Here is a 51,623-nt window from a genome sequence, read left to right as displayed (position 1 = left end):
TCGCCGTTGATTGGAAAGCCTGACCGAGCTACCTTCCTGAGGCCCTCGATCTCGGCCAGCTTGCCCTCGAGCCAGCTCCGGTGCCGCTCGACGAAGCCATCAACGTCGAAGCCCTCCGGGGCGGTAACCACAACCGTTCCGTCCGGCCTAACCTCGAGCCTGGCGTACTTGACCGGCCGGCGGCGAACTTCCAGGTTCACCCGGTTCACCTTAGATTGAGAAACCGAAAAGGTCTTTATGAACCTTCGGGTCAAAAAGCCTTGTATCATGACCTACCAGGTGGGAGAGCAGAGTTCCTCCGTAGGCTGGAGCAGGAATGCCGTGGAGAAGGGTACCGTGAACTCATCGTAGGCTGAAGGAGCGGTAGACTTTCGAGGAGAGTGGCAACCAGTGCAATTCCAGCCAAGATGGCCGGTGAGACCCCAGGTGTAAGAACGGCGTGGCTCGCCCAGAGCGCAATCAGCGAGACCAAAACAGGTACTTCTGCTTGACGTCCTGGGATCGATGCCCGGGACACCAAAGTGGCCATTAGGCACCACGGAAAGAGGGTAGGGATTTTCAGGAGAAGCAAAAGAGCACACCAGATAGGTTTCCTGCTCGCGTGGGACAGTACATTTTTCTTTTGAAAGCCTCGACCATCACGGAGGGGATTCCGACAGTTCGCATTAGTTCGAGGGCAACTTCCAGGGATTCATGCGCAAGAATTGGAAAAAGGGCTTAAAAATCAGTCGAGCATAGCGAGGATCTTGTCCACCTCGTTCGAGACCTCAACGTCGAATAGGTGTATCGTCGGGAGGAGCCACCAGAGGCGGTAGTTGTGGGTCTTCTTTTCCTGGCCGTAGTACTGGAAGATGAACCTCCCGAAGCCTGTGAGATCGCGGTGAACGTCCCGGACCTCCCTGAGGACCCTTCTGACCTTCGGCGGGTACTCTTCGAACGGCAGGGGAACGCTCAGTGTCTCAACGCGGTTTTTGTAGAAGTCGGTCGTCAGGCCGACGCTGACCACGTGCTTCTCGAGCTGGTTGAACTTCTTCTCGCTCCAGAAGCGGTGGAGTATTAACCTCGGGTCCTCCTTTGCCAGCGGGTAGCTGGTTTCTTCAGTATCAAGCCAGAACTCCAGGTAGGGCTGACCGCGTTCGATGACTATCCTGGCCAGCAGCTGGGCGTTCTTCGGTATCTCCCTCTTGGTCTCGCTGATGTGGTACTCCCTGCCGTTCTCGGTGTAGGTCTCTCCCTCTTCCCTAGTTCCGGCTTTTGATACGAAGTAGGCCTCCTTTCCGTCTATCGTTCCGAGGTGCAGGTCGTAGCCCCAGGCCTTGAGGTCCTTGAACCTGAAGCGCCTCTCAGCGGGGACAATCCCGGTGTTCTCAACTATGTAGTACCCCTCAAGCATTTTTTCACCTCAAGTAAATAAAAAGAGTCGGGCCTTTTAAGCTTTTTCATCTATGACCAGCTCGATCTCGGCGATCGTCTCGGGGTTCTTGAGAAGCTCAACGATACGCCTGTCGATGTCCCTGGCGGCCTTGTTGGCCCTTATAGCCAGGGTTCTGGCGTCCACGTAGTCGCTTTTCCGAATAACCATTGAGTACCCGTGGTCGAGGATAAGTCGCGGACTCCCCTCGGCCAGCACTTCATCTACCAGACCACCGACCTTTATCCTTATACGAAGCCTCCTCCCCGCCCTCAGGGCAGCCTTGAATTCCTCCCTTAGGTCGTTTATCCCCTTATCAGCTTCGATACAGAGTATGCAGTCACCCCTCGGCGTGAGGTAGTCCTCCTTGGTGAACTCCAGTGTCGATCTGTGGGTGGCTTTAACGTTCTCGTGACCGCGGCATCTGATGACTTCTCTCAGCATGGAAAAGGGTTCTCGAGGGGCCTTATAAAAGTCCCGAAACGCTTATAAAATGAATCCACCCCCATATTAGCTGAACGCCTGGAGGTAGTAATATGGCGAAGATCCCCCTGAGAAATCTTCTGAAGGGCGCTGTTAGAATCCACGCGGGTTTTACATTTTTCTTTTGAAAGCCTCGCCCTTCAGGACGGGGAGGAGGTCAGACTAATCAGGATTGACTCACTAGGACTCGTCTATCCGCGGCGGACAAACGAGAACATAGTTAGACGGCTAATGGGAAAAAGATGAGCCTTTCTACCCCCACCGTGGGAAAACCTTTAAAAGGGCTATCATGATTTGGGTTACGGTTGTCAGAGTCAGGCTAATGGGGGGATTGATGATGGGGAACATCAAGCAGACTTTCATCAAGAGAACCGCCCGTGAACTGTTCGACCGCTACCCGAACGAGTTCACCAGGGACTTCGAGCACAACAAGAAGAAGGTGGAGGAGCTCACCAACGTCACCAGCAAGACCATCAGGAACAGGATAGCGGGCTACATAACCAGGCTCGTGAGAATGAAGGAAGAGGGCAAGATGCTTTAATCGCCCTTTTCCCGGGTTTTATTCTCTCGCCTCCTCCTAAAAGTCGTTGAGGTCTTCCAGTATCTTCCTCGGCAGTCTCGGGCCGAACTGCTTCATGAGCCTCTCGAACTCCCTCTCGTTCTCCTGCGCTATCCTGCGAAGGAGGTTCTCGATGTAGGTCTCAGTAAGGAGGCGAACCTCCTCTAGCTCCTGCTTCATTCTGATTATCTCCTCTATCCTGCCCTGTATCTCGGCCAGAAACGTCAAAAGCTCGTCTATCTTTGACTCTGCAGGCTCGGTGGACTTTATAAGCGCCCTCGCCTGGGCGTACTCCCTGGTCTGGCGGGGGGCCTTTGGCTCGTACATCTCCGTGCCAAAGGTGTACGGGGTTAAGAGAACCTCCATTCTGAAACCGCGCTTTATGGTGTAGTACTTCCTTGGCCTGCCGCGGGGTATCTTCTCGGTCCTGCCCTCGATGAGGCCTGCGCTCTCAAGTATCCTGAGGTGTTCCAGAACGGCCTTTTGACCCACTCCCAGCTCTTGGCTGAGCTCACTCACGAAGTAGGGCCTCTTGGTGAGCAGGATAAGTATCCTTCTCCGCGTCTCGTTCCCGAGTATGTCGAGTAGCTTTCCCATGTTCTTATTTGACTCCATGCTCTCACCCCCTTTCCCTAACCTGATGTAAGAAAAGATTACTTTAAGCTTTTCGGTGAGTTGGAAAGCTGGAAGAAATTAGGGAACGAAGTGATGCCCCCTGCATCTGGCTTCGTAGCTCTCGCTTCCGCCGACGAGTATTACCGGCGAGTCCCTCGGGGCAGGCTTACCGTCTATGAGGCGCTGACTCCTCGTTGCCGGCTTTCCACAGACGGTGCAAACCGCGGTCAGGTAAACTATGTTATCGGCCCTCACGAGAAGCTCCTTCGTGACCGGGAAAGGCTCAGCCTTAAAGTCCAGGTTGAGTCCGCTTGCTATGACGTAGACACCCTCATCAGCGAGCCTTTCAAGGGCCTCGACAATGCTCATGGGGAAGAACTGCACCTCATCAATGCCTATTACCTCGTAGCCCTCCCTTTTCGTTATTTCGACGATGCGCTTCACTCCTCCCTCATCTGTCGGCATCACGAAGGCCTCGTAGCGGAGACCGTTGTGGGCAACGACCTCGTCTTCAGAATACCTGTTGTCGATTGCCGGCTTGAAGAGTGCCGCCTTTCTCTTCGCAAACACCTGCCTCTCGATGCGCTTTATCAGCTCGGTTGTTTTTCCAGCGAACATTGGACCGGTGATTACCTCCATGAATCCCCCTGGGTGAACCATGATTCTCACCAAGAAAAGAACGCCCCCTGGCGTTAAATCTCCTCCGGCCGAAAAGTTGAACGGAAGACAAAAATGGAGAAGAAAAGCCGTCAAAGCTGTCAGACCGGGGTAACGTGGCCCCACTTCTCCAGAGCCCTGGCGAGCTCTTTGTGGCTCTTCGCATACTCGTCGAGCGGGATTCCCTGCATATAGGCGTCTATTGCCTGCCTTATTGCCCTCGCTCCCGCGGCCGGCCCGTCCGGGTGGCCGAGTGTTCCACCGCCGAGCTGTATAACTATGTCCGTTCCAAGAGCATCAAAGACTATCGGCAGGTTTCCTGGGTGGAGTCCACCGGAGCTGGTCGGGAACGCCGCCTTTATGCCGTAGAACTTCTGCTCGAGGTGGAAGACATCGCCCTCGTCCGGCCTGTAGGTTTCCTCCCTGAGGACCCTCGCGTTCTGGATGACGTCCCACTTTCCGCCCTCGAGCTTGCCGGCTCCGGCGGTTCCGACGTGGAGCTGGTCAATGCCTATGAGCCTGTAAAGCTTCGCCAAGACGAACATCGAGATGCCGTGGTAGGGGTTCCTCGTGAAGGCCGCGTGCATCGCCCTGTGGCCGTGAATGGCCAGCCCGTAGTCGGCCGCGAGGTCCCTAATGTACTGCAGCGCTCCCCAGCCGGTTATGACGACGTCAACCATGGCGTGCTTGAGGCCAAGGTCCGCTAGAATCTCGATCCTCTCTTCCATCTCGGGGAGGTTGGCGGTTATGTTCGCGAACCAGGTCTTCTTCTCGCCGGTCTCGTTCTCAACCCTGTCAATTATCCTCGCGATGATCTCGGCCCTCTCCTCAAAGCGGTTGTACCAGGGGCTGGTGAGGTTCTCGTCGTCCTTCATGTAGTCGGCACCGTTGGAGAGCAGGTCGTAGGCGAGCTTCTCGAACTCCTCAGGCGAATAGCCGACCTTGGGCTTTGGAACAACGCCGTAGATGGGCCTGTCCTTGATGTCGAGCATCTTCCTGACGCCCTCGATACCGAAGGCCGGCCCGCTGAACTCCCTGATGAGCTTCTCCGGGAAGTAGAGGTCCTCAAGGCGCAGGGCCTTGGCGCGCTTCATTCCGAAGACGTTCCCAGCTATGCTCGCGAGAAGTCCGGGAAGGTTGGCCTCCTCGAAGGCGTGGAAGGGATAGGCGATCTTGACTATCCAGCTTCCGTCGCCCATGTCGTGGAAGTCGAAGGCTTTAGCCGAGAGGTCTGCCCAGCGCTCCTCTTCGTACCAGTTGTAGAGGGTCGTCCAGGTTCCGGTCGAGCTCTCGGCGGCGACACCACCGGCCACTGCCTCTATAGAGTATCCCTCAGCGGGGGTTATGCGGAACACGGCTATTATGTCCCTCTTCCTGTTGGGCTCGTAGCCCTTGTCCACATAGTAGTCGTATATCCTGTCGAACTTCTCCACCATGCTTCCACCTCCTTGGTAAATTTTGGATTGCATCAATCCCTATAAAAATGCTGTGGTTCATTCTTGGGACATCGATGCTTCCTTAAGAACATCTGAGATGTTTTCTCTTCCTCCGCGTTCCAAACCGCCGCACCTGTTTGGGAAATCCCGGGCCACATATGGTAATAATCAGCGATTGGAGGCTAGATGGAGGTTTTCAAAACTTCGCCCTCAGGCTGGCATTGACGCTTGAGTAAGTTGGCAACCCGATGATGGGGGATTTCTCCACTGGCAGACCAAAAAAGGACAATTATTCCCCCCAGAGCGCCCGGTTGCCGAAAAGTTTATATAGGCCTTCCTTCCTAGAATAGAACGCAGATACCTGCAAAACAACGTTTAGGAGGTTGGGAAAATGGCTGAGTTGCCGATTGCCCCGGTTGACAGGCTTATAAGGAAGGCCGGCGCCGCCCGCGTTAGCGAGGACGCCGCGAAGCTCCTCGCCGAGCACCTCGAGGAGAAGGCCATGGAGATCGCCAGGAAGGCCGTTGATCTCGCTCACCACGCCGGCAGGAAGACCGTCAAGGCCGAGGACATCAAGCTCGCCATCAAGAGCTGATGGCCCTTTTCCACTACTTTTACGCTTTTCCAGCTCTTCTCACCAGAAGCGCACCCTCTCAACCCTGACGTTTTCTCCGTTGATTTCAAGAAACGCAAAGCCCGCGGAGTCCATTCTGGGAAACGTCGGCGAGCCGGGGTTTAGGAGGACCACCCTTCTCCCATGAACCGAATAGGTATCGTGGTAGAAGCGGTGCGTGTGGCCGAATACGAGAACATCGACCCCCATGTCCAGGGCCTTGAGCGTCAGGAACTGGGCGTTGAGCGAGAAGAACTGGTGCCCGTGGAGGAGGCCTATCCTGACGTCACCGACTTCGACGACCTTTTCCTCGGGCAGGCTGAGGCGGTCGGCGTTGCCGCGAACCGCTACAACCGGAGCGAACTCCTCCAGTCTCTCCAGAAGCTCGTGAGAGGTGACGTCGCCGGCGTGGAGTATCAAATCCGGCCCCCGCTCACCCAGTGCTTGAAAAAGAAGAGAAGGAACGTTTCCCGTCTTGTCTCCGTGGTGGGTGTCGCTCGTCACCGCTATGAGCAAGGCTATCCCTCAGATCGGGACGTTTATGTTGAGCTTTTCCACCAGCTCCTTGTACCTGTTTCTTACAGTCACTTCGGTGACGTGTGCAACCTCCGCCACCTCACGCTGGGTCTTCTTCTCGCCCTCCAGGAGGGAGGCGACATACAGGGCCGCGGCCGCCAGTCCGGTCGGCCCCTTGCCGCTCGTTATGCCCCTCTTTATGGCCTCGCGGAGTATCTCCTTGGCCCTCTTTTTTGTCCTCGCGCTGACGTTGAGCGCATCACCAAAGCGGTCCACGTACTCTATCGGGCTGGTGGGGCGGAGGTTGAGGTTCAGCCCCCTGGCAAGAAAGCGGTAGCTCCTGCCTATCTCCTTCTTGGTAACCTTGGAAACGGCAGCTATCTCGTCGAGAGTCCTAGGAATGCCCTCCATTCTGCAGGCGGCGTAAAGGGCGGCAGAAACCATTCCCTCAATGGAGCGGCCCCTTATGAGCTTCTTCATGACGGCCTTGCGGTAAAGCGAGGCCGCAACCTCCTTGACGCGCCGGGGGAGGCGCATCTGGGCCGCCATTCTGTCCAGCTCGCTCAGGGCGAAGGCCAGGTTACGCTCGGCCGCGTCGTTTATGCGCATTCTCCTCTGCCACATTCTAAGCCGTCTCATCTTCGTTCGGTACATTCCGGTTATCTGGTTGCCGTGTATGTCCTTGTCGCGCCAGTCAATGTCCGTGGAGAGGCCCTTATCGTGTATCATCAACGTCATGGGCGCACCGGTCCTGGCGCGCTTGGCCCTCTGGTCAGGGTCGAAGGCGCGCCACTCTGGACCTTCATCGACGACATTCTGCTGAACAACGTAACCGCAGACAGAACAGACAATCTCGCCCCTCCGCGGGTCGTAGAACAGCTTATCGGAGCCACAAATCGGACACACGTTCTTATCAGCCAAAAGCTCTCACCCCCTCTTTCTGGGGGCAGGGCGCTTTCCGCGGCCCTTGGAACCCTTCCTCCCGGGCCTGCCCTTCCTGGCGTGCCCGGACTTCTTCCTCGATGAATCAACGTAGAGCAGAGCACCAACGTAGTTCTCGGGATTTCTGACGCGCGGCTTGACAGCTACGTAGGGCCTCTTAACTGGCCCAAAGACGTCCTTCACTACACCGACCACGGTGAGCTTCTTGTCCACCACCGGGTCGTTGAGCGAAGGTACCCAGTCGGTGCGCAGAATCAAGAACCCCTGCTTCGCGTAGTGAGAAACTTTGCCCAGGCGCTTCATAGCCCCACCCCAAAAGGACATATCCTTTTAAGCTTTTCGTTTTTGCCCTTATAAGCTTTTCGGAAATTTCCAAAAGGTTTTTATTGGTGCGCCCTCTAATATTGAAGATTGGGACGGACAAAATGAAGTGTCTGGTCGTCGGCCACCTCGTGAAGGACGTCATCGTCAAGGGTTCGGGAATCGAATACCGCATCGGTGGGGGGGCCTACTACTCCGCCCTGGCACTGTCACGGTTCTGTGATGTTGAGGTTCTGACGAGCGTTGGGGAGGACTTCCCAGGAAAATGGCTTGAGGAGCTCGAGGCTTCGGGGATAAGGCTCCACGTAATCCCCTCGCGAAACAGCACCTCTTACCGGCTCCGCTATCTCGACAGGGATAACCGGGAGCTGACCCTCCTCTCCGTTGCGGAGAGAATAACGGACTTCCCAAAGAAGGGATACGACATGATACTGCTTAACCCCGTGGCGGGAGAGGTACCACCGGAAAGCATAGAACTCGCTAGAGAGAGGAGCAGCTTCGTCGGGGCGGACGTCCAGGGCTTCATAAGGCCCCCAGAACCTGGAAGAGTGAAGCTGAAGGACATTGACGGCTCTGTTTTCAGGGGGGTAAAGGTTCTCCACGGGGAAGCTTCGGAGATGACGCTAGTGAAGGGAATTGAACCCGGCGACGTGGAGGTTCTCTTAGTTTCACAGGGTGGAGACGAGGGAACAGCCTACTTGAGGGGCAGGAAGCACGTTTACCGTCCCGTCAAGGTCGCAGTGGACGAGTCCACCGGTGCCGGTGACGTTTTCCTGGCTTCCTTCTCGTACTTCTACCGCGAGTGTCCCTTCGTGCAGGCCCTCAAGAGGGCCGCCGCATTCACCGCGCTCTTTCTAAAGCACCGTCACTTCTCGTTCCCGTTGGAGGAAGTGAACGAACTGGCGAGGGAGGTTGATGTTAAGCCCGCTCGCCAAGCATCAGGAATATAAGGGAACTCCACGGAGTTTAATCACCGATGATGAAACGTCAGCATGCTGAGTCGTGATGAAAAGCGGGGGCTGAGGTGATCCCATGGACCGCTACGTCCTTCTCGTAAAGGCACCAAGGGACTACAACGTTGAACCGGTTAAGAAAGAGCTGATGGAGTTTTTATCAAGGAAGCACCCGGAGCTGAAGGTGGAGATGCGCCGCTGCATAGGCCTGACCGCGGACGTTGTGATACTCTACAACAACGGTGTCGTCCTCATAAAGCGGAAGCACGAGCCCTTCAAGGACAGCTTTGCTTTACCCGGTGGGTTCGTGGAGTACGGTGAGACCGTTGAAGAGGCAGCAGTCAGAGAGGCGAGGGAGGAGACCGGCCTCGACGTAAGGCTCATCAGGTTGGTGGGGATTTACTCAGACCCCAACAGAGACCCCAGGGGACATACAGTGACGGCGGCCTTTCTGGCGGTCGGCTCGGGAAAGCTGAAGGCGGGGGACGATGCCAAGGAAGTGCACGTTGTCCCAATAGACGAGGCGCTTAAGTTACCACTAGCGTTCGACCACGAAAAGATCCTGAAGGACGCACTGGGCGTGAGGTGACGTTATGCAGCTTGAATATCCCGCCTTCGGGAAGATAGTCGTCGATGGAAAGGTCTACGAGCACGACATCGTGATCTATCCCAGCGGAAAAATCGAGAGGCGCAAAAAGTGGCTGAGCAAGGACAAGCACGGGACGAGTCATAAGCTCGACCCCGACGAGCTGAGGGAGTACCTTGAGGAGAATTTCGACGTCCTGGTAGTTGGTACAGGCTTCTACGGCTACCTGTCGCTTCTTCCGGAGAGCAGGGAGCTGGTGAAGGGCAAAGAGGTCATCGAAAAGCCGACCGGCGAGGCCGTGAAGCTCTTCAACGAGCTGTGGGGAAGGAAAAAGACCCTTGGAATCTTTCACGTCACCTGCTGATGGCCCTCTGAACGAGGAGAACCCCCAGGGCCGCCACCGCCAGCGCGTAGGGGTAGCCAATGAAGTACCAGGTTCCGGCAACGGTTCCGAGGGCGATTCCGTTAAGTATCATCAGCGCCAGCACGTGGCCGAAGTTGGTTTCCGGCACTGAAAGCTCCCGCTCGCCCCAGTAAAAGAAGGCCATCGCCACAGAGGAGGTGAGAAGGGGCAGCACGAGAGCCGCTGGGAGAAACCGGAGCGCTCCCAGGTCCATGTAGGAAGCCACCAAGACAAGTCCCACCCCAGCGGTGACGGGGACGGCGTTCATGACGAGGAGCTTTGCCCTCACGAACTGGCCGACTGTTATCGGAAGGCTCCTCAGGAACTCGAACTCCTTTCCATCTATCTTGAGGACCGTATCGACCCCGACCGAGGCCACCCAGGCTATCATTAGGAGAACCGAGGCGAGCGCCCAATCTCCAATCTTTCCCGAGGTAAGGATCCCCACCGCACTCGGAAGGATTATGAAGAGGGGGAATATCAAACCTACGAGCAGGGCGCTCTTTCGGAAGACTATTCTCAAATCCTTGAGCGCGAGGGCCAGAACAGGGTGGTGAGTTTCGGCCTTGAAGCGGACGATTCTTGCGTGGGAAACCCTCGCCCCCTCCTCCAGCCTGCTCCAGAGCCTCCCGAGAACGAACCGGTAGAGCGGAACGAGAACCGCAAGGTAGCCGAGGAGAATCAGGAGTGAGTGGAGTGGCTCGGTTATCGAGGCGACCGAGAAGGGGTAGGCTATGGAGTACCGGGCAAAGAAGGGCAGGATCTCCTCGTAGTGCTCGTTCACGTACTCCTGGAGATAGTTGAGGGCGTAGAACATGCTTATGAAGAGCAGAACGCCGAGGGTTCTGGCGAGGGTTCTGAGCTTCGAGAACCTGCCACCAACGCTGGCGGAGCCAAAGAAGGTGAACACCATCAAGCCGAGAACGTGGCCGAGGAAAGCGCCGACGAGCACCCAGAGCAGGCCAACGAGGCCGGGGGCGCCGTACTTAAAGGTCATCGCAGCCGCCACAGGCAGGAGGGCTATGACCGCGGGGACGTTGTCTATCGCCAGGAGAAGGCTGAGGTACTTAGCGCCCGTCTTAACCGGGAGCGGCTTAAGGGGCTCGAAAATCCCCATCGAGACCGCGTAGGAGGCATTCACCGTCGTTGCGTAGAGAGCCATTATGAACGGAAGCATCGCGTAGGTCGCGAACAGGATCACCGCCCTCTTTTCGTCCTCCGCCCCAAGCACCGCTCCCGCCATCATGAACCCAAAGAAGAGGAAGGCGACCGATTGGAGAGCTATACCCCGCTTTATATCACCGGCGTTCTTGAGCTGCTTCCTGAACCTCTCTGGGTCGGCCGCCACTTGAGGGTTGCTCTTCAAACGCCTGTAGTGGAGTTCCTTGTAGAGGATTCTGACTATCTCCCACATACTCCCACCTTAGAGGGTCTCCTTCAGGACCTGAACTATTCCAGCAACCTCGTCCTGGCTCTCGGTGAGCTTGAGGAAAACGTCCTCCAGGCTCTCCTCGTGGGCAAACTCCTTCAGCTGCTCAACCGTGCCCTCGGCGATTATCTCGCCGTTGTAGATGACGCCAACGCGGTCGCATATCGTCTCGGCCAGCGCAAGAACGTGAGTGGAGAAGACAATGCTCTTGCCCTCATCTCGGAATTGGAGCAGAAGCTCCCTCAGAATCCTCGCGCTCTTGGGATCAAGGCCGTTAATGGCCTCGTCAAGGATCAGAACCCTCGGGTCGTGGAGCATGGCCGCTATGAGAGACACCTTCTGCCTCGTTCCAAAGCTGAGCGAACCTATCATCTCACCGAGGTAGCTCTCTATGCCAAAGGCCCTGACGAGCGTTTCAACGCGCTCCTGGAGCTCTTCCTTCGGAATCCCCCTCACGCTCCCCACGAAGTTGAAGAACTCAACCGGTGTGAGGCTCTCGTAAAGAACCGGCGTTTCCGGAACGTAGCCGGTTATCCTTCTAACCTCAATGGGGTTCTTGTCAACATCAATGCCTCCAACAACGACGCGCCCGGAGGTAGGCTGCAGTATGCCCGCCAGAATCTTCATCGTCGTGCTCTTACCGCTCCCATTCGGGCCGAGGAGGCCATAAATCTCGCCGTCGGCAACGGTGAAGGTTATTCCTTTAACGGCCATCGTCGAGCCGAAGCCCTTGGTGAGGTCCTCAACCTCGATCATTCTACCACCGATTGTGATAATCCAGGCGGATTAATAAAGTTTATCCTCTGAAGAGTGATTCATCAGAGGTATCCTTAAATAAAATGGCGCCGGAGTTGTACCAATCCAAACCCGTGTGTGGCGTTTCTTTTTCAGGCCAGGGTTTGGACTTGGAGGTGCGTGTATGAAAAAAACCTCAAGGATATTGGTTCTTGTTTTACTGAGCGCGTTAGTCATCATTGGGGGGTGCATTGGAAACACCCCTTCACCCACAGAGACCGGTTCCCAAACCGGCGAGAACAGCTGGGAAGGAGGAATAAGCGAGAGCACAACAACGGAGACCCAGGGGACAACCGAGACGGTGACCGAGACCGTAACCCAGACGGAAACCCAAACTCAAACGGAGACCAGGACATCAACGGAAACCCAAACCCCCGCCAACGAAAGCCTCCAGTTCGACGAGGACGGCAACGTCATCTGCGATGAGAACTCGGATCTGGACCTCGGCTGCGAGGCCGGTGAGAGGAACGAAAACGGGACGGGCATTGGTTTCCCGATCCTCAACGTCAACCTAACGCCCGCGATAATCCCAATTTACAGGCTTAACAGCAACCTGACCTACGCCGGCCCGCTGACGGGCATGGCGAGCGAGCCCAACGGCGAGATAGTGGAGTGGGTCTCGATACTGACCTCGTCCCGCGAGCCGGGGAAGAGCGTTGCCCTCACGATAAAGTTCGAGAGCGAGGAGCTGGCAAGGGAATACGTTCATATCAAAGAGCTGAGGGACCTCCAGGGTAGGGTGATAGCGTCCTACAGGCCTACAATCCTTAAGTTCGACACCGGCGAGGAGTTTGGCGAGAGATGGGAGCTCCACCTCTACCTGGGAAGCTTCACGCTCTACAGCGTTACCGGAGGCGGCCTCACCGAGGTCCAAAAGGGGAGCGTCGAGATAGATGGCTCAATTGTGAGGTTCACCGTCGAGAACTTCTCGGAGATATTCCCCGACACAGTCTTCATGCGCATAGAGGGCAACCCAGAGGATCCGAAGACCGGTCAGAGGTTCAGCTACCCCGAGACCGGGAAGTTCATCATAAAAGCAAACCTGGGGAGGATTGACTACTACGCCCCGGCCTACTACGGCGACGCCGAGGGCGGCGTAGCTTTGTACGCCGAGGTTCTCGGCGATGACGTGAAGTTCAGGCTCCAGTTCAAGGACGAGGAAACGTACGAGGACTTCATACCCGGCGACATGTTCATAGACAGCACCGACAACGGCGAGTTTGACTGGTACGCGGAGATAGGGTCGAGCCACTTCCAGCTCAAGGACAGCTCCGGGAGCGTTTACCGCGAGGAGGACGTCATCCGCGGGGAAACGCAACTCGGCCCCTACGTGGAGTTCACGGTCGAGAACCTCTTCTCCATAATCCCGTGGAGGGAGTTCCGGTTCTGGTTCTCTAACCCCGTCCTAGAAAACCGCTTCCCGGCCGAGGGGAACCTCTGGTTCAACGCCACCAGCGGGCTGAGCATAGAGGAGGACGTTGACAGGTACATCGTTGTCGTGGTCGAGGACGTCTACATCAAGGGCAACAAGGACGAGGCCGAGGGGGAGATAAGCCTCGTCTCGTGGGCCTACGGCACGAACTACTACGAGAACCTCAATAAAATCGAGTACAGCCCCATCTACGTCTTCGGCTACCCGCTCAGGCTCTGGATTGAGGCAGAAGACCACAGCAGGCTCCTGTACCACGACAGGAACGCGGCAAGGCCGGACTGGCCCTTCACGAACGGCTACCCTGTCCTGGCGATGCCCCTCGACGAAGCTAAGAAGTACCAGGAGATATTCGTCAAGACGACCGGCTGGGACAACGACGACCTCGGAACGTACGTCAAGCTCGGCGCAGGTTTCCTCCTCGATGCCGCGGTAGGCCTCGCGACGGGCGAGATATCGAGCCTCGTCGAGCACGGCTACACAGGGGTGATGCTCCTCCACCAGCTGGAGACCGGCGAGAGCGCCAGCCACTTCTGGGGCGAGGCTTTAGCGAACCTCTTCGGCGCACCGCCGGACAGGGTGGGCTACGACACGATATCCTTCGACCCGAGGAGGGACTACAGCGACGGCTACCTCGTCAGGTCGGTCTCGAAGGACGGCAACATGGTGGTCACCTACATCATCTACGAGGTAGACCTTCCAAGGGCGGCGCGCTACGCGAGGCTCGAACTGTCAGCCGATGGACTGCTCTTCACGAAGGACACCGAGTGGGGCGACGACGAGTACTACGCCTTCTTCAGGGCCTCCACCGGTTTCACTCCTGGAAATGCCGAGATCGATGACGCCCTCATAGGGGAGATCACGACGATGGTTCCAGAGGGAGTGGCCTACGCCTATCCAAAGCTCGACAGGAGTAGCGGAACGGTGGGCTTCTCGGTGGGGGACTTCTCCGACGGCAAGCTCGACCACGGGGTCATAAACGGGAACACCGTCAAGATAATCCCCTTCGGGCTCACCCTGGTCAATTTGAGCAGCATAAGGACGCCCTTCGTCTACGTCGAGTACGACGGCTGGGAGGAGGATTCCGGCAAGTGGGGCAACGACGACGACCCGATGGGGACGTTCGGCATAACGCTCCTCCTCGACGGCGGGAACTTCCACTGGGACCCGTTCTCTGGAATCCCGAGGAGATCCTGGGGAGGGAAGGACTTCGACGTCTGTGGCGTCTCCGGTGGCTGTTCCACGGTGTACATGAGCGCCTACATAGGGCCCTGAGGCCCTCAACCTTTTCTTTCAAGGTGCGCCCTCTTCACCTCAAGAACCCCGGAATACTCCCACTCGTTCCACCTCTTCTCGACCTCGTCGAAAACTATCCTCGCCCTGAAGAACGGTGCATCTCTGACGAAGGTCTCGAACTCGCCACCCTCGCCAGCGACGTGGATTTTATACCTCTCGTGGAGCTTTACCAGCCCATCTAAGGCCTTCTCGTCTATCCTCCGCCCGAGCCAGCTCTCGTCCAGGCCGTAGGCGGAAACCCCGACCATCACAATGTCGAAAATCTCCACCAGCTCGCGCATATAATCTATTGGATCGCGGTGCCAGGCAGGAGCGAAGCTCTCAAGCCCAAGCTCCTCCGCCACCCTATCGACTCTTTTCTTCTGGTACTCACTCGCCAGAGCTCCGGCAACGACACCCTCAATCTTCAGCCCTTCGAGGACGGCCTTCATGTCCTCTACCTCTCTCTCCTTCTCGCCGCTCGTGAAGCCCTTGACGAGGGGAATCCCTATGGCTTTAGCCTGGAGCTCGGTGAGGTGTATGTTCGGCACGTGGTACATGTAGCTGTCATCGCGCTCGCTGACCATCGAGACGAGGTACTTCACCTCAAAGCCCTGCCTCAGCGCCCAGTAGAGGGCGTAGTTGGAATCTTTACCGCCCGAATAGAGCACCGCGACGCGCATTTTCACCACCGAAAATTTTAAATCACCTGTGGTTAATTTAATCTCGGTTCTCCCGATTGATGCCACATCGAGGGACTTAAAAAGGTGATGTCAATGACCCCAGGGACGGCGGTGATTCTAGCGGCTGGCCTCGGCACGAGGATCGGGGGCAGGCCCAAGGGCCTCCTCAAGGTTGCGGGAAGGGAAATTCTCTATCGAACGATGGCACTGCTCCAGAAAAACGGCATCAAACGCTTTGTAATCGTAACCAACGAGCGCTACGCCCCGCTTTACCAGGAGTTCATTGAAAGGCACAGCTTCAACGCCGAGCTGGTGGTAAACCCAGAGCCCGAGAAGGGCAACGGCCACTCGCTCCACCTGGCCAGAAACCGCGTCTCCGGGCGGTTTGTTCTGGTGATGAGCGACCACGTCTACAGCGAGGCCTTCATCGAGCGCGCTGTAAAGGGAGACGGCCTGATAGCGGACAGGAAACCGGGGTGGATTGACGTTGAAGAGGCCACAAAGATCAAAATCAGGGACGGCAGGGTCGAGCGAATCGGGAAGGGGCTGAAAGAGTGGGACGCAATAGACACGGGCTTCTTCGTCCTCGATGAGGGCATCTTCGAGGTAACTGCCCGGCTCGAGGAAGAGCGGGGCGGTGACTACCAGCTGAGCGAGGTCGTTGAGCGGGCTGGGCTTAGGGTGACTTTCGTTGACGGTCTCGGCTGGACCGACGTCGACACACCTGAGGAGCTAAAGAGGGCCAGAAAGATGCTCGTCTTCACAGCGGTGAAGGGAACGGGCGACGGCTTCATCAGCAGGTGCATCAACAGGAAAATCTCGACGAGGGTCAGTTACCTCCTCGCCGAGAAGGTCACCCCGAACGAGATGACAGCCCTTACATTTGCCCTTGGAATCCTTTCGGCCTTTCTAACCCTCGTCAGCCTCCCTCTGGCCGGGATACTCTACCAGCTCAGCTCTATCCTCGACGGAGTTGACGGCGAGCTTGCCAGGGCACAGCTGAGGACGAGCAGGTTCGGCGGCTACATCGACTCCCTCCTCGACCGCTACGTTGACGGGGCTTTCTTAGCCCTGCTGGCCTATTCGACCCTAAGGGAGCCCCTCTGGTATCTCGTTGCCCTCCTCGCTCTGCTTGGCTCTGTCATGGTCAGCTACTCTACCGAGAGGTTTAAGGCCGCCTTCTGCAGGGACGCCTACAGGGAAGTCCCCGCCCTGAGAAGACTTCCCGGAAAGAGGGACGAGAGGGTCTTCATAACCATGCTGTTCCTGCTCTGGCCTTCGAACGTCTCGGTCAAGGCGCTCTTCCTCCTGATGGCCGTCTTGACAAACCCGAGGGTTATCCTGACGGCGTATTTAATTTCCCGAAAAGTTTTGCAGCCGAAAACTATTTAACTGTTGTAAAATATCTTAGAGCAACTGAGGAGGTGGAGAAAATGGTGAAGGTTGTCATACTCGGACAGGGCTACGTTGCCAGCATCTTCGCGAGCGGGCTTGAGAAGATAAAGGCCGGAAAGATGGAGCCCTACGGCGTCCCCCTTGCCGATGAGCTCCCAATCAAGATTAAGGACATCGAGATAGTCGGCTCCTACGACGTTGATGCCAGCAAGGTCGGAAAGGACCTCTACGATGTTGTTAAGACCTACGACAGCGAAGCTCCGGAGAGCCTCAAGGGGATAACCATAAGAAAGGGAATCCACCTGAGGAGCCTCAGGAACCTCCCGCTTGAAGCTACCGGCCTCGACGACGAGATGACTCTCAGCGAGGCGGTCGAGTACCTCGTGAACGAGTGGAAGGAGCTCGGTGCCGAGGTCTTCATAAACGTCTGCACCACCGAGGCCTTCGTGCCCTTCGGGAGCAGGGAGGAGCTTGAGAAGGCCATCGAGGAGGACAGGAAGGACAGGCTCACGGCAACGCAGGTCTACGCCTACGCTGTAGCGAAATACGCCAAGGAGGTCGGTGGCGCTGCCTTCGTCAACGCGATTCCGACGCTCATCACCAACGACCCGGCGTTCGTCGAGCTCGCGAAGGAGAGCAACCTCGTTATCTTCGGCGACGATGGTGCCACCGGCGCAACCCCGCTCACCGCCGATGTCCTCAGCCACCTCGCCCAGAGGAACCGCTACGTCCTCGACATAGCCCAGTTCAACATCGGCGGAAACAACGACTTCCTGGCCCTCACCGACAAGGAGAGGAACAAGAGCAAGGAGTTCACCAAGAGCTCGGTTGTCAAGGAACTACTCGGCTACGACGCGCCGCACTACATCAAGCCCACCGGCTTCCTCGAGCCCCTCGGCGACAAGAAGTTCATAGCGATGCACATCGAGTACGTCAGCTTCAACGGCGCCCACGACGAGCTCGTCATCACCGGAAGGATAAACGACAGCCCGGCTTTAGCTGGCCTTCTCGTCGACCTCGCGAGGCTCGGAAAGATAGCGATTGAGAAGAAGGCCTTTGGAACCGTCTACGAGGTAAACGCCTTCTACATGAAGAACCCGGGACCGAAGGACAGGCCCAACATACCGCGCATCATAGCCCACGAGAAGATGCGCATCTGGGCCGGCCTCGAGCCCAGGTGGCTCTGATTCCCCTCTTCTTCCAACAAACCTTTTAATCCCATCAATCCTATTTCTTCCGGAGGGAAGCCGATGAGCTGGAAGAGGGGAGCCTATCCTGAGTTCACTCTTGAAGATGCCGTTGCGGTTCTTTTCATGCTTCAGAACCCGACGGGAAGAAAGGCTATATCAGAGGTTCTTGACCTCGGCGAAGGGAGTGTTAGGACGCTTTTGAAGAAACTTGCCGCCCTCGATGTCATAAGCTCCACCCAGCGTGGGCACTCTCTCAACGATAGTGGAATGAAGCTCCTTGAAAGGCTCTCGAAGCACTTCTCAGAGGTTCATAAGGTTGGGGAGGTCGATGGTTACCCAGCCCACGCCATTCTCGTGAAAAACCCGCCCGAATTCAAGAGCATCGAGCTCAGGGACGAGGCAGTAAGGTTCTTTGCAAAGGGAGCAATGATACTCGTTGTGAAGAACGGAGAGCCAGTTTTCCCCGAGGACGAAAGGCCGCTGAGCGAGACGATGCCCGGGCTTGCGGGGGAAATTAAAGGGGCGTTCAATCTGGAGGATAATGACCTCGTAGTGGTAACGTGGGCAGAGAAGGAAGCCGACGCCATGAAGAGCGCATATCACGTCGCGCTCACCCTGAAAGAGGGAGAACTGCCGGAGGAGATAAGGTCCCTTGTGAGGTGAAGCCATGAAGAGACTCATACTTGCCCTTGACGTCTACGAACGTGAGAGAGCCCTGGAGATAGCGGAATGCACCGCTGACTACCTGTGGGCCGTGAAGGTGAACTGGCCGCTGATAATAGGCTCGGGTTTGGGCATCATCACCGAACTCAGGCAGGTGACCGGACTGCCGGTGATAGCAGATCTTAAGCTGGCAGATATTCCGAACACCAACAGGCTCATAGCGAAGAGGGTTTTTGATGCCGGGGCCGACTACATCATAGCCCACGGCTTCGTCGGAAGGGACAGCCTCAATGCCATCATGGAGCTTGGGGAGACGATAATCGTCGTCGAGATGAGCCACCCGGGTGCAGAGGAATTTATCCAACCAGCGACGGATAAGCTGATCGAGCTCGCCAACGAGCTTGAGCCCTTCGGCGTTATAGCGCCGGCCACAAGGCCGGAGCGCGTTGCATACATACGCTCGAAGCTGAAACCCGGAATCAAAATCCTGACCCCCGGTGTTGGGGCACAGGGAGGAAAGGCAGGCAAAGTTTTAACGGCCGGTGCCGATTACGTCATCGTGGGCCGCTCTATCTATGCGAGTGAGAATCCAAGGGAAGCCGCGAGAAATCTCCACCGGGAGATAGCGGGGGTGTGAAGATGGAGCTTAAGGTCAAGCACCCGCTCAGCAAGAAGGAAGTGAAGGAGATAATAAGGGAGATGAGTGAGATATTCGGCGAGGAAATAGCAGGGAAGATGCTGAACAAGAAGGACCGCGTCGAGGTGGCGGAGTTCGATAAGACAACCGAGATACTCCTCGTGAACGGGAAGCCGTTCTTCATACGGAGGAAGGGCCTCATCTTCCCGCTCGTCATAGCGCTCTACGAGCTTTCCAACGAGGAAGACCTAAGGAAGTGGCCGAGAAGGGTGGTGGTCGATGCCGGTGCGGTGCCCTTCATAATAAAGGGTGCCGACGTCATGGCAGCAGGGATAACCGACGCCGATGAGGGCATAAGGGAGGGCGACTTCGTCTTCGTGGTTGAGGAGGACTACGGAAGGCCCCTCGCCATAGGCATAGCACTCATGGACGGAAAGGCGATGAAGGAGAAGCCCAAGGGAAAGGCTGTGAAGAACATACACCACGCAAAGGACAGGATCTGGGAGCTGACGGTGGGCTGAGATGGGAGAAGGGCGGGTGGAGCGGAGAATCCGCGTTCTGGTGGGGGGCGTCTTCGACCTCCTCCATGTCGGCCACATTCACTTTTTGAGGCAGGCTAAGGAGCTGGGCGACGAGCTTATAGTGATAGTCTCCCACGACGACACGGTCAGGAGAAGGAAGGGGAGGGAACCTGTCAATCCCGCTGAGGACAGGGCGGAGCTGTTGAGGGCTATAAAGTACGTGGACGAGGTCTACATTGGTTCACCTGGAGGAATAAACTACGAGCTGGTGAGGAGGATAAACCCCGACATAGTGGCCATAGGCCCGGATCAGGACTTCAACTGCGAGAGGCTTAAGGAGGCACTCAGACAACACGGCATCGACGCGGAGGTAATAAGGATACCCTACCTCTACAAGAGCGACAGGGCGAAGACGAGCAAGATAATAAGAAGAATAGTCGAGGCCTACTGCGACTAGCCTCAACCCGGGCCGGGAGTTGGGGCGTGATTTTAGCGGGTTATTTCAACAGTGGGTCCCAATCAACATCAGAGCTTGAACTTCTCTATGTAGTCCCTAAGGAAGTCGGGGTCTTCTCTCTTCACGGCGCTGAGGAGTTCCTCGAACTTTTTCTCCCCCAGGGCAAGGCGGAGGTAGTAGTAAAGATTGACAGCGTCCTCTACGATGGCGCTCTGCCTCCTGCCCTCCTCCCCATAGAGCTCAATGAGCTTCCTGTTCATGTCCCTGCTTATGTAAAGGGTCTTCTGCATCTTCTCCTTCTTCAGCTCGGCCGATCTTGAAGGAGCCTTATCCTCCCTCTTTCGAGGCTTCGACGGCCGGGTGAGCTCATTGACGGAACCATCGAAGAGCTTTGGGATTTTATCCTTCGACAATCTCAACCACCTCGCGGGCGAGCTTTTTGAAGGCCCTGGCGGCCCGTCCATCACCCTCAAACTCGAATATGCTCATGCCCTGGCTCTGGGCCTTCTCCAGAGCTATCGCCTTTGGAATCGTCGTCAGAATGGGCGCGTCGGGGTAGGTCTCCCTGAGCTCCTTGAGGCGCATCTTCGGAACCTTGGTCTGACGGGTGAACTTGTTGGGAACTAGGCCAAGGAGTTTAAGGTTCTCGTTAGTTTCCTGACGTATCATACGCATCAAATTGAACATCAGCTGCATTCCTATGACGCCAAAGTAGCTCAGTTCTAGGGGAATGAGAACGTAATCTGAGGCAGTCAGTGAGTTCACAAGGAATATCCCCATGCTCGGAGGGTTGTCTATCAGAACGTAGTCGTAATCTGGAAGGACGGGCAGTAGGGCCTTTTCGAGCCTTCTCTCGCGGTTGTATGCGTTGATTATCTCTATTTCCTTGGCCGAAAGGTTGAGATGGCTCGGTACCAGGTGCAGATTCTCCCTGACCTCAACTATCGTATCCTCGATGTCGCTCTCCCTTGTCATGAGGGTTCCAACGTTGCTGTTGCCGTACTGAAGGACGTCCATTCCGATCAGACCGAACGTGAGGTTGAACTGGGGGTCAATGTCCACCACCAGGACCTTCCTGCCCATCGCCGAGAGGGCATAGGCGAGGTTCATCGTCAGGGTGGTCTTTCCAACGCCGCCTTTCTGGTTGGCTACGCTAATAACCACTGCCATAGAATCACCCGCTAAATGGTAAAGGGGAAAATCAGGCGATGTCAATGAAGTCTTCGAGAACCCTTTTCGCATAGGGTGGGAGTTCTCTTCCCTTCTTCTCGGGTTTACCGGATATCGCGTTGAAGATTCTATCAAAATCTCCGTCCTTGGATTTGAACGGCTTGACAGGCTCGGGGGCTATTATGTTGTCCTTCATCGACGAGCCAACCTGGAGGGCGTGTTCGCCACCGAGTATGTGGGGGGACTTAACGCCGGTCATTATGACCATTGCCCTTACCACTTTACCCATATCCTCGTCTATCCTTGCACCCCACTTGATTTCGCTCTTCTCGCCAAGCTTCTCGTAGACGATGTTCATGGCGTCGTTTATCTCACCGAGGCTCACGTCTGGTCCGACTGTGAAGTGAACCAGAGCCCTGTCGCCGCTTCCGTACTCAACCTCGAGCATCTTGTTTTCGAGCGCGTTCTTGACCGCATCGACCGCCCTGTTGCTTGAGTCACTCTCGCCTATTCCTATCAAGGCCGCACCGCCGTTGTGCATGACGCTGTAAACGTCGGCAAAGTCGATGTTCACCATCGATGGGAGCTTTATCGTCTCGGTGATGCCCTTGACCATTCTGGCTATTATCTCGTCGGCGAAGCGGAAGGCGGCGTTTATCGGGAGCTTCGGAACGAGCTTGAGGAGCTTGTCGTTCTCGATGATGATGACCGTGTCCGAGTAGTACATGAGGGCCTTTATACCAGCCTTGGCCTTCTCGATCCTGATCTTGCCCTCGTTCTTGAACGGGTAGGTTACAACGCTGACGACGAGCGGTTCCCTAAAGCGACCGTTGTGCCTGGCACGTTCCTTTATGACCTTCGCAACAACCGGAGCAGCGCCTGTACCGGTGCCGTTACCCATACCAGCGGTTATGAACACAAGATCGGCGTCACCGATGGTCTCGGCAATCTCATGGGCGCTCGCCTCGGCGGCGCGGTAGCCAACCTCGGGGTTTCCACCGGAACCCTTACCCTGGGTTATTTCCTTGCCGAGGAGAAGCTTTTTATGGGCTTTCGTCCTGGCAAGGTGCTGGGCGTCAGTGTTCATTGCTATAAGCTCAGCACCCTGAACACCGAGCTCAAAAAGTCTGGTTATCGTGTTATTGCCAGAGCCGCCAACGCCAACTATGACTATCTTTATGAGATCCTCAAGGTTCTCGTCGGAGAATCCCTCCATCTGAGGCGCCCTGGGTCCCTCATCGAGATCCAGCTTGATTCCGGCCTGTTCCAACAGCTTGAATACCATATGCCCCAACCCCCCAAACTTGGACTGATCAGCAGCAATTTGATTTAACCGTTGATTGAAGCGGCTTATTTCAGGACGTAATCTGGAGTTGAACGCTCCTCGATCTCAAGCTGATAGAGTTCCTTCTTCAAAAGCTCGCGTATGGCTTCCCTGATAATCTCGCTCCTGTTGGGATATACACCCTTCCTGACGAGCTGATCCATGGCGTTTATCAGTCCCTGAGGGAGCTGTACACTGATGATACGCATTTTGGTCATCTCTGCACCACCTAGTTCAGCAAGCCGCTGAAATAAATAGTGGTTTAATTAGTTAAATACTTTGCGCTTGCTTGATATTATCAAAATAATATGATTCTCAAAAAATTTTTGAAAAAATCTAAAGTAGCAAAAAATACAACAACTCAAACGCCCGAGAGACCCAGAAAGGGTTTTAACGCCAAAGTTTCCAGCTGGCACGGGGTGAACAGATGAAAGGGATAACCGACAATCTCCACATCGCCAGGGTACTGGTCAAAAACGTTGAGAAGTTGATACCAAAGATAGGTGGCGACTTTCAAGTTGTAAAGGCAGACTGCTGGGAACAAGTGGCCTTCGCGGCACTCCTGGCAATGCGCTCGTTTGAAAGGGGCACCAACCACGCCAAAACCCTTGGAGGAGAGATGCTGCTCCGCCTGGCTGGAACGCTCCAGATAAAGGACGCGATAAAGAACCACGGGGCAGGGGAGGGTGAGAACTACCTCGTAGTCTTCGGCAGCGGGGAGAGAGCCAAGGAAATTCTTGCGGAGCTGGGTCTGGAGGAGCTGCCTCTCATCGACTGCAACAAGGAAAAATCGAAAAGATTTTTCGAAAAAGCCGCGCTCGTTGAAGTTTTATAGACAAACAATGGCCATTTCTGTGCTTTGTGTCGGATAGGTTTATAAAATCCCGCCATTACTTTCGAACTGCCTGAGGTGATGCTCCCATGAGATACAAAAAGCGCAAATACTTCCTCGCCGGCAGAATAAACCTTATTCAGCGCTCGAAAATCAGGGAACTCTTCGAAAAAGCCAAGAAGATGGAGAACGTAATATCCCTGGGGATAGGCGAACCCGATTTTGACACCCCCCAGGTCATAAAGGAAGCCGCCAAACAGGCCCTCGACGAGGGTTATACGCACTACACCCCCAACGCCGGAATCCCCGAGTTCCGCGAGGCCATAGCCGAGTACTACAAGACACACTACAAGGTTGATGTTTCTCCCGAGGATATAATCGTCACCGCCGGCGCTTACGAGGCAACCTATCTCGCATTCCAGACCCTCCTGGAACAGGACGATGATGTAATCATTCCCGACCCCGCTTTCGTCTGCTATGTCGAGGACGCCAAGATATCTGAGGCGGGCATCATAAGGATCCCCCTCCGTGAAGAAAGAGAGTTCCAGCTCGATCCGGACGAGCTGGTCGAGGCCATTACAAAGCGCACCAGAATGCTCGTCATAAACTATCCCAACAATCCGACGGGTGCCGTCCTCAAGAAGAAGACCGTCAAGGCGATAGCTGACATAGCCGAGGACTACAACCTCTACATTCTCAGCGACGAGCCCTACGAGCACTTCCTCTACGAAGGAGCTAAGCACTACCCGATGATAAAGTACGCCCCGCACAACACGATTCTGGCGAACAGCTTCTCCAAGACCTTTGCCATGACCGGCTGGAGACTGGGCTTCACCATCGCCCCGACCCAGGTCATAAGGGATATGATAAAGCTCCACGCCTACGTCATCGGCAACGTGACGTCCTTCATTCAGATAGCGGGAATTACGGCCCTTCGCGACAAGCGCAGCTGGGAAGCTGTCGAGGCCATGCGCCAGACCTACGCCGAGAGGAGGCGGCTCGTCCTCAAGTACCTCAACAAGATGCCCCACATAACCCCCTTCAGACCCAAGGGCGCCTTCTACATCTGGGCCAAGATTGATCCCGAGCTTGAGATGAGCAGCGAAGACTTCGCGGAGTGGCTCCTCGACAACGCCAGGGTGGTGGTGATTCCGGGAACCGCTTTCGGAAAGGCTGGCGAGGGCTGGATAAGGATAAGCTACGCCACCAAGAAGAGCCAGCTTAAAGAGGCCATGGAGAGAATGCACGAGGCCCTTTCAAAGCTCTGAGGGAGGTCCGATGGACGGAATTCTCGCCATCTTCTTCGCAATCTTTCTGGCGGAGCTCGGTGACAAAACCCAGCTGGCAACGATGGCCTTCGCGGCCAAGTACGGCTGGAAAACGGCTTTCATAGGTGCCGTTCTGGGCTTGGCCGCCGTGAACCTCATCGGCGCGGTTCTCGGCGACAAGCTCGGCGACTTCATTCCCCTCGAACTGGTCCACAAGTTCGCAGGGGCGCTCTTCATAGTTTTCGGAGTGCTCATGATATTCGGAAAGCTTTAGGAGGGATAGAGATGGACAGGAGATGGAGGTCGGTACTTCTCGACACCCTCGTGATGACCGCCGGCTTCGGAACGCTCACCATGATGGCCGTCGCCAAGCCGGACGTCATAGCGCACTTCGGTATCGACGATAACGCCTACGAGTGGCAGCACATCGCTTACGTCTTCGGTCTTTTCATAGCCTTCCTCCTTGGTCATACCAGAATATACGAGGGAAGCTTCAAGAGGAGCGTCGCCATAGCGCTCAGCTGGGCGGCGATAGCGCAGGCCCTCATTCCCCTTGCCCCCAACTGGTACGTCGTGGTGTTCCTCAGGTTCATTCAGGGTTTCGTGGTCACGCTCGTGCCGCTCTTCAGCACTCAGATAGCTCACTTCTTCGTGGCCGAGAGACCGTTCGCTAAAGGAATAGTCCTCTCGGGCATCTTCTGGGGGGGAGTTTTCGGAAGCATGAGCGCCAAGTACGCGGTGGCGAGCTTCGGCTGGAAGGGCGGTTTCTGGGTAACCGTCATCATAATGTACGCCGTCCTCGCCCTCTGGTGGGTTCTTACAGAGGACTTCGAGATAATCCACAGGAGCGAGGGCGAGACGAGGATAAACGTCTGGAAAATGCCCTTCACCTGGGTTCTCGGCTTCACCTTCTTCCCTGCCCTGTGGGTCATCTTCACGATAATCGGATTCTCCGCGTCCCTTGGCTACAGCATGGGCTGGACCAAGGAGCACGTGGCAACGCTGAGCACCAGCTTAAACGTCTCCAAGGCGCTCTGGAGCATTGGAATGGGCTACGTCGGCTACATGCTGTCGAGGAAGAACCCGAGCGCCAAGGGCCTCTTCAGGGCCATCGTCCAGGTGATGATATTTTCCTACGCGGTCGCCTTCATCGGACTGCTGGTATACGGAAAGGCCATGCTGGCGGGGAACTACACCCTTGCCCTCGCCTCGGTCGTCCTCATCGGCGCCCTCCAGGGAACAGGACCGGCCTTCTGGACGAGCGCTCCGGCAACCTATCCAAAGAGCATCTTTCCCAAGGCCAGCTTCGCCCTCGGCCTAATCTCCAACTCCGCTAACGCCATAGCCCCGACCGTCACCGAGATTCTCGCCAGGCAGGGAACCGGGCTGGCCCTGGCCGAACTGGCCCTGATGCCGATCCTCGGAATCCTCACCCTCCTGGCCGTTTCCAGAATGAGGCTCCCCGTGGAGGAGCTGGGCGATGCAGCCTAAACCCATCGTGGTCTCCTTCTTTACCCTCCTTGCCTTCTTTTTCTACGGTATAGCAGCTATCAGCAGGGGAGAAACCACCAACCTCATCGGCTACTCGATAATCGGGACGATACACCTGACCTTTGCCCTCGGCCTCTGGAGGGGCTTGGAAATCTTCGTGAACCTCTCCGCTTATCTGGCGCTCCTCGATATGCTCTTCGGCCTGCTGTGGATCATGGTAGGCCTTTCCTTCCCCGCGGCAACGCTGACCCTCCTCTCCGCACTGGCGCTTTTCATACTGATGGACGAGGACGTGAGGAGCGAGCTCAAAATGCCGTGAGCAAGCTTTGCTCCCACAAAGCTTGACCAAAAAGGTATAACTGTCCAAAATAGAAAGTCAAAAGTCAGCATGCTTCTTCAAAATGTGTATTTTAAGAGGGTTTTGTACCCCGACGGAGTAATTCAACAAGGTTTACTTCAGGACAGCGCCCGAAGGGCGCTAAGGAGAAGAAAACCCCAACCAAAACAAGCGAGTTAATGACAAACCCCCAACTAACTTGAATGTTCTGACAAGGCATGCTAGCTTTGATGAAGCTTTCCGTTAGAAACGTTTCTGGTGCGGGGGCGGGGATTTGAACCCCGGAACCCCTGCGGGACGGGACCCTAAATCCCGCGCCTTTGGCCAGGCTCGGCTACCCCCGCGCGAATTGAACTTCGCCCCGTCGCTTTAAAAACTTTGAGGGGAAAGGCTTATAAAGATGTAAAGGAAGCTTTACGTAAAGGAAACTTTACATGGTGATGTGAATGAGCCTGAAATACGAAGGCCTGCGCGCAGGTTTAATAGCCGGGATAATTATCGGCCTTGCATACTCCACCAAATCTGGAAGGGCATCCCTAGCGGTGGGAATATTCCTTCTAGGCGTTCTGCTGGCATACGCTCTGAACTGGTACTACAACTCAAGGGTGGAGAAGGTAGAGGACGAGAGAACCGAGCTGATAGGTTCCAAAAGCACGAGAAACGCGTTCGCCGTGATGAGTATCCTCCTCTTTGCCGAGTACCTCTGGGAGTACTCCAAAGGGAACACCGAAATTGCCATGAAGCTCCTGATTCCACTCGCGCTAGGTGCAATTGTCCTCCTAATATCACAGTACCGCTACGAAAGGGTGATGTGAATGAACGAGCTCGCCTTGGTCTCGTTGATTGCCCTGATTGGAGGCGGGCTCTTCGGGTACTTCATGACCAGGACGACAGTGAACAACATCGGCTTTCCCCTCGATGAGAGGGCCGAAGAGATAGCCAAAATCTCCGCCATGCGGACGCTGGAGCTGGTTCTGCTCGTAACCGTGATTTCGCTGTACTACTGCGCATTCTTTATCCGAGACGAGAGATGTGCCAATTTCATGACATTGATATTCGCGACAATATTTTTCGGTAACTGGGCATTTAGGGCTTATTACTCGAGGAAACTGTGAGGGATTCGAATGAAGAACCGCCTGCGAGAGCTCAGGGAGGAGCTGGGCATAACCCAGGAGGAGCTGGCGAAAGCCCTTGGCGTGACGAGGCAGACGATAATAGCGATAGAAAAGGGCCGCTACGATCCGTCGCTTAGGCTGGCCTTCAAAATCGCCCGATTTTTCAACAAACTGATTGAAGAAATCTTTATCTACGAGGAAGATTAAGGATAATGGGGGACCTTGAATGCCCATGGTTGAAGTTCTGAACCTCGAGAAGGACTACGGAAAGGTAAAGGCCCTCAAAGGGATAAGCTTCTCCGTCAATGAAGGTGAGATATTCGGCCTGATCGGGCCGAACGGGGCCGGAAAGAGCACGACGCTCAAGATACTCTCAACCCTTCTCAAACCCACGGGAGGAAGCGCGAAGATAGCCGGCTACGACGTCGTGAAAGAGGCGGAGAAGGTAAGGGGACTGATAAGCTACCTGCCTGAAGAGGCCGGAGCATACAAAAACCTCACCGGCTACGAGTACCTTCAGTTCATGGCGAAGTTGTACGCGAAGGACGAGGAAAAAGCAAAGAAGATGCTCGAGCTCGGCGTCGAGCTCAGCGGACTTGGGGAAAGGCTTCACGACAAGGTGGCGACTTACTCCAAGGGAATGGCGAGGAAGCTGCTCATAGCCAGGGCACTTATGGTGAAGCCCAAACTCGCGATACTCGACGAACCAGCGAGCGGGTTGGACATAGTGAACGCCTACTCGATACGTCAGATGATAAGGCGCTTCGCCCGCGAGGAAGGGGTAACGTTTCTCCTCTCGAGCCACAACATGCTGGAGGTTGAGTACCTCTGCCACAGGGTGGCGCTGATAAACAAAGGACAGATAGTTGATGTAGGCACACCCAAAGAGCTGAAGGACAAGTACGGCGCGGAGAACCTCGAGGAGGTCTTCATGACTGCCGTTGGGAAGAAAATCAGTGAGCCCATAGGAGGTGAGGGGGCTTGAGCGACTTCTGGGTAATGGCGATGAAGGAGCTCAAAAACCTGTTCAGGGACAAGAAGCTCGTCTTTGGCCTGGTAGTCGTCCCGCTTATCCTTCTTCCAGTGATGGGAAAGGCCGTCAGTGTGGGAATGGAGCAGGCCCAGGGCGAGACTCACGTGGCTATAGTGAACTTCGACGACGGAAAGTACGGTGCGCTCCTGATAAAGGCACTGGAAATAGCTCCCAACGTGACGGTAACGGTGGTGAACGCCACTTCCCTCGATGAGGCAATTCAACAGGCGGTACAGAACGAGCAGAACGTCCTAGTGGTAATACCTCCGGACTTCACGGCAAAGCTCCAGGCCAACGAGACGGCCACGGTGGAGATATACGGAATCTTCATGAGCATAAGCACGGGCATAAAGGAAAGCGTCAGCGAGGGAAGGATAAACGCCGTCCTGCAGGTCCTCAGCGAGAGCATAGCCAAAATAAAGGTGAAGAACCTCGGCGCTAACAATCCGGACGCGATACTCCAGCCGATACGAACCGAGAGCAGGTCTGTAATAAACGGCAACGTAGTGGACGTGTCTCCCACCGTCGTCTCGGGGGTCATAGCGGCGCAGGCCTTCACGATACCGCTAATAGTCTTCATGATGGTCATGATAACCTCTCAGATGGCGGCAGGAGCGATAGCGAGTGAGAAGGAGAACAAAACACTAGAAACCCTGCTCACCCTCCCGGTTCCCAGAACCCACATCGTGGCAGCCAAGATCTTCGGGACCGCGATGATGGGTCTCGCGGCGGCGGTAGCTTATATGGTCGGAATGAAGTACTACATGGGCTCCTTCGGTATAGGTTCGAGCGGGGTGAGCCTTGAGGATTTGGGCCTCGTGGTAACTCCAACGGGCGCGGCAATGTTTGCACTCGTCGTGTTCCTGACGATAATAATAGCCCTCAGCCTGGCGATGATAGTGGCGACCTTCGCGGAGGACGTTCAGAGCGCGACCACGTTGGTGAGCGCGGTGATCCTTCCGCTGGCCTTCCCGGCGTTCCTGCTGATGTACACTGACATCAACGACATGCCAACTCTAGTTAAGTACACCCTGCTGGCAATACCCTTCACCCACCCTGTCATCGACTACCGCTACGCCCTGCTGAGCAGCTACAAGCCTCTGGTGGCAAGCGTGCTCTACCTGACCATCATAGCGGCGGCAATACTCTACGCGACCGCGAGAGTCTTTTCCTCGGAGAGAATCCTGACGGCCCAGATAAGCTGGGGAAGGAGGAAGAAAAGAAACGCCGAGTGAACTTTCTTTTTCACTCTATCGGCACTCCGTCCTTCGTCCTCGGTGCGAGCCATTTCATGAGCTTCTTGGGATTCTTGGTTCTGATGACTATCGTTATCGGGCCAAGCGGTGATTCCTCATTGAAGTTCACAACTCCCGCGTAAGCCGCCTGCTTGTTCACCTTGACGATTATTTCCTCGCCGAAGTAGCCCTCCTCCAGGAAGGAGCGCGCAGTGTCTAGTATCGCCTGCCCGCGGAAGAGCTCGTAGAGCCTGCTTAACGCTTTTCTGCTCCTCGTCTTTCCGGTCAGAATAATGTAGTCGCCCCTATCAAAGGCCTCGAACTCCAAATCGGGGACGAGGTTCAGCATGGCCTTCTTGACCTTCTCGATGTCCTCGGTAGGGTAAACGTGGGCCTCGACCTCGATCTCTTCAAAGAGTTCCTCTGTCATTTTTCCCACCCGGGATAAGCTCGAAAGAAAGCTTATAAACCCAACCACAGAATTAGTTAGGGTGCCCTAAAGATGTTAGATGGGTTCATAACCGGTCTCGCGGAGTGGATACTCGAAGTCTCGAACGGTGAAATAATGTGGGTGGCCTTCTACGCCGGCCTGTTCGTTGCTCTGATGACCTCCCTCGGCGCGATGGTGGCCATATTCGCGAAGCGTCTCCCCGAGGGCGGCGTCGATTTCTCCCTCGCCTTCGCGGCGGGGGTCATGATAGTCGCTTCCTTCACATCGCTGATTCTCCCGGCGATAGAAAGCACCGGCTCGTTCACCCCTGCGGGAGTGGGTATAGCGCTCGGCATAGCCCTCATCTACCTGATAGACCGTCTCCTCCCCCATGAGCATCTGGTAAAGGGCTACGAGGGGCCAAAGTCGATGAAGGACAGGTTGAGGAAGGTCTGGCTCCTGGTCATAGCGGTCATAATCCACAACCTTCCCGAGGGAATGGCCGTCGGAACGTCCCTGGTCTACAACCTGGAGGTGGGTCTCGTTACCACCATAGCCATCGGGATCCAGGACTTCCCGGAGGGCACTGTGGTCTCCCTTCCCCTGGCAACGCTCCAGAGGAAGCGCCTTCAGCCGATAGCGATGGGAGTGCTGAGCGGCTTCGCTGAGATGGCCATGGTACTCCTCGGGGCCTACTTCTTCACTCTCTTCAGCTGGCTACTCCCCTACGGCCTCGGTTTAGCAGGGGGAGCGATGCTCTACGTGACGGTCAAGGAGATGATACCTGAGATATACAGGGGAGAAAAGAACGAGACCCTCGCAAGCCTGGGCTTCTTCGCGGGTTTCTACGTTATGCTCTTCCTCGACTCAATGCTCGGCTAGGATCTTGTCAACGAGCTCCCGCACCCTCTTCTCGTACTCCTCCCGGGAGCAGTCGTTTACCACCATGTGGTCTGCCATCGCTATGACGTTCCCTATGCCGAACTTCAGCTCCTTCCAGTCGCGCTCCTCGAAGTCCTCCCAAGTTTGAGGGTCGTCGTGCCTTCCCCTAGCTCTGAGCCTCTCGAAGCGGAGCATAGGGGGAGTGTGGACGGCAATTATCAATATCTTCTCCCCGGGGAAGGCGCCCCTGAAGGTCCCAACCTCGTCCAGAGAGCGGACGCCGTCGATGACCACTATAGGACTCTCCCTGAGCAGCTCCCTCACCTTCTCGACGGCAAGCTTTGCAACGGCGTTCTGACCGAGCTCCTGTCTAAGCCTTATGCTCACCTTGGCCACGTTCTCCTTGGTAAGCTCAAGGCCGCGCTTCACGGTCTCTTCCCTCACGACGTCGCCCATAGAAACGCTTGGAAAACCTCTCCTCTCGAACTCGTGAACGATCTTGCTCTTTCCCGAACCGGGCATTCCTGTCACGATGATTATCATAGTGCCCACGCCCGAGTAAAATGGGGGAATTTAAAAAGATTGACCTCACTTCAGGAAGGCATCTAAAGTACCCCTCTTCTTTCTCCCGGACCTTTTGGTGGCCCCCTTGATTTCCCCAGGCATCTCAACTCCGAAATACCTAAAAAGTCCCTCCACCACCTTTATTCCTATGCCCTCCACCTCGAGGAGATCCTTCACCTTGGCGCGCGTTATGTCCTCCTGGCTCCTGAAGCCCGCGTTGTATAGTGCTCTAGCCCTCTTCCTTCCGATGTTCGGGAGCTTGACCAGCTCGAGGAGCTCTTCTCTAACGCCGTGGCGCAGGCGGAGGTGTAGGTCGCGGAGGTACTGGAGAACCTCCTCCTTCGGCTCGAAGAGCCTGTAGAGCTCTATGAGCGAGTACATCAGCCAGTCAGCCAGCTCGAGAATTCTGTAAAGGTCGCCGGGGTCTATGGAGTAGGTCTCGTAAATCCTCGCCTCGGAAACCTCGTTAATCCAGTCGAGGAGGACTTTGGCAGTTTTCACCTGCCCGAGGAAGCCCTGGAAGCGGGAGTCCTCGTAGTAGGGTATGCTCGCGTAGAGCTCCCCCTCAAGCTCGTAAGCTAAGTCGAGGTAGTCCTCCATCTCGCGCCTCCGGGCGGTAAGCGTGGCCATGTCCGGGGTTGAGGCTATCAGCTGGAAGATTCCGAAGGGGTTGGGGTTCCTCTCGATGGCCGGAAAGGCGTCCCTGAACTTCTTGGCCGTCAGCGGGTCGATGTAGAGCTGGGAGGTTCTTTTGCCGAAGGGAAGCGGCATGAAGTTGTCTTCGAGGTCCAGATCAACGAACTCGTTCTCTATCAGGAAGTAGACAACCTCTTTCGCCTTGTATTCGAGGGAGCTTAGATCCTTCCTCTGGTGGGCGTAGAAGGTCTTCTCAAGGAAACGCACAAGCCCGGCGAAGCTCTTAATTCCGAAGTTCGTTATTAAAGCCAGAACCTGACTCCTGAAGGCCCGCTCGTTGGCGAGCATCGAGAAGAGCTTCTCCGGCCTTCCGCGAATGTAGCGCTCCATCAGCTTCCCCGGTTCCTCGGTTCTGGCAACTATTATGGCCTCTCCAAATTTATCGTACCTTGGCCTTCCAGCCCTTCCCATCATCTGCTGTATCTCGAGGACGGGAATATCTACCCAGCCGAAGTTGGAGTAGCGCTTGGTGTCGCGGATTATCACTCTAAAAGATGGCAGATTGACCCCGGCTGAGTTATGGACGATAAAGCCAACGCTGTAACTCTCATCGTCTTCAACTTCAAGATTATAGACGTCGCCCTCGTAGTATTCCTCTTCCACAGAGCGAACTTTAAGCAGAATGTAGCTGTCCCAAATCATGTTCACGTTGTAGGTTCTATTTCCTTTCGGAGGAACCTCAAGGTCAAGCTCCTTGAGCAACTCATAGTAAGAGCGTCCGCTGATTTTAACCTCATAGATTGGCTTCCTGCTTTTTCCGAGTCCAGGCTTCCTCACGCTTCTTGAAATAGATGATACATGGCCGAGAGAGCCAAGGAGAAGCTGGAGCTGGTAGGCTAAAGTGGGGGAAACGGTGGTGTAGGTTACGTAGTTTGCCCTCTTGTAATTGTCCCTTCTGATATAACCGTCTCCCTCAATAAGTCCCCTCAGAAGCCCGAGTCTAACTTCCCGGTTCTTATTAAATAGAAGGACGTCGGGAATTTTCTTCTCATGCGCCCGGTGACCGATGTTTTCCCTGAGCCACTCGGCAAACCTCTTGTTGCAAAAGCGGACTGTTCTCCTGTTCCGCTCATGGTCTTCCACAACAACGTTGGCATATGGGAAATACTTTCTAATGGTCTCTATGAGGAACTTCGTAATTTCTTCCTCGTGGGAGCCAATGTCGAACTTTATGGCCCCAGTTTTGGAAGTCGAACCCTCCGCAATCCATAGACCAAGCAATCTCGCAGTTTCGAAGTTCAGGGGGAGAAATTCTGGTGTCCGCCTTGAGGAGAAATGCAATTTCCTTGTTTTTCCAAACTGATTGGAGATGTACACAGGTTTCCGTAATGGAATCTTATCCACATCTATTGTTGGCTGTGGAACCGGCTGAAGGAGCATATAAGATACTTTTTCATCATCGTTACGTTCAACGAGTTCCTTGAGTTCCTGAGCGGTTATCCACTCCGGTCCTTTGAACTCCCACCAGATTACCTGTCTACCGTCCGAGTAATGAGACTTATGGCGGATTCTCTTAACGACCCACACCATGTGTTCGGGCGTTACTCTCACCGGAACGGTTCCCCTCGCTTTGATTACAAGCATTTTACCCCTGTGGAGCCTTTTTAGCGGTGATACGACCTTCTTAAAATAGCCTTTGTGAGTTAGAACTTCATCTCCCTCCCTAATCTCACTTACCTTTTTAACGCCGTTTTTTGTAATTACCGGCGTTTCTGGGTGCATACACAGCGTAGGCGTCGCCGTTATTACCTTAATCAGCCCTTCACGGAAGGCGTCCTCTATCAGGATCCTCTCGGCCCTGCTCAAGCCGGCGTGGTGGAAGGCGACGCCTCCTTTCAAGGCCTTCTTAAGCTTTTCACTTGTGGGGTTGTCCTCCAGCTCGGAGGCCAGCCTCTCCAAGGCTCTCTTCTCGGGTTTGGTGAGATAGCCCGAGACGAGTTTTGAGAGGGCCAGCGCCTCCTTCTCGGCACTCCTTCTGGTGTTGACGAAAACCAGCGCGCCCTTACCTCTCCTCACCGCGTCCGTCACCAGGGAGTACCAGTTCTCGGGGTAGCTCTCAACCTTCCCGTCCTCCCAGACGAGCGTCCCGAGGTGAAAAATCCCCTTCCTGAGCTGAACCGGACGCCAGTCGCTCATAACCAGTTCCGCGTCGAGCCACTCCGCCAGCTCCTCCGCGTTGCCGACGGTGGCGCTCAAAGCTAAAATCTGCGCCTTTCCAAGCATGTGGGTTAAAATCATCTCCAGCGTAGCTCCTCTGTCGTAGGAGCCTATTAGGTGAACCTCATCTGCAACGACGAGCTTTACCTCATCGATCCACCTTGCCCCGTGCCTCAAAAGGGAGTCGAACTTCTCGGCGGTGGCGACTATTATGTCGTACCTCCCGAGCCACTCGTCGGTGGAGTCGTAGTCGCCCGTGGTCGCGGCAACCTTGAGGCCCAGCTTTTCCCACTCTTTAAATTCCCTGTACTTTTCCTCAGCTAAGGCCTTCAGCGGGACGAGGTAGACCGCCTTACCTCCCTCGCGGAGGAGCTTGTTGACCATGACTATCTCGCTCACCAGCGTCTTCCCGCTCGCGGTCGGGATCGCCAGGACTAGGTTCCTGCCTTTCAAAACACCGCTCTCCAAGGCTTCCGCCTGCGGTGGGTAGAGCTCCTCTATGCCCCTCTCGAGTACTACCTTCTTCACCCTCTCATCGACGGGAAGCTCCTCAACCCTCATGTTCCTCAGCTCCTCCACTATTCGGCCGGCGGTTTTATATGCTTATCCCAGCCACAAACAAAAAGCTTAAATGAGATGGGGGTTAAATAAAGGCGTAAAGCCTTTCCGCGGTGGTGAAAAATGGTTAGGTCGTACGTTTTACTGACCGTTGAGATTGGAAAAGTTGAGAGCGTCATAGAGGCGCTCAAGCAGATTCCGGGCGTCACCAAGGCCGACGCCGTCACTGGGCCGTACGATGCGATAGTCCACATCGAGGCGAAGGACCTCGGCGAGCTCACCAGAAAGATACTCCACGACATTCACAACATCGACGGCGTTATCGACACCACTACCGCCATCGTTGTAGAAATGGAAGAGGAGGAGTGATCACCTCTTTTTCTTCCCGGATTTGTGTTTCTTCTTGCCCTTGGCTTTAGCCTGGGTTTTCCGGATTTCCCTGATCTTCTGGCCCAGCATTCTCAGGGCCTTCCCTTTGGGGTGCTTGCTCTCCAGCCTGAGCATTCCCCTAACCCTGTACTCCTCGTCGAGGCCAGCCAAGCGGGGATTGAGCTTTTCAGGGTCAAGCTCAACGACTTTCATTCCAAGGGCCACCGCGGCGTCCGCTATCTCCTGAACCTTGGGAGCATCGACCGCGAACTCCTTCCCTACGGCCCTTCCATAGCGCCTGCTGAGCCTTGCGTCGAGCTCGTTGGGCCACACCACGAACTTCCTCATCGTCCCACCTGAAAGGTTTAAAAGAAACGCCGTTAAAAACCCTTTTGGTGAGCCAGATGGACACCCCAATCTTCGAAAAGTACCTCCTCGGCCGAGCCAGCAGGGGGGACACCATTTTGATTGAATACAAGCCATCTTATCCCGTCGAGGATTTCTCATGGGGAATCCTTCTGCCCGCACTTGCCGGGAGATACGGCGTCGTCGTGGCGGACTTCTTCGGAGTGGGTGATGTACTCTTCAGGAACTACGCGAGGAGGATATCCGGGAGGGAGTACTCCAGGGTTATAGAGCTGATCAAGAGGATAAAGGTCGTGAAAATCGGCCCCGGGTCGGCCAGCTACGGTGAGGTAATAGAGGAAGTCGTCCCGGCCTACGATCCCCAGACGTTCCTCAAGAACTACCACGCCGTTATCGGAAAGATGAGCCGCTCACCTGTCAAGCCGGAGTACTTCGTGACCTTTGGACTGAGTCACTACATTCATTTCGGTGGGGACGAGGCCGTGAAGTCCATACTGACTGGTATCAGCACGATTCCCATGGAGGACTGGGTTGGAATACACTTTATAAACAAGGACGTCCTGAGGAAGGAGCACCTCGCGATGCTGGAGGAGATAGCCTCAATGGTCTTTCAGGTGTCGGAGGAGGGTCTAAAGGTCAGGAAGGAAGGTGGGACGATTGATACGGGAAGGGGATAAGGTTCTCCTCATCGACAAGCGGGGCAAGAGGTACCTCGTGACGGTTTCCGAGAGGGAGTTCCACACCGACCTTGGAATACTGAAGCTGAGCGAGCTGATAGGGAAGGAGTACGGAAGCAGGATAACCAGCCACAAGGGCGAGGAGTTCAGGGTAATAAAGCCCGACATCAACGACATCATAGCCAAGATGAGGCGCGGGCCACAGATAATACACCCCAAGGACGCCGGCATTATAGTCGCCTACGCGGGCATATCTCCAGGAGACACAGTCATCGAGGCCGGCGTGGGGAGCGGCGCCCTGACGATATTCCTGGCGAACATAGTGGGACCGGACGGAAGGATAATAAGCTACGAGATAAGGGAGGACCACGCAGAGATAGCCAGAAAGAACGTTGAACTGGCGGGCTTTTCCGACAGGGTCACCATCAAGCTCAAGGACATCTACGAGGGTATAGATGAAGAGTACGCCGACCACATAGTCCTCGACCTGCCACAACCGGAGAACGTACTCCCTCATGCCGTCGAGGTTTTGAGACCGGGCGGCTACTTTGTAGCCTACACTCCCTGCACTAACCAGGTTCACCGCTTCTTCCAGGCGTTCCAGGAGTACAGGGAGTACTTCTACCGGCCCAGGGTTGTGGAGGTCCTTGTAAGGGAACACGAAGTTAAGAGGGAGTGCATGAGGCCAAAAACCACGATGCTGGCCCATACAGGTTACATAACATTTCTCAGGAAGCTGTGAAGCCGCTTTTCTCCCCTGTTTCTTCTTCCTCAAAGGTCAGATACGCCAGACCCCCAAAGACCACCAGCCCGGCGACTGCGTGAATCAGAGGGTTTCCGGGGAGGATTCTCAGGACCGGGACGTTGCCGTACACGACCGGCCAGAAGAGGGCCAGGCCGTCAGCACAACTGAGATGCGGTAGATGAGCCGTGCCATAGCCATTCCCCAATCGCCCTCTTTTCGGAAGTTTTTTAATCTTTCCCTTTCCCCTCCGAGGATCCTTCCGCGATGTAAACCTTTGGTTGGCAACATCTTTATAAACACTCCATGTTGCAAACCTTTAGATGACCATGTTTGAACCCATGTACGGAGGTGTTCATTGTGCCATACAAGATCCTTGAGAAGAAGGAAATCGCAATGCGCAACATCTGGTACAAGATTCACGCGCCCCACGTGGCGAAGAAGGTCAAACCGGGCCAGTTCGTCATCGTCAGGGCATTCAAGAACGGTGAGAGAATTCCCCTCACCCCCGTCATGTGGGACCCCGAGCAGGGCTGGGTCGTTCTCATAACATTCATACGCGGAAAGACCACAGCCAGAATGGCCGCCGAGCTGAAGGAGGGCGATGAACTCCTCAACGTCGCCGGTCCGCTCGGGAACCCCGCGGAAATGAAGAAGTTCGGAAAGATACTCGCTATTGGTGCCTACACAGGAATAGTCGAGGTTTATCCCATCGCAAAAGCCTGGCAGGAGCTCGGGAACGAGGTAACCACACTCCACGTCACCTTCGAGCCGATGGTCGTCCTCAAGGACGAGCTGGAGGAAGCTGTCGGCAGGCACGTACTCGAGACCGTCCCGATAGACCCGAACCTCGACTTCCCAACCAACATGAAGAACGTCACCAAGAGGCTCGTTGAGAAGGTTCGCGAGATGCTGGAGCAGGAAAAGTATGACCTTGTCTTCATGGTGGGCCCAACGGGGGACCAGAAGGCCGTCTTTGAGGTGGTTAAGGAGTTTGGCGTCCCGATGAAGGCTGACCTCCACCCGATAATGGTGGACGGAACGGGCATGTGCGGCGCCTGCCGTGTCACCGTCGGCGGCGAGGTCAAGTTCGCCTGCATAGACGGGCCGGAGTTCGACGCCTACAAGGTCGCCTGGGACGAGCTGATAGCGAGGAGCGGCTACTACACTGATATGGAGCAGAGGGCCATGCAGGAGTACATGAAGGCCCTCGAGGGGGGTGAGTGAAATGGCCGTCAAGAGAAAGATCATCAAGGAGCGCGTTCCGACGCCGGAGAGGCCGGTGGAGGAGAGGATAAGGAGCTTTGACGAGGTCAACCTCGGCTACACCTTTGAACTGGCCGTCAAGGAAGCCGAGCGCTGCTTGCAGTGCCCCTACAACTACGCGCCCTGTATAAAGGGCTGTCCCGTTCACATCGACATTCCGGGCTTCATAAGCAAGCTGGTTGAATACCGCGACGATCCTGACAAAGCCGTAAAAGAGGCCCTCAACGTCATATGGGCCTGCAACTCGCTCCCAGCCACCACCGGCCGCGTCTGCCCGCAGGAGGACCAGTGTGAGATGAACTGTGTCATGGGCAAGGTCGGCGACAAGATAAACATCGGCAAGCTTGAGCGCTTTGTGGCCGACTACGCCCGCGAGAAGGGAATCGATGAAGAACTCCTCTTCGAGATGGTGCCGAGGATAGAGAAGAAGGGGCAGAGCGTTGCAATCATTGGAGCTGGCCCCGCTGGACTCACAGCTGCAGGCGAGCTGGCCAAGCTCGGCTACGACGTTACAATCTACGAGGCCCTCCACGAGCCCGGTGGGGTTCTGATGTACGGAATCCCCGAGTTCAGGCTCCCGAAGAGCATCGTCGAGAGCGAGATTGACAAGCTCAGGAAGCTCGGGGTTAAGATCCTCACCGATCACGTCGTCGGCAAGACCGTCATCATCGAGGAGCTCCTTGAGGAATACGACGCCGTCTTCATCGGCTCCGGAGCTGGAACGCCGAGGCTCATCAACGCGCCGGGCATAAACCTCAACGGAATCTACACCGCCAACGAGTTCCTCACCAGGGTAAACCTCATGAAGGCCTACAAGTTCCCAGAATATGACACACCGGTCAAGGTCGGGAAGCGCGTTGTGGTCATAGGCGCAGGAAACACGGCAATGGACGCCGCCCGCTCAGCGAGGCGCTTCGGTGCCGAGGTCATCATCGCCTACCGCCGCGGTCCTGAGGACGTCAGCGCGAGGGTTGAGGAGGTCGAGCACGCCAAGGAAGAGGGCATCAAGTTCGAGTTCTTCGTGAACCCTGTCGAGTTCATCGGCGATGGAAAGGGCAACCTCAAGGCGGTGAAGTTCGAGAAGATGCGCCCGCTGGAGGAGCGCGACAAACGCGGAAAGAGAAAGATAGAGCCAACCGGCGAGTACGTGGAGATAGAGGCCGAGACCGTCATCATAGCCATCGGAAAGCACCCGAACAGGCTCATCATCAACACACCCGGCCTGAAGGTCGAGCGCGGAAGGATAGTGGTGGACGAGAACCTGATGACCAGCATTCCGGGAGTCTTCGCTGGCGGTGACGCGATAAGGGGAGAAGCAACGGTCATCCTCGCGATGGGCGACGGAAGGAGGGCCGCGAAGGCCATCCACGAGTACCTCACGAAGAAGAGGGAAGGACAGAACGCATGATTTATTTCTTTTTCTCCAATTCTATGGCAAGCTCAATTCCTGAGAACTCCTGTATCTTCCGTAGGATCCGTAAAATGTCATTGGCACTCAACCATATGTAGAGATAGTAATCCCCCACTTGAATGAAGGCCCCATCATCCTGGTTTTTAAGTTTAGATTTTTCTGTCACAACGTATCCAGAGATCACAGGTAGATGTCCTTTTTCATTTAAAACAAACCCAGCATACTGTCTTAGCAGTTCTCTCCACGTCAATTTAGATATGCTTAGCTCTCTCCATCCACTTTCAACTTTTACAAATCCTCTTACTGGTTTTGTGTTGGATACGGTTTTCAATTCGGAAATCTTTGTTGCATTATTCGGGAGACCAGGGGACTGTTCTTCATCTTTATCCCCTTTGTCTTTGCACAACGCTCCAAATATTATGTCTTCTGAGAATCTGTGTCTCTTAAGGATATCAAATGCGTCCTCTAACTGTTTAAACGCATTAGATATCTCCTCGAGACTCTTTATTTTATCCTTTGAAAGCAGAGATAGTAGAAGCAGGCTTTTCTGTACTGGATCCCGGCGAAGGTCTATTGAGAATAGTATCCTTTCTTCGAGGGATTTTCCAAGCTCAAATGACTTCATAGCTCTCCACTGTAAGCCATTCGTTACAATACCATATCTAACACCTTTATCATAACAGTATTTACCTAGCTGTTTTAGAGGATTTGGATCACGAAGGACATCTATAGCCAGTTTTTTTGCTTCCAGATATGCAACTATCTTGCCGTCAATTACTAAAGCATAGTCAGCACGACCCATTCCCGTTTTGTCTTCTGGGCGGACTTCTTCTGGATTTTTAATATTCCAGCCTAGAGCCTCAAGGATTTCAAAAATCAACTGTTGCTTGACAGCCTCCTCATTATGATAGTAAAGGTCATAGTGTTTCTCTGCTTTTGATATTACCCGCTCTATTGACTTTTTAAGAAGTTCCATGTTGTTCTCACCTGTCCTTTTATGGACACTACTAGATAAAAATGTTTTGAGGTCTGAGCTTTATTATCTTTTAAAGCACTCCTCGAGTATCGGGTCGGGAATGCTATAGCGGACGTTTCTTCCCTCGCGCTTCTTCTCAAGGAACGAGGAGTCAACAAGGGCCTTGAGAAGCCTCGCCAGCACGCTGTCGGCTACGCTCCTTCCCTCCTTCATCTCAAGGTGTTCCTTTATCTCCTCCCACGTTTTCCTACCGCTGGCAACGGCCCTCATTATCTCGACGTACCGTTTTCTAGCGGCGGGTCTCTTCGAAAGGAAGTTCTCGAACTCCTCCATGGCGAGGGCCTTTGCCTCCTCGAAAACATCATCTACGAGGTTCTCGGTGAGCCCCTTTTCCATTGCCTTCCTGCCGAAGAGAACGAGCCACCCGACTATGCCGTCGAGCCTTTCAACGGCAAGGTCTATGAGCTCTCCGAGGGGATTCAAACCGACCTGTTCAAAGCCTATCCTGAGGAACTCCCTGCTCTGCTCTGGTGAGAACCGGTGAAGGGAAATCTCATGGAAGTACCTGCCGTAAAGGGGGGCCTTCGGGTCATCGAGGCCCAGGTAATCGTGGAGCAGACCCACCTCGGAGCCGGTCATGACCATTCTGAGGTCGGAGTAATCGTAGAGGTGGGCTATGATGCCGGCGAATTCACTCCCTACCGGCCCCCGGAGGTACTGAACCTCATCAAAGGCCAGGACAACGTCGTATTTTTCCAGTTCCCTGAAGAGCGCTATGAGGTCGGTTCTCTCGTCCTTCCAGGAAAAGCTCACCCCGAAGCTCAGAACCCTGAGGCCCGTTATGTTCTTGAGGTCTCTCCTGAGCTCCTCCCAGAGGTCGCGGTTTTCGCGAAGGAAGGCATTGACCGAGCTCTCTATCCTCCGGTAAACGTCCATTCGGGAGTTCGGGTTTACCCCCCGGAAATCCACGAGAACATAGGGGACCGCGAGCTCGTTCAGGCCCACCACGAGAAGGGACGTTTTCCCAAGCCTCCTTATGCCTGTTATTACGGTGAGGGGGTTTCCGGACCTGATTGAGCGCTCGAACTCCGCAAGCTCCTCTTCCCTGTCGTACAGGTCCTCCCGCCTTCTCTTCGGCCGGGTGTCAAAGTACACAACTACCACCCCAGTAGTTAACTACCGGGGCAGAAGTTATAAGGGTTTCGTGAAGTTTATCAGGTGAGGGTAGAGAACAGTACGGCGATGAGGAGCCTAACGGTAGCTGACCCGTGATGAAGGGCATACTGGCCGAGCCATCAGCCTTTTAACCCCTTGAAAAGAGGAAGGAACGAGCGATGAAGACCTCTAGGGTATCTGAACGGTGATGATGGTCAAAGCCTGAGCTCACTCCTCTTCCATCTCCTCGATTTCCTCGAGGATTCCCTCAAACTTCTTGAAGTCCTCGGTCCTGGCTAAAAGCGTGACGAACTCGTCTATCTCCGCCTTCTCGAGGAAGGCTCCAGCTAAGAGCTTCCCGGTGTAGCGGTTGTTCTTTATCTCCCAGAACATGTAGAACTCAGGGAAGTTCTCCTTTATCCTCCTGTAGGCGACACCGTACTTTGAATCCTTAAGCGGGTTCTGCTCGAGGTAGAAGTGGCCCGGCTCGAGCTCTATCATGTGGAGGATCGCTCCCCTCCTGGTTTTCACGAGCTTTACCTTGACGTCCCACTCCTTCAGAACCTTCATGGCGAACACCGATGGAAATAGGGCGTCGAAATACTTAAGGGTTCCGAGCAAGGGAAGAGAAAAGTCAGGAAAACGCCTTCACAGGACGCCCTCAGAGGCTCTCAAGGTACTTCGCGTAGGCCTCGGCGTCCATAAGCTCTTTGAGCTCCTCGTCGAGGTTGCTTGGCCTGAGCTTGGCAATCCAGTGCTCGTAGGGGTCTTCGTTGAGGACCTCAGGTGAATCCTCGAGCTCCTCGTTGACCTCTATGACCTCGCCGCTGACCGGGGCGTAAACCTCGCTGACAGCTTTAACGCTCTCCAGCTCGCAGAGGACGTCGCCCTTACTGAGTTCCTTGCCGACCTCCGGAAGCTCGACGTAGGCGAGGTCACCTAGCTCCTTCTGGGCGTAGTCGCTTATGCCCACGAGAACAGTCCCGTCCTCAAGGACCTGAACCCACTCGTGGTCCTTCGTGTAGTAGAGGCCCTCCTTGACCCTGTATTCACCGACTTCAATCATGAACATCACCGCCCTTCTCTACGCAGGCAGGGATTTAAACCTTTCCATGAGTGAAGGCTTTTGCATCTGCCTTCGGGCCACGGCCGGCAGTACGTTCGAGATTCCCTGCCCAACACCGAACGGATTTCACAGTTTTGGGAAGTCTCTTGTCATAGTGCAAAACCGTTATAACCCCCGGCGCCGTAAGGTACCACATGAGCCGGGTCCCCTTCTACCTCCGGGATAGGCTGGAGGCCCTCAACGAGAGGGTTCTCGCCGAGAGGTTCGAGGCGTCGAAGCTTCCGACATGGGAGAGGGTACTGCTGACGTGGTTCACCCTCCTGGCCTTCTGGGTGGTCATAACCTCGAGCCTCGAGCCGGCCAGCGTTGTCTCGGGCGCGGTGGTCACGCTCATCGTGGCCCTCTTCATGCGCGACCTCCTGACCGAGGACATAAGGCGGAGCGGCCACATCGCTGAGAAAATCCTCTACTTCGCTCTGATATACCTCCCGCAGTACCTCGTGATAATGGCCTTCCGCCTGCTGGAGAGCAACCTGAAGGTGGCGAAGAACGTGATTTTCATGGACATCAACCCCGGCATAGTCAAGATAAAGACCGACCTGCACTCGGACACCGGGGTAACCATACTCGCCAACTCCATAACCCTCACCCCGGGCACCCTAACGCTCGACGTCAAGAAGAAGCTCGGGGAAACCTACCTCTACGTCCACTGGATAGAGGTCGAGACCCTGAACAGAGAGAAGGCGGGAGAGAAGATAAAGGGGGACATCGAGGAATGGCTCAAGAAGGTCTTCTGGTGAGCGCCTTCTACCTTCTCGTCTTCACGGCTATGCTGATAACATACCGCGTGCTTAGAGGACCGACCCTGCCGGACAGGGTGGTCGGCCTTAACACCATAACGACGAAGGTGGTGGTGATAATAGCCATAGTCGCCGTGATGAGGGGGGAGTACTACCTGATCGACCTGGCCATAGTCCTGCTGATGGTGAACTCCGTTGGTGGGCTGATACTGGCAAAGTACATGGAGCGTGCCGGCGGTGCTTGAGGTGCTCCTCCTCTTCGGCGAGGCGGTCATGCTCTTTGGAGCCCTGGGGATACTCCGCTTCCCCGACGTTTACACGCGCCTCCACGCGGCCAGCAAGTGCGACACAGGTGGAGCCATGAGCATAATCCTGTACCTAGTGCTCACGATGGACGCCCCCGGAATCGTCAAGGCCAAGTTCCTCGTGCTGGCGTTCCTCATAGCGATGATAAACCCGATGGTCAGCCACGCCCTCGCGAGGGGGGCCTACAGGTACGGCGTGAAGCCGGAAGTGGTGGTGGACATGTATGCTTGGGACAATCCTTGACGTGCTCTTCGTCACGATGATAATCCTGGCCATCGCCGTCGTGGAGGAGGGAAACCTGGTGACGGCCATCGTCAAGTACTCCCTCCTGAGCCTTCTCTTTATCCTGGCCCTGTTCGAGCTGAACGCCCCGGACGTTGCGCTCTCTGCGATAGTGGTCGGGGCGGTGGTCATAGGCGTGTTTCTCTTCACGGTTGAGGAGGTGAGGAAGTGAGAGCCATAGCCATCACGCTCACCCTCGCTCTCGCGACCCTGCTCCTTTCCCTGGATTATCACTTCCCATCTGGGGGAAGCTTCGCCTACTACGTGACCCGCTGGGAAGAAATCGGCGTCCCCAACCTGGTCTCGGCAATCCTGGCCGGCTGGAGGGCCTACGACAGCCTCGGCGAGGCTAGTTTGCTCTTCACGGCGGTGGTCGGTTTCTACGTCCTCCTCGGGGGGAAGAAGAAGTGAAGATGAGCGTCGTCGTCAGAACCACCACCAAGATGGTGAGCCCCTTCCTCGTCACCTACGCCGCCTACCTGATGCTGTACGGGCACCTGAGCCCCGGCGGCGGCTTCCAGGGAGGGGTAATCCTGGCGGTGGCGGTGATACTGCTCATAACCTCCCACGGCTACCGGAAGGTGAGGAGGAGGTTCCACTTCAACTGGGCCAGCCTGATAGAAAGCTCTGCCGGGGCCATGCTCGTGCTCCTAGGGCTGGCGGGGCTGGCCTTCGGGGTTTTCTACTCAAACTTCCTTCCCACGGAAGGGGGGATAATCCTGCCCTTCAACGTCATCGTCGGTCTTGAGGTTGGGGCGGGTTTCACCTTCGTATTCTACATACTGCTGAGGTGGGTGGAAAGTGATTAGCCCGGAGCAGGCTGGGATAGCAATAATGCTGGTCGGAATCTATGGGCTGATGGCTAAGAGGGAGCCAATAAAGCTGGTGCTCTCCATAAACGTTGTCTCCCTAGGGTTAGTGCTGTTTTTCATCGGGCTGGCTTACTCGCCCGGAAGGGACGTCCCCGTGATGCCAGCCGAGCCCGTGGACCCGCTCCCGGCCACGCTGATGCTGACTACCCTCGTGGTCGATGTGGCCATAACGTCCCTCGCCCTGGCGATGATAATCAGAATGAGGGGTGAAGGCAATTGATACCCATTCCCGTCGCCATTGCCCTGCTCTGCGCCTTCCTCCTGGTCCTCCTCGACACGCTCCGCGTTAGGGAGGCCGTTTTGAAGGGGGTATTTCTCATCGGCGCACTCCTGCCAGCGCCGGTTTTCCTCTTTGTGGGTGTGGGTTCGGAGGTTGTTGGGGGCTGGCCCAGGGAAGCGGGAATAGAGGTGGCCGTTACCCGGCTCAACATGCCCTTCCTCGTGGGGGAGATGGTTCTCTTCGCCTTCGTGGCGTTCTACTCCCTCGCTTACTTCAACCTGAAGGACGGCAAAACCAGAAAAGTCCTCGCCCTTCTCCTCCTTCTCCACGCGGGCCTGATGGGAGCGTTCGTGGCGAGGGACCTCTTCAACTTCTACATCTACATGGAGATAGCCTCGGTCTCGGCCTTCTCGCTGGTGGCGTTCTCAGATGAGAAGGGAGTCAAAAGGGCGGCCTTCAAGTACCTGATGCTCTCGCTCCTTGCTTCCTACCTCTTCGTCTTCGCGGTGGGCCTTGTGTACATGGAAACCGGCTACCTGAACGTCGGGCTAATAGCCGAAAACGCCAGGGATAGCAGGGAGCTCCAGGTCGCCCTCGGCATAGCCCTCTCGGCGCTTGTCCTCAAGGCGGGAATCTTTCCCCTCCACGGCTGGCTTCCAGATGCCCACTCCAAGGCCCCGACCCCCGTCAGCGCCCTCCTGAGCGGTGCCGTGGTCAAGGCACCCGCTTATGGAATGATCCTGCTCCTCTCGGCCCTGCCCGCTGGGGAACCCCTCAGGCTCGCCCTGCTCGCGGTCGCGGTGGTGTCAATCTTCTTCGGCATAGGCATGATGATTTTTCAGAAGGACGCAAAGCGCTTTCTCGCGTATTCCACTATCTCCCAGATGGGCTACGTGCTCCTTGGAATAGCGAGCCTCAACTTCCTCGGCGCGGCCTACTACGCGATGGCGCACTCGATTTTCAAGGGGGGCCTTTTCCTGGGCATCGGCTCCATGGGGAGGAAGAGCAGGGAGCTCGGAACCTTCGGGTACCGCGGGGACGCTGTGATGATGGCTTCCGTCATCGCTCTCAGCCTGGCGATAGGCGGGGTCTCACCTCTCATCGGCGCCTACGGGAAGGGACTCATCTACTCCAACCTTTCCTGGCCCTGGAAGCTGGCGGTGCCTCTGGGGAGCGTGGGGACCCTGGTTTCCTTCACCAAGCTCAACTCATACCTGGCGATGGGCAGGGGCGTGAAGTTACCGGCATCGTGGAAGCTCCCGGTTCTCGGACTGGCCCTGACCGCGCTCGCCGGGGGCCTTTACCTGGGCTTAGGATTGAATCCCAAGGACCTCCTCTACCTCTCCGCGGCCTTTCTCATCTTCCAGCTCCTCAAGAGGACCGGAGTCTTCGAGAAGAGCCCCTCCCCCGGAGGGGGCGAAGTGGGGGAGGAGGTGAACCGCCTGACTGCCGTGATGGTCGCTTTCATTCTGCTATTGACACTAATCCAGGGGGTTTAGGTAGACCTCCCTCACCTCTGGAAGGCTTTCCAGCTCGCGCCTCAGGTCGTCGAGGTTCCCCACCCCACCGATGTCAACGACCGCAACGATGCCTGCGAGGCCTATGGCGGAGAGCTCCTCGGACTCGCTGAAGAGTATGTTCACGCCGTGCCTGCCGAAGAGGCCGCTTATCTTCGCCAGCACACCGGGCCTGTCCTCAACGACAAGCTCCACCTCGGCCAACCTCTTCCCAGGGAGGGCTATCCGCTCCATGTGAATCTCGTTGAGGTCCGTGTCCACCTCGATGAGGAAGTAGGCGCCCTCAAGGAGGCCCAGCTCGTAGGCGTAGTCCATGGGGATCTCAACAGCCCCGTCCCTCTTTATCTTGACTATCTCGTAGTGCCTCATGATAGCCAGTTCGCACGGGACAATAAAAGGATTTTTAAAATTCGCCGCCCATACGGGAACCATGGAAATCATCGGGTACGTCTTCATAATCATAGCCTTTGCAAGGCTCCTGGCGGAGGGGTTTGAGAGGCTGGGCTATCCAGGATTCCTGGGTGAGATTACGGCGGGAATGATACTGAGCGCCCTCCTTCTCGACATGCCCAGGGACCAGATGGAGCTGCTGGCGGAGCTGGGCCTGTTCTTCCTGATGATTTCAGCAGGCCTTGAGGTGACGCCCGAGGAGCTCCACTACGCCGGAAAGATCACCCTGCCCCTCTACGCGCTAACGTACACCGCGATGTTCCTAGTCACGCTCCCCTTCACCGGCTGGACCGTCGGCTCGGACAACATCATCTCGGCAGCGATACTATCAACGGCCTCCGCCCCGATAGTGCTTCGCCTCAAGAGGTTCTTCGGAAGCGACTTCCTCCACGTGGCCCTCTCATACGCTGTGATAAGTGAGATATTCGGTCTGTTTATAGTGTACATGACGATAAGGTTTCATGAGAACCCAGGTGACTACGGGCCCATATTGTCAAGCATACTGAAGGACTTCATCTTCGTGGGCACCCTGCTCTACATCAACTACCTCCTCGGCATAAAGCAGAAGGTCCGCATAATACGCTTCCTCCGCAGGCTCAAGAGCGACGAGGCGGTGTTCGGCCTCTTTATGGTATTCTCCACATCGCTCGCCTTCATCAGCGAGGAGATAGGAATGCACTTCAGCATAGGCGGTTTCCTCGCTGGGTTAATGATGCACAGCGACCTCGTCGGCACCAAGCAGTACGACAGGCTGACCACGATAGTCAGCGGGGTCACCTACGGCATCTTCGCCCCGATATTCTTCGCCTGGCGCGGACTTAACTTCGAGACCGAGCTTTCCCTCGTCGTCATTGAGTTCTTCATTGCGATATACCTTGTCAGACTGACTCTGTCGTCCCTGATAGTTAGGAAGACAGATCTATCAACGAGCCTTGTAAGAGGGGCCGGGATAGCCAGCTTCGGCGTCCTGGGCCTGCTCATGGGAGAAATAAGCTTCGTGTCGGGAGCACTGAGCGAGCACATGTACGCCATGGCCTCCCTCGCGAGCGTGCTGGGGATCTTCACCTCGGCCACGTTAGGGAGGGTCATAAACCATTATAAAGCAGAGAAGCCAAGCGGCACCGTCTAACTCCCGTACCTCCCCCAACAAGGCGTTACGGGAGTAAAGCCCACCCCCCGGGCTTTCTTTTAGATGTAGCGAAACGTTTTTAAGCCGCCCGCAAATTAGCGAGTAAGCGAACCGTTGCTTTCAACTATAATCGTCTAATAGGTGAGAAAAGAAAGGAGGAAGCCGAGATGAGCTGGACGACGCCAAAGAGGGCTTTCATAGGTGCCGCCGCCGCTGAGGGCGGAACCAAACTCAACGCCTTCGACAACGCCCTCCTCAAGCTGGGCATAGGAAACGTCAATCTCGTCAAGCTGAGCAGCGTCATTCCCGCGCACATCGAGTGGATAGAGGAGGTTCACGACGTCCCGATAGGAATGCTCCTTCCTACCGTCTACGCGCACATCGAGAGCGACGAGCCGGGAATGACCATAAGCGCGGCCCTGGGCATAGGAATCAGCGAGAACAACGAGGGTGGCTTGATCTACGAGTACAGCGGCTACTGCACCAAGGAAGAAGCCGAAGAGATGGTTAGGAAGATGGTCGAGGAGGGCTTTGAGCAGAGGGGCTGGAAGCTGGCGGAGTTCAAGGTCGCCAGCGCGAGCATAACCGTTAAGGACAAGCCCGCCGCCGCTATAGCCGTAGTGGTGATGTTCCCCTACTGATTCTTCATACCTTTTCCATTTCAAGGAGAACGTACTCGCCCTGGGCGATCTTCTCGAAGAGTAGGTTGTAGCGGGTTCCGTCCTTCACCGCCCAGACGTCTATGTACTCGCCATCTCCAGCCGGACGGACGTTTATCCAGAGCACGTCGAAGCCCTCCCGCCTGAGGGCGTTCTTCAGTATCCCCCCGATGCGCTTCCCGGGGACGAAAGCCCCGTCCTCCTCTCGGCCGTCTAGAAAGCGCCAGAGCTTGAAGAAGAGCCTCCTGCGGTTCCGTTCCTCCGCAGGATAGAGAAAGAAAACCCTGTCGCTCTCTCGGAGAAGGAAGCTGTGCCTTGCGCTCTCAAAGACCACCACCGAGAGAAAAACCGAACCGTCCTCAAGGATCTCCCCAACGATGTGGGGAATTCCATATTTAAAGCCCTCAGCAATCTCCTCTTCCACAAGCCCAAGCTTTCTCGCCAGTTCCCGCCGGGTTCCGGTATTCATCACCGCGATACTACCCGAGGACGCTTATAAAAATTTCCCAGGGCCAGAAGAACCTTAAGCTTTAAAACCCCGCGCCCTACCTAAGGGCGGTGAGAGTTATGGGGTACAATGAGCAGGAGAGGGCTTTCATCGAGTGGTACCCGAGGGGCTACGGCGTCGGGTTCAAAGTCAAGGAGAGGCTCTTCGAGACCCAGACCAGATATCAGCGTCTCGAGATATACGAGACCGAGGGCTTCGGAAAGCTCCTCGTTCTGGACGGGACGGTTCAGCTCGTTGAGGTCGGCGAGGAGAGCTACCACGAGGTTCTCGTTCACCCGGTGATGCTGGCCCACCCGAACCCGAGGAGGGTGCTCGTCATAGGCGGCGGCGACGGCGGCACGCTGAGGGAGGTCCTCAAGCACGAGACGGTAGAAAAGGCGATGATGGTGGAGATAGACGACGGCGTGGTGGAGGCTTCCTACATATACCTCGACGTGGCGAAGGACCTCCTCGACAGGCTCCTGAAGGGGGAGGAACCGAGGGCCGAGCTCATAATCGGCGACGGCGTGAAGTACCTGCGGGAGAGCGACGGGCGTTTCGACGTCATAATAGTGGACTCCACCGACCCCGTTGGTCCGGCGAAGCTCCTGTTCAGCGAGGAGTTCTACCGCTCGGCCTACGAAAAGCTCAACGAGAAAGGGCTCTACATCACCCAGGCCGGGAGCGTCTACCTCTTCACCAACGAGCTCCTCGACGCTTACAGGGCGATGAAGAGGGTCTTCGACAGGGTTTACTACTTCAGCTTCCCGGTGATAGGCTATGCCTCGCCCTGGAGCTTCCTTGTGGGGGTCAAGGGCGACATCGATTTCAGAAAGGTGGACACCAGGCGGGCAGAAAAGCTCGGCCTCTACTACTACGACCCGGAGAGGCACGAGACTCTATTCCAGATGCCGAAGTACGTCAGGGACCTCCTTGAGAGGGCCTGACGGCTTTTCTAAAACCTTTTTGGAGGTACAACCATGCTCCGCGCGGTTATCAGAAACGCTCGAATCCCCGATGGGCGGGCGTTCGTAGGCATGGGGCTCCTGGGACTCGCGTTCAGTCTGGAGAACAGCCCGGATTACACCCGTTTGGTCATGTTCCTGATTTCGCTCGTCCTCTACGTGGCCTATGCCTTCGCGATAAACAACTGCTTTGACGCGGATACCGACTCGATAAACCCGAGAAAGAGGGAGAAAAACCCCGTGGCCAGCGGAGAGCTGAGCTTTGGGGCGGGGATTGCCTCTTCCCTCGCCATGGCGCTGCTGGGACTGGGGCTTGCCGGCAGGCTGGGGGTGGGAGATCTGGTGGTGTACGCATCGATGATCCTGCTGGCAACCGCTTACTCGGCCCCACCGAGGCTCAAGGCGCGGCCGGTGGTGGACGTCCTCTCCCACGGGGCATTCTTCGGGGCCCTGCCCTTCCTCTACGGGGCCTACTTCGACGGCTCAATCACCGTGGAGGAGTGGGGCATCGCCGCGGCGGTGTTCCTCTACTCACTCGCCCTTGAGCTGAGGAACCACCTTGAGGACTACGAGAGCGACCTCAAAGCCGGCCTCAGGACGACGCCGATAGTCATCGGCAAAGGGCTCTCCGAAACCCTCGTCATCGCATTTTCGGCCGGGGCGGTAGGTCTGGCCCTCGCGGGAGTCCAACCAACCCTGGGTCTGCTCGGGGCCACAATCTACGGTCTCCGCACCAACTACAGGCTGATGGACGCTGCGATGGCCGCGGTCCTGATTTTCAGGGCATCAGGGGTGGTCTGATTGCGGATAGCGCTGGTGAGTGACTGGTACTACCCCAAAGTGGGCG

The 51,623-nt window shown here is 55.8% G+C and carries 67 protein-coding genes, 1 tRNA gene and 3 pseudogenes (2 of these 71 running past the window's edge); 41 read left to right on the top strand and 30 right to left on the bottom strand.

Annotation, left to right across the window (positions count from 1 at the left end; translation table 11 throughout):
• The 3 genes from E3E27_RS10140 to E3E27_RS10130 all read right to left on the bottom strand — a co-directional run.
• On the bottom strand, nt 1-200 hold the beginning of the coding sequence (locus E3E27_RS10140) for a SprT family zinc-dependent metalloprotease (protein ID WP_167774512.1). Its footprint begins 469 nt before the window's first position; only the first 200 of its 669 coding nucleotides appear in the window; the start codon lies at nt 198-200; the stop codon falls past the left edge of the window.
• A 524-nt stretch (nt 201-724) separates the two neighbouring features.
• Nucleotides 725-1,393, bottom strand: coding sequence for a TIGR00703 family protein (locus E3E27_RS10135; RefSeq protein WP_167774474.1), 669 nt, complete (start codon nt 1,391-1,393; stop codon nt 725-727).
• A 36-nt stretch (nt 1,394-1,429) separates the two neighbouring features.
• Nucleotides 1,430-1,855, bottom strand: a complete 426-nt coding sequence (locus tag E3E27_RS10130; protein ID WP_167774473.1) for a DUF371 domain-containing protein — start codon at nt 1,853-1,855, stop codon at nt 1,430-1,432.
• A 376-nt stretch (nt 1,856-2,231) separates the two neighbouring features.
• Here E3E27_RS10130 and E3E27_RS10125 point away from each other — a divergent pair, with 376 nt between their 5' ends.
• A complete protein-coding gene (locus E3E27_RS10125; RefSeq protein WP_014789321.1) occupies nt 2,232-2,435 on the top strand; it encodes a 30S ribosomal protein S17e in 204 nt (67 codons plus the stop codon).
• Nucleotides 2,436-2,471: 36 nt separating this feature from the next.
• Here the strand turns inward: E3E27_RS10125 and E3E27_RS10120 are convergent, their stop codons facing one another.
• From E3E27_RS10120 to rbcL, 3 genes are all read right to left on the bottom strand, one after another.
• Nucleotides 2,472-3,068, bottom strand: coding sequence for an ArsR family transcriptional regulator (locus E3E27_RS10120; RefSeq protein WP_014789320.1), 597 nt, complete (start codon nt 3,066-3,068; stop codon nt 2,472-2,474).
• A gap of 78 nt (nt 3,069-3,146) precedes the next feature.
• Nucleotides 3,147-3,728 carry a thymidine kinase gene (locus E3E27_RS10115; protein WP_167774511.1) on the bottom strand — a complete coding sequence of 194 codons (582 nt, stop codon included), beginning with the start codon at nt 3,726-3,728 and terminating at the stop codon, nt 3,147-3,149.
• Nucleotides 3,729-3,826: 98 nt separating this feature from the next.
• Entirely contained in the window at nt 3,827-5,161 is a 1,335-nt protein-coding gene (gene rbcL, locus E3E27_RS10110) for a type III ribulose-bisphosphate carboxylase (RefSeq protein WP_167774472.1), read from the bottom strand.
• A gap of 391 nt (nt 5,162-5,552) precedes the next feature.
• Between rbcL and hpkB the strand changes: the two genes are divergently transcribed.
• Nucleotides 5,553-5,756: an archaeal histone HpkB gene (hpkB, locus tag E3E27_RS10105; RefSeq protein WP_014013473.1), complete on the top strand. Its 204-nt coding sequence runs from the start codon at nt 5,553-5,555 to the stop codon at nt 5,754-5,756.
• Nucleotides 5,757-5,795: 39 nt separating this feature from the next.
• Here the strand turns inward: hpkB and E3E27_RS10100 are convergent, their stop codons facing one another.
• From E3E27_RS10100 to E3E27_RS10090, 3 genes are read right to left on the bottom strand one after another with little or no spacing between them, the layout of a single operon-like run.
• Nucleotides 5,796-6,290 carry a metallophosphoesterase gene (locus E3E27_RS10100; RefSeq protein WP_167774471.1) on the bottom strand — a complete coding sequence of 165 codons (495 nt, stop codon included), beginning with the start codon at nt 6,288-6,290 and terminating at the stop codon, nt 5,796-5,798.
• A 9-nt stretch (nt 6,291-6,299) separates the two neighbouring features.
• Nucleotides 6,300-7,211 carry a transcription initiation factor IIB gene (locus E3E27_RS10095; RefSeq protein ID WP_048152149.1) on the bottom strand — a complete coding sequence of 304 codons (912 nt, stop codon included), beginning with the start codon at nt 7,209-7,211 and terminating at the stop codon, nt 6,300-6,302.
• 6 nt (nt 7,212-7,217) lie between these two features.
• Entirely contained in the window at nt 7,218-7,535 is a 318-nt protein-coding gene (locus E3E27_RS10090; protein WP_014789315.1) for a Gar1/Naf1 family protein, read from the bottom strand.
• A gap of 122 nt (nt 7,536-7,657) precedes the next feature.
• Between E3E27_RS10090 and E3E27_RS10085 the strand changes: the two genes are divergently transcribed.
• The 3 genes from E3E27_RS10085 to E3E27_RS10075 all read left to right on the top strand — a co-directional run bounded on the left by E3E27_RS10085 (nt 7,658) and on the right by E3E27_RS10075 (nt 9,456).
• Nucleotides 7,658-8,503: a carbohydrate kinase gene (locus tag E3E27_RS10085; protein WP_167774510.1), complete on the top strand. Its 846-nt coding sequence runs from the start codon at nt 7,658-7,660 to the stop codon at nt 8,501-8,503.
• A gap of 82 nt (nt 8,504-8,585) precedes the next feature.
• The gene (locus E3E27_RS10080) at nt 8,586-9,095 is read left to right on the top strand and encodes an NUDIX hydrolase (RefSeq protein WP_167774470.1); all 510 of its coding nucleotides are present in this window, start codon (nt 8,586-8,588) and stop codon (nt 9,093-9,095) included.
• A 4-nt stretch (nt 9,096-9,099) separates the two neighbouring features.
• Entirely contained in the window at nt 9,100-9,456 is a 357-nt protein-coding gene (locus tag E3E27_RS10075) for an Mth938-like domain-containing protein (protein WP_167774469.1), read from the top strand.
• Here E3E27_RS10075 and E3E27_RS10070 read toward each other — a convergent pair.
• Entirely contained in the window at nt 9,446-10,909 is a 1,464-nt protein-coding gene (locus E3E27_RS10070; RefSeq protein ID WP_167774468.1) for a hypothetical protein, read from the bottom strand. The genes E3E27_RS10075 and E3E27_RS10070 overlap by 11 nt on opposite strands.
• Before the next feature lie 9 nt (nt 10,910-10,918).
• Complete coding sequence (locus E3E27_RS10065) at nt 10,919-11,680, bottom strand: ABC transporter ATP-binding protein (protein ID WP_167774467.1); 762 nt, start codon at nt 11,678-11,680, stop codon at nt 10,919-10,921.
• Between the two features lie 163 nt (nt 11,681-11,843).
• On the opposite strand from E3E27_RS10065, the gene E3E27_RS10060 reads away from it, so the two are divergent.
• Nucleotides 11,844-14,423, top strand: a complete 2,580-nt coding sequence (locus E3E27_RS10060) for a hypothetical protein (protein ID WP_167774466.1) — start codon at nt 11,844-11,846, stop codon at nt 14,421-14,423.
• A 5-nt stretch (nt 14,424-14,428) separates the two neighbouring features.
• Here E3E27_RS10060 and E3E27_RS10055 read toward each other — a convergent pair whose 3' ends face one another.
• A complete protein-coding gene (locus tag E3E27_RS10055; protein ID WP_167774509.1) occupies nt 14,429-15,106 on the bottom strand; it encodes a TIGR00289 family protein in 678 nt (225 codons plus the stop codon).
• Between the two features lie 93 nt (nt 15,107-15,199).
• Here E3E27_RS10055 and E3E27_RS10050 point away from each other — a divergent pair, with 93 nt between their 5' ends.
• From E3E27_RS10050 to E3E27_RS10025, 6 genes are all read left to right on the top strand, one after another.
• Complete coding sequence (locus tag E3E27_RS10050) at nt 15,200-16,498, top strand: bifunctional L-myo-inositol-1-phosphate cytidylyltransferase/CDP-L-myo-inositol myo-inositolphosphotransferase (RefSeq protein ID WP_167774508.1); 1,299 nt, start codon at nt 15,200-15,202, stop codon at nt 16,496-16,498.
• Nucleotides 16,499-16,539: 41 nt separating this feature from the next.
• A complete protein-coding gene (locus E3E27_RS10045; protein WP_167774465.1) occupies nt 16,540-17,688 on the top strand; it encodes an inositol-3-phosphate synthase in 1,149 nt (382 codons plus the stop codon).
• A 63-nt stretch (nt 17,689-17,751) separates the two neighbouring features.
• Nucleotides 17,752-18,354 carry a DUF4443 domain-containing protein gene (locus E3E27_RS10040; protein WP_014789305.1) on the top strand — a complete coding sequence of 201 codons (603 nt, stop codon included), beginning with the start codon at nt 17,752-17,754 and terminating at the stop codon, nt 18,352-18,354.
• A gap of 4 nt (nt 18,355-18,358) precedes the next feature.
• The gene (gene pyrF / locus E3E27_RS10035) at nt 18,359-18,991 is read left to right on the top strand and encodes an orotidine-5'-phosphate decarboxylase (RefSeq protein WP_167774464.1); all 633 of its coding nucleotides are present in this window, start codon (nt 18,359-18,361) and stop codon (nt 18,989-18,991) included.
• Between the two features lie 2 nt (nt 18,992-18,993).
• Nucleotides 18,994-19,512: an RNA-binding protein gene (locus E3E27_RS10030; RefSeq protein WP_167715506.1), complete on the top strand. Its 519-nt coding sequence runs from the start codon at nt 18,994-18,996 to the stop codon at nt 19,510-19,512.
• A 1-nt stretch (nt 19,513) separates the two neighbouring features.
• Nucleotides 19,514-19,969: an adenylyltransferase/cytidyltransferase family protein gene (locus tag E3E27_RS10025; protein WP_167774463.1), complete on the top strand. Its 456-nt coding sequence runs from the start codon at nt 19,514-19,516 to the stop codon at nt 19,967-19,969.
• A gap of 68 nt (nt 19,970-20,037) precedes the next feature.
• Here E3E27_RS10025 and E3E27_RS10020 read toward each other — a convergent pair whose 3' ends face one another.
• From E3E27_RS10020 to E3E27_RS10005, 4 genes are all read right to left on the bottom strand, one after another.
• A complete protein-coding gene (locus tag E3E27_RS10020) occupies nt 20,038-20,382 on the bottom strand; it encodes a hypothetical protein (RefSeq protein ID WP_014789301.1) in 345 nt (114 codons plus the stop codon).
• Complete coding sequence (locus E3E27_RS10015; protein ID WP_014789300.1) at nt 20,369-21,139, bottom strand: ParA family protein; 771 nt, start codon at nt 21,137-21,139, stop codon at nt 20,369-20,371. Before E3E27_RS10015 ends, E3E27_RS10020 begins: the two co-directional genes overlap by 14 nt.
• A gap of 31 nt (nt 21,140-21,170) precedes the next feature.
• Complete coding sequence (gene ftsZ, locus E3E27_RS10010; RefSeq protein ID WP_014789299.1) at nt 21,171-22,424, bottom strand: cell division protein FtsZ; 1,254 nt, start codon at nt 22,422-22,424, stop codon at nt 21,171-21,173.
• Between the two features lie 65 nt (nt 22,425-22,489).
• Nucleotides 22,490-22,681 carry a ribbon-helix-helix domain-containing protein gene (locus tag E3E27_RS10005; RefSeq protein WP_014789298.1) on the bottom strand — a complete coding sequence of 64 codons (192 nt, stop codon included), beginning with the start codon at nt 22,679-22,681 and terminating at the stop codon, nt 22,490-22,492.
• A gap of 209 nt (nt 22,682-22,890) precedes the next feature.
• Here E3E27_RS10005 and cgi121 point away from each other — a divergent pair, with 209 nt between their 5' ends.
• The 5 genes from cgi121 (at nt 22,891) to E3E27_RS09980 (ending at nt 26,373) form a co-directional block, all read left to right on the top strand.
• Entirely contained in the window at nt 22,891-23,298 is a 408-nt protein-coding gene (cgi121, locus tag E3E27_RS10000) for a KEOPS complex subunit Cgi121 (RefSeq protein WP_167774462.1), read from the top strand.
• 86 nt (nt 23,299-23,384) lie between these two features.
• A complete protein-coding gene (locus E3E27_RS09995; RefSeq protein WP_014789296.1) occupies nt 23,385-24,563 on the top strand; it encodes a pyridoxal phosphate-dependent aminotransferase in 1,179 nt (392 codons plus the stop codon).
• A gap of 10 nt (nt 24,564-24,573) precedes the next feature.
• On the top strand, nt 24,574-24,837 hold the full coding sequence (locus E3E27_RS09990; protein WP_014789295.1) for a TMEM165/GDT1 family protein: 264 nt from the start codon (nt 24,574-24,576) through the stop codon (nt 24,835-24,837).
• Between the two features lie 11 nt (nt 24,838-24,848).
• The gene (locus E3E27_RS09985; RefSeq protein WP_167774461.1) at nt 24,849-26,054 is read left to right on the top strand and encodes an MFS transporter; all 1,206 of its coding nucleotides are present in this window, start codon (nt 24,849-24,851) and stop codon (nt 26,052-26,054) included.
• The gene (locus E3E27_RS09980; protein ID WP_167774460.1) at nt 26,044-26,373 is read left to right on the top strand and encodes a hypothetical protein; all 330 of its coding nucleotides are present in this window, start codon (nt 26,044-26,046) and stop codon (nt 26,371-26,373) included. The genes E3E27_RS09985 and E3E27_RS09980 overlap by 11 nt, the downstream gene beginning before the upstream one ends.
• Before the next feature lie 274 nt (nt 26,374-26,647).
• Here E3E27_RS09980 and E3E27_RS09975 read toward each other — a convergent pair.
• A tRNA-Leu gene (locus tag E3E27_RS09975) sits at nt 26,648-26,735 on the bottom strand.
• Nucleotides 26,736-26,837: 102 nt separating this feature from the next.
• Here E3E27_RS09975 and E3E27_RS09970 point away from each other — a divergent pair.
• Genes E3E27_RS09970 through E3E27_RS09950 form a run of 5 tightly spaced genes read left to right on the top strand, consistent with a single transcriptional unit; the run spans nt 26,838 to nt 29,774 of the window.
• On the top strand, nt 26,838-27,206 hold the full coding sequence (locus tag E3E27_RS09970; protein ID WP_167774459.1) for a DUF2178 domain-containing protein: 369 nt from the start codon (nt 26,838-26,840) through the stop codon (nt 27,204-27,206).
• Complete coding sequence (locus E3E27_RS09965; RefSeq protein WP_167774458.1) at nt 27,207-27,506, top strand: DUF2178 domain-containing protein; 300 nt, start codon at nt 27,207-27,209, stop codon at nt 27,504-27,506.
• A gap of 9 nt (nt 27,507-27,515) precedes the next feature.
• Nucleotides 27,516-27,713, top strand: a complete 198-nt coding sequence (locus tag E3E27_RS09960) for a helix-turn-helix transcriptional regulator (protein WP_167774457.1) — start codon at nt 27,516-27,518, stop codon at nt 27,711-27,713.
• A gap of 19 nt (nt 27,714-27,732) precedes the next feature.
• Complete coding sequence (locus E3E27_RS09955; RefSeq protein ID WP_167774456.1) at nt 27,733-28,491, top strand: ABC transporter ATP-binding protein; 759 nt, start codon at nt 27,733-27,735, stop codon at nt 28,489-28,491.
• Nucleotides 28,488-29,774 (top strand): ABC transporter permease, encoded by a 1,287-nt coding sequence (locus tag E3E27_RS09950; protein ID WP_167774455.1) that lies wholly within the window; start codon nt 28,488-28,490, stop codon nt 29,772-29,774. The genes E3E27_RS09955 and E3E27_RS09950 overlap by 4 nt, the downstream gene beginning before the upstream one ends.
• 10 nt (nt 29,775-29,784) lie before the next feature.
• Here the strand turns inward: E3E27_RS09950 and E3E27_RS09945 are convergent, their stop codons facing one another.
• Entirely contained in the window at nt 29,785-30,204 is a 420-nt protein-coding gene (locus E3E27_RS09945) for an RNA-binding domain-containing protein (RefSeq protein WP_167774507.1), read from the bottom strand.
• Nucleotides 30,205-30,276: 72 nt separating this feature from the next.
• On the opposite strand from E3E27_RS09945, the gene E3E27_RS09940 reads away from it, so the two are divergent.
• Nucleotides 30,277-31,086, top strand: a complete 810-nt coding sequence (locus E3E27_RS09940; RefSeq protein WP_167774454.1) for a ZIP family metal transporter — start codon at nt 30,277-30,279, stop codon at nt 31,084-31,086.
• On the opposite strand, the gene E3E27_RS09935 is transcribed toward E3E27_RS09940, so the two are convergent.
• The 4 genes and pseudogenes from E3E27_RS09935 to E3E27_RS10840 form a co-directional block, all read right to left on the bottom strand.
• Nucleotides 31,072-31,629 carry a dephospho-CoA kinase gene (locus tag E3E27_RS09935; protein ID WP_014789285.1) on the bottom strand — a complete coding sequence of 186 codons (558 nt, stop codon included), beginning with the start codon at nt 31,627-31,629 and terminating at the stop codon, nt 31,072-31,074. The two genes, E3E27_RS09940 and E3E27_RS09935, sit on opposite strands and share 15 nt — an antisense overlap.
• A 45-nt stretch (nt 31,630-31,674) precedes the next feature.
• Nucleotides 31,675-32,862: pseudogene (locus E3E27_RS10850) on the bottom strand (helix-hairpin-helix domain-containing protein); the annotation flags it as partial.
• Nucleotides 32,863-33,048: 186 nt separating this feature from the next.
• A pseudogene (locus E3E27_RS10845) lies at nt 33,049-33,726 on the bottom strand (LAGLIDADG family homing endonuclease); the annotation flags it as partial.
• A 324-nt stretch (nt 33,727-34,050) separates the two neighbouring features.
• Nucleotides 34,051-35,064, bottom strand: a pseudogene (locus E3E27_RS10840) (DEAD/DEAH box helicase); the annotation flags it as partial.
• A 120-nt stretch (nt 35,065-35,184) separates the two neighbouring features.
• Here E3E27_RS10840 and E3E27_RS09915 point away from each other — a divergent pair.
• Nucleotides 35,185-35,430, top strand: a complete 246-nt coding sequence (locus tag E3E27_RS09915; protein WP_014789277.1) for an Lrp/AsnC family transcriptional regulator — start codon at nt 35,185-35,187, stop codon at nt 35,428-35,430.
• On the opposite strand, the gene E3E27_RS09910 is transcribed toward E3E27_RS09915, so the two are convergent.
• Entirely contained in the window at nt 35,431-35,778 is a 348-nt protein-coding gene (locus E3E27_RS09910; protein ID WP_014789276.1) for a signal recognition particle protein Srp19, read from the bottom strand.
• A 56-nt stretch (nt 35,779-35,834) separates the two neighbouring features.
• On the opposite strand from E3E27_RS09910, the gene E3E27_RS09905 reads away from it, so the two are divergent.
• The gene (locus E3E27_RS09905; RefSeq protein ID WP_167774506.1) at nt 35,835-36,473 is read left to right on the top strand and encodes a DUF257 family protein; all 639 of its coding nucleotides are present in this window, start codon (nt 35,835-35,837) and stop codon (nt 36,471-36,473) included.
• Complete coding sequence (locus E3E27_RS09900) at nt 36,454-37,215, top strand: tRNA (adenine-N1)-methyltransferase (RefSeq protein ID WP_014789274.1); 762 nt, start codon at nt 36,454-36,456, stop codon at nt 37,213-37,215. The genes E3E27_RS09905 and E3E27_RS09900 overlap by 20 nt, the downstream gene beginning before the upstream one ends.
• Here E3E27_RS09900 and E3E27_RS09895 read toward each other — a convergent pair.
• Nucleotides 37,202-37,423, bottom strand: a complete 222-nt coding sequence (locus E3E27_RS09895) for a hypothetical protein (RefSeq protein WP_240910726.1) — start codon at nt 37,421-37,423, stop codon at nt 37,202-37,204. The two genes, E3E27_RS09900 and E3E27_RS09895, sit on opposite strands and share 14 nt — an antisense overlap.
• Before the next feature lie 188 nt (nt 37,424-37,611).
• On the opposite strand from E3E27_RS09895, the gene E3E27_RS09890 reads away from it, so the two are divergent.
• Together E3E27_RS09890 and gltA are read left to right on the top strand one after the other, a co-directional pair.
• The gene (locus E3E27_RS09890) at nt 37,612-38,442 is read left to right on the top strand and encodes a sulfide/dihydroorotate dehydrogenase-like FAD/NAD-binding protein (protein ID WP_240910729.1); all 831 of its coding nucleotides are present in this window, start codon (nt 37,612-37,614) and stop codon (nt 38,440-38,442) included.
• Between the two features lies 1 nt (nt 38,443).
• On the top strand, nt 38,444-39,889 hold the full coding sequence (gene gltA, locus E3E27_RS09885) for an NADPH-dependent glutamate synthase (RefSeq protein ID WP_167774452.1): 1,446 nt from the start codon (nt 38,444-38,446) through the stop codon (nt 39,887-39,889).
• A 1-nt stretch (nt 39,890) separates the two neighbouring features.
• Here the strand turns inward: gltA and E3E27_RS09880 are convergent, their stop codons facing one another.
• The 4 genes from E3E27_RS09880 to gcvH all read right to left on the bottom strand — a co-directional run bounded on the left by E3E27_RS09880 (nt 39,891) and on the right by gcvH (nt 43,089).
• Nucleotides 39,891-40,868 carry a type I restriction endonuclease gene (locus E3E27_RS09880; protein WP_167774451.1) on the bottom strand — a complete coding sequence of 326 codons (978 nt, stop codon included), beginning with the start codon at nt 40,866-40,868 and terminating at the stop codon, nt 39,891-39,893.
• Between the two features lie 63 nt (nt 40,869-40,931).
• Nucleotides 40,932-42,032: an ATP-binding protein gene (locus tag E3E27_RS09875; protein ID WP_371731591.1), complete on the bottom strand. Its 1,101-nt coding sequence runs from the start codon at nt 42,030-42,032 to the stop codon at nt 40,932-40,934.
• Between the two features lie 219 nt (nt 42,033-42,251).
• A complete protein-coding gene (locus E3E27_RS09870; protein WP_167774504.1) occupies nt 42,252-42,593 on the bottom strand; it encodes a hypothetical protein in 342 nt (113 codons plus the stop codon).
• Nucleotides 42,594-42,684: 91 nt separating this feature from the next.
• Nucleotides 42,685-43,089, bottom strand: coding sequence for a glycine cleavage system protein GcvH (gcvH, locus tag E3E27_RS09865; protein WP_167774503.1), 405 nt, complete (start codon nt 43,087-43,089; stop codon nt 42,685-42,687).
• A 194-nt stretch (nt 43,090-43,283) separates the two neighbouring features.
• Between gcvH and E3E27_RS09860 the strand changes: the two genes are divergently transcribed.
• From E3E27_RS09860 to E3E27_RS09825, 8 genes are read left to right on the top strand one after another with little or no spacing between them, the layout of a single operon-like run.
• Nucleotides 43,284-43,889, top strand: coding sequence for a Na+/H+ antiporter subunit E (locus tag E3E27_RS09860; protein ID WP_167774450.1), 606 nt, complete (start codon nt 43,284-43,286; stop codon nt 43,887-43,889).
• On the top strand, nt 43,865-44,134 hold the full coding sequence (locus tag E3E27_RS09855) for a monovalent cation/H+ antiporter complex subunit F (RefSeq protein WP_048152128.1): 270 nt from the start codon (nt 43,865-43,867) through the stop codon (nt 44,132-44,134). Before E3E27_RS09860 ends, E3E27_RS09855 begins: the two co-directional genes overlap by 25 nt.
• Nucleotides 44,127-44,438 carry a monovalent cation/H(+) antiporter subunit G gene (mnhG, locus tag E3E27_RS09850; RefSeq protein ID WP_083830204.1) on the top strand — a complete coding sequence of 104 codons (312 nt, stop codon included), beginning with the start codon at nt 44,127-44,129 and terminating at the stop codon, nt 44,436-44,438. The genes E3E27_RS09855 and mnhG overlap by 8 nt, the downstream gene beginning before the upstream one ends.
• Nucleotides 44,419-44,649, top strand: a complete 231-nt coding sequence (locus E3E27_RS09845; RefSeq protein ID WP_014789264.1) for a hydrogenase subunit MbhD domain-containing protein — start codon at nt 44,419-44,421, stop codon at nt 44,647-44,649. The genes mnhG and E3E27_RS09845 overlap by 20 nt, the downstream gene beginning before the upstream one ends.
• Complete coding sequence (locus E3E27_RS09840) at nt 44,646-44,888, top strand: hypothetical protein (RefSeq protein WP_014789263.1); 243 nt, start codon at nt 44,646-44,648, stop codon at nt 44,886-44,888. The genes E3E27_RS09845 and E3E27_RS09840 overlap by 4 nt, the downstream gene beginning before the upstream one ends.
• The gene (locus E3E27_RS09835) at nt 44,885-45,286 is read left to right on the top strand and encodes a Na(+)/H(+) antiporter subunit B (RefSeq protein ID WP_167774449.1); all 402 of its coding nucleotides are present in this window, start codon (nt 44,885-44,887) and stop codon (nt 45,284-45,286) included. Before E3E27_RS09840 ends, E3E27_RS09835 begins: the two co-directional genes overlap by 4 nt.
• Complete coding sequence (locus E3E27_RS09830; protein ID WP_014789261.1) at nt 45,279-45,569, top strand: cation:proton antiporter subunit C; 291 nt, start codon at nt 45,279-45,281, stop codon at nt 45,567-45,569. Before E3E27_RS09835 ends, E3E27_RS09830 begins: the two co-directional genes overlap by 8 nt.
• A complete protein-coding gene (locus E3E27_RS09825) occupies nt 45,566-47,068 on the top strand; it encodes a proton-conducting transporter membrane subunit (protein WP_167774448.1) in 1,503 nt (500 codons plus the stop codon). Before E3E27_RS09830 ends, E3E27_RS09825 begins: the two co-directional genes overlap by 4 nt.
• On the opposite strand, the gene E3E27_RS09820 is transcribed toward E3E27_RS09825, so the two are convergent.
• Nucleotides 47,051-47,455: an ACT domain-containing protein gene (locus E3E27_RS09820; protein WP_048152425.1), complete on the bottom strand. Its 405-nt coding sequence runs from the start codon at nt 47,453-47,455 to the stop codon at nt 47,051-47,053. The two genes, E3E27_RS09825 and E3E27_RS09820, sit on opposite strands and share 18 nt — an antisense overlap.
• Nucleotides 47,456-47,516: 61 nt before the next feature.
• On the opposite strand from E3E27_RS09820, the gene E3E27_RS09815 reads away from it, so the two are divergent.
• On the top strand, nt 47,517-48,665 hold the full coding sequence (locus E3E27_RS09815) for a cation:proton antiporter (protein WP_048152124.1): 1,149 nt from the start codon (nt 47,517-47,519) through the stop codon (nt 48,663-48,665).
• Between the two features lie 167 nt (nt 48,666-48,832).
• A complete protein-coding gene (locus tag E3E27_RS09810; RefSeq protein ID WP_014789257.1) occupies nt 48,833-49,306 on the top strand; it encodes a pyruvoyl-dependent arginine decarboxylase in 474 nt (157 codons plus the stop codon).
• Nucleotides 49,307-49,310: 4 nt separating this feature from the next.
• Here E3E27_RS09810 and E3E27_RS09805 read toward each other — a convergent pair whose 3' ends face one another.
• A complete protein-coding gene (locus E3E27_RS09805) occupies nt 49,311-49,793 on the bottom strand; it encodes a hypothetical protein (protein WP_167774447.1) in 483 nt (160 codons plus the stop codon).
• 98 nt (nt 49,794-49,891) lie between these two features.
• On the opposite strand from E3E27_RS09805, the gene speE reads away from it, so the two are divergent.
• The 3 genes in view from speE to E3E27_RS09790 are tightly spaced (at most 33 nt apart) and all read left to right on the top strand, a layout consistent with a single transcriptional unit that may run on beyond the window.
• The gene (gene speE, locus E3E27_RS09800) at nt 49,892-50,758 is read left to right on the top strand and encodes a polyamine aminopropyltransferase (protein ID WP_167774502.1); all 867 of its coding nucleotides are present in this window, start codon (nt 49,892-49,894) and stop codon (nt 50,756-50,758) included.
• Nucleotides 50,759-50,791: 33 nt separating this feature from the next.
• Nucleotides 50,792-51,577 carry a UbiA family prenyltransferase gene (locus E3E27_RS09795; RefSeq protein WP_167774446.1) on the top strand — a complete coding sequence of 262 codons (786 nt, stop codon included), beginning with the start codon at nt 50,792-50,794 and terminating at the stop codon, nt 51,575-51,577.
• Nucleotides 51,578-51,623, top strand: the 5' portion of a protein-coding gene (locus E3E27_RS09790; protein WP_167774445.1) for a glycosyltransferase family 4 protein. It continues 1,109 nt past the right edge of the window; only the first 46 of its 1,155 coding nucleotides appear in the window; its start codon is at nt 51,578-51,580; its stop codon lies off the right edge, out of view.

Origin of the sequence: Thermococcus sp. MV11, assembly GCF_012027285.1 — an archaeon.
GTDB lineage: Archaea > Methanobacteriota_B > Thermococci > Thermococcales > Thermococcaceae > Thermococcus > Thermococcus cleftensis.
The sequence above is the reverse complement of the archived record's forward strand: the minus strand, read 5'-3'. Positions and strand labels throughout refer to the sequence as shown.

Coding starts and splice junctions, on each gene's coding strand:
- E3E27_RS10005 (WP_014789298.1), bottom strand. CDS start 22,681: ATGACCAAAATGCGTATCATCAGTGTACAGCTCCCTCAGGGACTGATA.
- gcvH (WP_167774503.1), bottom strand. CDS start 43,089: ATGATTGAAGTCGGTGAATACAGGGTCAAGGAGGGCCTCTACTACACG.
- E3E27_RS09980 (WP_167774460.1), top strand. CDS start 26,044: ATGCAGCCTAAACCCATCGTGGTCTCCTTCTTTACCCTCCTTGCCTTC.
- E3E27_RS09985 (WP_167774461.1), top strand. CDS start 24,849: ATGGACAGGAGATGGAGGTCGGTACTTCTCGACACCCTCGTGATGACC.
- E3E27_RS09960 (WP_167774457.1), top strand. CDS start 27,516: ATGAAGAACCGCCTGCGAGAGCTCAGGGAGGAGCTGGGCATAACCCAG.
- cgi121 (WP_167774462.1), top strand. CDS start 22,891: ATGAAAGGGATAACCGACAATCTCCACATCGCCAGGGTACTGGTCAAA.
- E3E27_RS09880 (WP_167774451.1), bottom strand. CDS start 40,868: ATGGAACTTCTTAAAAAGTCAATAGAGCGGGTAATATCAAAAGCAGAG.
- E3E27_RS09890 (WP_240910729.1), top strand. CDS start 37,612: ATGCGCAACATCTGGTACAAGATTCACGCGCCCCACGTGGCGAAGAAG.
- E3E27_RS10085 (WP_167774510.1), top strand. CDS start 7,658: ATGAAGTGTCTGGTCGTCGGCCACCTCGTGAAGGACGTCATCGTCAAG.
- E3E27_RS09860 (WP_167774450.1), top strand. CDS start 43,284: ATGAGCCGGGTCCCCTTCTACCTCCGGGATAGGCTGGAGGCCCTCAAC.
- E3E27_RS09965 (WP_167774458.1), top strand. CDS start 27,207: ATGAACGAGCTCGCCTTGGTCTCGTTGATTGCCCTGATTGGAGGCGGG.
- E3E27_RS10065 (WP_167774467.1), bottom strand. CDS start 11,680: ATGATCGAGGTTGAGGACCTCACCAAGGGCTTCGGCTCGACGATGGCC.
- E3E27_RS09870 (WP_167774504.1), bottom strand. CDS start 42,593: ATGAAGGTTCTGAAGGAGTGGGACGTCAAGGTAAAGCTCGTGAAAACC.
- E3E27_RS10090 (WP_014789315.1), bottom strand. CDS start 7,535: ATGAAGCGCCTGGGCAAAGTTTCTCACTACGCGAAGCAGGGGTTCTTG.
- E3E27_RS09855 (WP_048152128.1), top strand. CDS start 43,865: ATGGCTCAAGAAGGTCTTCTGGTGAGCGCCTTCTACCTTCTCGTCTTC.
- E3E27_RS09955 (WP_167774456.1), top strand. CDS start 27,733: ATGCCCATGGTTGAAGTTCTGAACCTCGAGAAGGACTACGGAAAGGTA.
- E3E27_RS10030 (WP_167715506.1), top strand. CDS start 18,994: ATGGAGCTTAAGGTCAAGCACCCGCTCAGCAAGAAGGAAGTGAAGGAG.
- gltA (WP_167774452.1), top strand. CDS start 38,444: ATGGCCGTCAAGAGAAAGATCATCAAGGAGCGCGTTCCGACGCCGGAG.
- ftsZ (WP_014789299.1), bottom strand. CDS start 22,424: ATGGTATTCAAGCTGTTGGAACAGGCCGGAATCAAGCTGGATCTCGAT.
- E3E27_RS09990 (WP_014789295.1), top strand. CDS start 24,574: ATGGACGGAATTCTCGCCATCTTCTTCGCAATCTTTCTGGCGGAGCTC.
- E3E27_RS10130 (WP_167774473.1), bottom strand. CDS start 1,855: ATGCTGAGAGAAGTCATCAGATGCCGCGGTCACGAGAACGTTAAAGCC.
- E3E27_RS09910 (WP_014789276.1), bottom strand. CDS start 35,778: ATGAGGAAGTTCGTGGTGTGGCCCAACGAGCTCGACGCAAGGCTCAGC.
- E3E27_RS09820 (WP_048152425.1), bottom strand. CDS start 47,455: ATGAGGCACTACGAGATAGTCAAGATAAAGAGGGACGGGGCTGTTGAG.
- hpkB (WP_014013473.1), top strand. CDS start 5,553: ATGGCTGAGTTGCCGATTGCCCCGGTTGACAGGCTTATAAGGAAGGCC.
- E3E27_RS10045 (WP_167774465.1), top strand. CDS start 16,540: ATGGTGAAGGTTGTCATACTCGGACAGGGCTACGTTGCCAGCATCTTC.
- E3E27_RS09810 (WP_014789257.1), top strand. CDS start 48,833: ATGAGCTGGACGACGCCAAAGAGGGCTTTCATAGGTGCCGCCGCCGCT.
- E3E27_RS10060 (WP_167774466.1), top strand. CDS start 11,844: ATGAAAAAAACCTCAAGGATATTGGTTCTTGTTTTACTGAGCGCGTTA.
- E3E27_RS10115 (WP_167774511.1), bottom strand. CDS start 3,728: ATGGTTCACCCAGGGGGATTCATGGAGGTAATCACCGGTCCAATGTTC.
- E3E27_RS09945 (WP_167774507.1), bottom strand. CDS start 30,204: ATGACAGAGGAACTCTTTGAAGAGATCGAGGTCGAGGCCCACGTTTAC.
- E3E27_RS09940 (WP_167774454.1), top strand. CDS start 30,277: ATGTTAGATGGGTTCATAACCGGTCTCGCGGAGTGGATACTCGAAGTC.
- E3E27_RS09815 (WP_048152124.1), top strand. CDS start 47,517: ATGGAAATCATCGGGTACGTCTTCATAATCATAGCCTTTGCAAGGCTC.
- E3E27_RS10015 (WP_014789300.1), bottom strand. CDS start 21,139: ATGGCAGTGGTTATTAGCGTAGCCAACCAGAAAGGCGGCGTTGGAAAG.
- E3E27_RS10075 (WP_167774469.1), top strand. CDS start 9,100: ATGCAGCTTGAATATCCCGCCTTCGGGAAGATAGTCGTCGATGGAAAG.
- E3E27_RS10070 (WP_167774468.1), bottom strand. CDS start 10,909: ATGTGGGAGATAGTCAGAATCCTCTACAAGGAACTCCACTACAGGCGT.
- E3E27_RS10025 (WP_167774463.1), top strand. CDS start 19,514: ATGGGAGAAGGGCGGGTGGAGCGGAGAATCCGCGTTCTGGTGGGGGGC.
- E3E27_RS09915 (WP_014789277.1), top strand. CDS start 35,185: ATGGTTAGGTCGTACGTTTTACTGACCGTTGAGATTGGAAAAGTTGAG.
- E3E27_RS10120 (WP_014789320.1), bottom strand. CDS start 3,068: ATGGAGTCAAATAAGAACATGGGAAAGCTACTCGACATACTCGGGAAC.
- E3E27_RS09970 (WP_167774459.1), top strand. CDS start 26,838: ATGAGCCTGAAATACGAAGGCCTGCGCGCAGGTTTAATAGCCGGGATA.
- E3E27_RS09805 (WP_167774447.1), bottom strand. CDS start 49,793: ATGAATACCGGAACCCGGCGGGAACTGGCGAGAAAGCTTGGGCTTGTG.
- E3E27_RS09905 (WP_167774506.1), top strand. CDS start 35,835: ATGGACACCCCAATCTTCGAAAAGTACCTCCTCGGCCGAGCCAGCAGG.
- E3E27_RS09845 (WP_014789264.1), top strand. CDS start 44,419: ATGCTTGGGACAATCCTTGACGTGCTCTTCGTCACGATGATAATCCTG.
- E3E27_RS10135 (WP_167774474.1), bottom strand. CDS start 1,393: ATGCTTGAGGGGTACTACATAGTTGAGAACACCGGGATTGTCCCCGCT.
- rbcL (WP_167774472.1), bottom strand. CDS start 5,161: ATGGTGGAGAAGTTCGACAGGATATACGACTACTATGTGGACAAGGGC.
- E3E27_RS10125 (WP_014789321.1), top strand. CDS start 2,232: ATGGGGAACATCAAGCAGACTTTCATCAAGAGAACCGCCCGTGAACTG.
- E3E27_RS10040 (WP_014789305.1), top strand. CDS start 17,752: ATGAGCTGGAAGAGGGGAGCCTATCCTGAGTTCACTCTTGAAGATGCC.
- speE (WP_167774502.1), top strand. CDS start 49,892: ATGGGGTACAATGAGCAGGAGAGGGCTTTCATCGAGTGGTACCCGAGG.
- E3E27_RS09795 (WP_167774446.1), top strand. CDS start 50,792: ATGCTCCGCGCGGTTATCAGAAACGCTCGAATCCCCGATGGGCGGGCG.
- E3E27_RS09935 (WP_014789285.1), bottom strand. CDS start 31,629: ATGATAATCATCGTGACAGGAATGCCCGGTTCGGGAAAGAGCAAGATC.
- E3E27_RS10055 (WP_167774509.1), bottom strand. CDS start 15,106: ATGCGCGTCGCGGTGCTCTATTCGGGCGGTAAAGATTCCAACTACGCC.
- E3E27_RS10080 (WP_167774470.1), top strand. CDS start 8,586: ATGGACCGCTACGTCCTTCTCGTAAAGGCACCAAGGGACTACAACGTT.
- E3E27_RS09995 (WP_014789296.1), top strand. CDS start 23,385: ATGAGATACAAAAAGCGCAAATACTTCCTCGCCGGCAGAATAAACCTT.
- E3E27_RS10050 (WP_167774508.1), top strand. CDS start 15,200: ATGACCCCAGGGACGGCGGTGATTCTAGCGGCTGGCCTCGGCACGAGG.
- pyrF (WP_167774464.1), top strand. CDS start 18,359: ATGAAGAGACTCATACTTGCCCTTGACGTCTACGAACGTGAGAGAGCC.